We start from the raw sequence: 57,671 nt of genomic DNA on the forward strand, positions 1-57,671 counted from the left end.
ACCAGCTACGGCTAGATCTGCAATTTCGGGCAAAGTACCTGCTGGGAGTTTGTTTGGAGCCTCAACTTAACCGATTTGTGCGAGCAGCAGCCGATGAAACGATGAGCGATCGCGCCTGGTTAGAGTCGTTGCTAATGATTGTGGCCGATAAACCAGCAGAAGCCTGGACGGATCAGGATGTTACAGCTTTTGAGTTAAATCTAAGTGACTTGGCGCGACGGTTCAAAAATTTGGAAGCGTTGCAAAAAGATGTTGCGGCTCAGAGTCGATGTGGATTTGAAGCCCGACGGTTGACAATCACTCGATCTGATGGTAGCGAAATTCACCGCATGGTCTGGATGGATCAGGAACAGCAGCAACGCCTCGAACCGCTAATTGAAAGAATTCTGGCAGAATGTGCTGAACCTCAACTGCAACAGGCTTTACTAACCCTTCTTAGCGATCGCGTGCTGGAAGAAACCGCGCAGCCTCCAATGCCAACCAATCAATTGCCAACCAATCAATCAACAGCCAGGCCGGCCAAAGTAGGATAACAGTATGGAGAACACCGCTACCAACAAACAGCCACGACATATTTTAGGGCTGTCAGGAGGCAAAGACAGTACTGCTTTAGCTGTTCTGCTGCATCAGGAAGTGCCACAGATGGAGTATTTTTTTTGTGACACACACCGCGAATTGCCAGAAACTTACGAGTATTTAGAGCGGATTAAAGCCCGGTTAGGAATCAAGATTAAGTATTTGAGTGCAGAGCGGGGGTTTGATCACTGGTTAGACGTTTATGGGGGGACACTTCCTTCACCCCAGATGCGATGGTGTACAAAGCAGCTTAAAATCAAGCCCCTAGAAGCCTTTATTGGCAATGACGCAGCCATTAGCTATGTCGGGATTCGAGCTGATGAGCATCGAGATGGCTATATTTCTACCAAGCCAAATATCAAAGCGGTTTACCCGTTCAAAGAACGGGGATTGGTAAAAGCGGATATTTTGCGCTTGCTAGAAGAAAGTGGCATCGGACTACCCAAGTACTACAAGTGGCGCAGTCGATCGGGTTGCTACTTTTGCTTCTTTCAACGCAAGTATGAATGGGTGATGCTGGCTCAGGAGCATCCTGATCTGTTCCAAAAGGCAGTTGAATATGAGCAAAATCACCGAGATGGCAGAACCTATACCTGGAACCAGGGGGAAACACTATTAGAATTGCTCGATCGCAAAGACCAGATTATTGCTGATCATGAAAAGGCGATGGCGCGGGAATCTCAACAAAAACCCGATCGCCCTTTAGTGGAAGCTTTAGAGGCAATTTTGGATCAAGAAGATGCGACCTTGCCGTGTCTAGCCTGTCATTTATAGCCATTTAGGAGGCGTGATGATCGCAACCGACATCAAACCGAATCAGCCCCCTCAACCTGTGCGATTTACGGTGCAGGACTACCACCGTCTAGTGGAACTTGGTTTTCTGAGTGAGGACGATCATATTGAACTGATTCGGGGAGAGTTGATACAAATGGCGGCGAAGGGAACGGCTCATGAAACTTGTATCACGCGATTGCTTAGGGTCTTACCCTCAATCCTTGGACAGCAAGCAACACTTCGATGCCAGTCACCCATTACGCTTGCCTTTGATGGGGAACCAGAGCCAGATTTTGCAATCGTGCAAAACCGGGAAGATGATTACGAAACAGCCCATCCCACTGCGGCTGATACGCTGCTGGTGATTGAGGTCGCAGACTCCTCGCTGGAATACGATCGCACGGTGAAGCTTTCGCTCTATGCTGAGGCCGAAATTCCCCACTATTGGCTGTTCAATGTGGTTGATCGCACGCTGGAAGCCTACAGCGAACCCGCTCAAATTACACCGGGGCAGTTTGGCTATCTGAATCGCCGGATTTTTGCCCCGTCTAGTGCGATCGCGCTGCCGGTGGGAAAGCCGCCCCTCTCCCTGTCTCAAATCTTCCCTTGACAGGCTTGTACAATGGAAACACCGGGAAGCCGTCTCAGTGTGGAGAGCAGACCATCATGACCCTAACGGCTCAGGAATTGGCAGATTTAATGCCCGATGCCCGTCAACTGGAGAGCATGAACCGGAGATGGAGAGTTCGTTACACGATGCTCAGTTGGCACTGCTGGTGGCCTGTCTGGAATGGCTGTGGCGCGATCGCACTGACTTTTTCATCGGGGCTAACCTCACCATTTACTTCAGCCGTGACCAGCTTAAAAAGCGCGACTTTCGCGGCCCAAATTTCTTCTTGGTGACTCATACTGAGCGCAAATCCCGCAAATCCTGGGTGGTGTGGGAGGAAGGCGGGCAGTATCCCGACTTGATTATTGAGTTACTGTCCCCTGCCATGGCTCGAATCGATCGCAGCCTGAAAAAAGCTCTTTACCAGGATCGCTTCAGAACTCTGGAGTATTTTTGGTTTTCGCCAGACACGCTGGAGTTTGAGGGCTATCGGCTGGTTGGGCAACACCACGAAGCCATTGCCCCCAATCAGGCCGGTTGGCGCTGGAGTGAGGTGCTGGGGCTGTTTTTGGGGGTACAGGATGGGCAGTTGCGCTACTTTACGCAGTCGGGAGAGTTGGTACCAACCCCGACGGAAGTTGCAGTCCAGGCGATGGCAGAGGCAGCTGAGGCGGAGGCGCGATCGCAGCGATTAGCAGAGCAGTTGAGAGCACTGGGGGTGGAGCCAGATGCTTAGGCGGTTGCCAAAAAAGAACCACAGAGCTACGGAGGACACCAAGAACTTGCTTTGTCTGCCTTGTGCCTTGGTGGTGATTTCTACTCATGATACGCCTCTTCAAAAGATTCAGGATGCTCCTCTAACCCGATCGCGCAGCGTTTCCTAAAGAAAATTGTCCTATCCTCATGTTGTTTCCCAATGCCAACCTTTCCCCCACTCGCCCCGCTCCACAAAGAGGCCCTGCGTCACCTGCTGACCCCCAGCCCAACCGCCCAACTCCCCTCGGCGGCGGCTCTTCGCAATGCAAAGCGGTGGGTGATTATCCAATCGCTGCTTTTCGAACAGACGCTGCTTCGTCTACTATTTGCAACGAGACTTAAAATTTGAGCTTTGAGGATTGAGAAAAATTGAACTTTAAAAGCTTATTGTCACGAGCAGACGACGAAACACTACAAGAGATATTGGGTGGTTCTGTCATTCGGCTACTCAAGCTTCTTGATCCTAGTCTTGCTACACCTACAAAACTGCAAGAGCTGCTTGTGAAGCTATATTCCCCCGAGTATTTGCTTCAAAAACATCGCAAGTCTCTTATCTATTTACTACGATCAGAAGAGGCAAAAAATCTTGCAATTATTCTAAGTCAGTCAGATTATCAGCAGGATGAGGATGCGTTTAATGCTCTAGAAATGGTAAGTATTAGACGTGGTTCAAAGCGCGAACGTGCCTTATTTAATTTTTTTGAGTTGCCTCAGCCTCAATCTATTCAATCTATTCAGGTAGTTCAAACAAAAACAACAATAAAATCGCAGTATCCTCTATTTGCTCATCAGAGGAAGGCTGCTCGTCAAGTTAAGCAGCACTTAAGTCAAGAACCTAAGCGAGTGCTACTTCATATGCCTACAGGTTCAGGCAAAACCCGGACGGCAATGAATATTGTTGCAGATCACCTGCGATCGCAAGAACCAGCTTTAGTTGTTTGGCTAGCGTATAATGAGGAACTCTGTGAGCAAGCTGCCACTGAGTTTCAGCGAGCTTGGCAATATTTGGGCGATCGTGATGTTTCTCTCTATCGATTTTGGGGGAATCACGATCTTGAACTCGATCAAGTGCGAGACGGAATTGTTGTGGCAGGTCTATCCAAAACCTACAGTCAAGCTAAGACTAGCATCCAGTTTATCAATAGATTGGGGAGCCGCAGTTCCCTCGTTATCATTGATGAAGCTCATCAAGCGATCGCAGAAACATACAGGCTAGTTCCTGATACTCTCGTAGTGCCTTATGACAAAACAGGGCTGCTAGGATTGACCGCAACTCCAGGGCGTACCTGGGCTGACATTAGTGCCGATGCGGAATTAGCAGACTTCTTTGCACAGCGTAAAGTCACCCTCGAAATACCAGGATATGACAGTCCAGTTGATTATCTTGTTGCTGAAGGATACCTAGCGAAAGCAAATTACCGCCCCTTATTCTACGAAAGTGGGTTGAGCCTTACTGAGCGTGACCTCAATCGTATTAAGGACGAACTAGAACTACCGCAGCACCTGCTAGATCGTCTTGCTGAAGATGAACAGAGGAACCTCCGTATCTTGCTAGAGATTGAGAACCTTGCCCAACGGCATCAGCGAATTATCGTCTTTGGTATCTCTGTTCAGCACTCTAAGCTACTTGCTGCTGTACTTCGCGCTAGAGGCTTTGTTGCCGATGCCGTAACAGGCGATACTTCCCCACAAGAGCGAGAACGCCTCATCTCTGGCTTTAAAGATAGTTCCTCTGAAACGAAAATCCTTTGTAACTACGGTGTCCTGACAACTGGCTTTGATGCGCCTCGTACCAGTGCCGCAGTGATTACCCGTCCAACCAAATCCCTCGTTCTCTACAGCCAGATGGTAGGACGTGCCATTCGAGGAGTGAGGGCAGGTGGGAACGAGACGGCTGAAATCGTAACTGTAATTGATACTGATTTACCAGGATTTGGTTCTGTTGCAGAGGCATTTAGTAATTGGGATGACGTTTGGAGGCACAACTAATGGCAAGCAACCCACATGCTATCGTTCCCGCTCACCTTGCAGTTCAAGCGATGCGTGACAACGGCTATAAGAATGCCGCTTACGCAATCGCAGAGTTGATGGATAATGCAATCCAAGCTGGTGCAACTCAAGTTGAACTACTCTGTGGGGAAAAAAAGAAGTTTGTTAACCAGCGAGGGCGATCGTGTATCCACCAAATTGCTGTACTAGATAATGGCTGTGGAATGGATACTGATGTTCTCCGGTTAGCTCTTCAATTTGGTAATGGCACTCACCTAGATGAAGATAAACATACAGGTATTGGAAAGTTTGGCATGGGCTTGCCATCTTCCTCGGTGTCCCAGTGCCAGAAAGTTGATGTTTGGTCTTGGCAAAATGGAGTAGAAAACGCTCTCCATACATACCTTGACCTAGAAGAGATTAAACAGCAAAGACTTACTGAAGTGCCTGAGCCAGAATTTAAACCAATTCCGGAGGTTTGGCGGCGAGTAGGCAAGAGTTTTGACAAAACAGGCACTTTGGTTGTCTGGTCACGTCTTGATCGCTGCATTTGGAAGACTGGTTCTGCCATTATTGATAATTCTGAATTGATTATTGGCAGAATGTACCGAAAATTTTTAGAAAGCGGTCAAGTTTCCATCCGGATGTTAGCTTTTGACTTAGATAATCCAGGGACAGTAATTGTCCCTCCCAAAGAGGCTTTACCTAACGATCCTGGCTATCTTATTGCAAAAACCTCTTGTCCTGCTCCATTCGACAACAAACCGATGTTCCAGCCTTGGGAGGGGGACAGCGAATATGAATGGACTTACCCAATAGAGTTTCGTGGCAAAAGTCATGAGGTTAAAGTACGTTTTTCTTATGCAAAGGAAGAAGCTCGTGCTGGACAGAATCCTGGTAGCTTACCGCATGGGCAGCACGCAGCAAAAAATGTAGGTATTTCGATCGTTCGTGCTGGACGAGAACTAGAACTTGACCAAACTCTAGTGATTAAATACGACCCAACTGAAAGATGGTGGGGAATTGAAGTTGAGTTTCCTCCATCTTTAGATGATCTTTTTGGAGTCACTAATAACAAACAATCTGCTCGAAATTTTGCTGAACTCGTCAAGTTTGACATTGAATCGCTTCTGAAAGATGGAACGACCATTAGCCAACTTAAAGAAGAGTTTCAGGAGAATGAAGATCCACGAGGACCACTGTTAGATATCATCCAAAAAATTGACTCTCAATTAAACATTATCCGTCGCCTGCTTAAAGCTCAAACAAAAGGAACGCGGAGCGGTAATAAACGCCATACAGGACCTGTTGCAGAGCAAGTTGCTACGGCTGCTACAGAGGAACGAAAAAAGGAAGGGCACGTTGGTCAAAGCGATCGAGACGAGTCCAAACCTAAAGAGATTCGCCAAACTGAGATTACAGAGACTTTAAGGGATCAGGGAGTCACAGAGACTCAAGCCAAGGATCTGGCAGCAAAAACAATCAATGATGGACTAAAGTACACCTTTGCTGAAGCTGATTTAGAGACAGCAGCTTTTTTCTCCGTTAAACCTAGAGGTGGCGCAATCATTGTCACCCTAAATACAAGCCATCCTGCCTACGATAAGCTTGTTGAGGTTATGGAAAAAGATGTAGACAACGTTGACGCAGAGACACTTAGGACTCGACTTAGCAACTCTTTAGAAGGCCTCAAACTTCTTCTCATGGCTTGGGCGAGGTATGAGGATGAGCAACCGGATGGTAGACGGCGACAAGCAGCCCAAGATACACGTGTTGACTGGGGAAGGATTGCCCGCCAATTTTTAGAGCTTGAGGAGTAGACAGGAAAAGGCAGGAAACATGGTTCTTCCTGGAAGCCAGTTAGAGGAGTTGTGTGCCCAAGCTTGTAACGAAGTTATTCTTGTTGCTCCCTTCATCAAAGCTCCGGCGTTGGCAAGATTGCTATCTCAAATCTCTCCTCAAATCTCCCTCAAGTGCGTGACTCGTTGGCGACCTGAGGAGGTCTTAACTGGTGTAAGTGATTTAGAAGTTTGGACATTACTTGAAGAGCGTCCCGGCGCTTCACTTTGGCTAAGACCTGATTTACACGCTAAATATTACCGTGCTGATCAAAAGTGCTTGGTCGGATCAGCTAATCTTACAGCTACAGCCCTAGGTTGGGTCAGGCAGATAAACTTGGAGCTTTTAGTTCCTCTGCCTGCGAACAATGCTCAACTATTAGATTTTGAGAAGGAGTTGTTCGCTGGCTCTGTCCAAGTTGATCAAGCCATCTTTGCTCAAATGCAGTTAGCTGTTCAATTATTGGAGGAGCAATATCCCACAATTCCCCCTCTTGAGGCTTCACCTCAGTTAGAGTCTGAAGAAGAATCTCAGGAAGTGATCGCTACTGATGCTTGGCTGCCAACTCTACGAAATCCTGAAGATCTTTATCTTGCCTACAGTGGGCGTTTAGAGAAACTCAGTACAGTCAGTCGGGAGGCAGCTTTACTGGATTTAGGCGTTTTCCTAGTGCCACCAGATTTGCCTAAAGCCGCTTTTCAAGTATATGTAGGTTCCCTGCTTCTTCAGAAACCGATCGTCCGTCAAGTAGATTTACTTCTTTCAACTCCTCAAAGATTTGGAGCGGTAACAGATTTATTGTCCTCTTTGGCTTGCAGCCAATCTCCAAACTTTGATGCTGATCGTGCCTGGCAAACACTAATGCGTTGGTTACGTTATTTCCTTCCAAATCGCTATACTTTGTCAGTACCTAAGCATTCCGAGGTTTTCGGCAGAGTCAAGAGCGATTTCTAAAAATGGGAAAAAGCCTTCCACAGAGCCAAATCTACCTCGATTATCACGCTACAACTCCGGTTGATCCCAGGGTTGCTCAAAAGGTGCTGCAATACATGACTGAGGAATTTGGCAATGCCAGCAGCACTGATCACGAGTGGGGCGATCGCGCCAAAGCTGCCATCAAGCAAGCTGCCCAACAAGTTGCTGACCTGATCGGAGCCTCACCAAGGGAAATCATCTGGACATCAGGGGCCACAGAGAGTATCAATCTTGCCATTCAAGGTAGCTTACTTTCTCCCCTCTCCCGCCTTAAGAGAGGGGTTGGGGGTGAGGGCACCCACCGCATTGGCTTAATGCCAATCGAACACAAAGCCGTCCTTGATACTTGTCGTGCTTTGGAGAAGCGAGGCTGGGCTGAATTGGTTTACCTCCGAGTAGATTCCAAAGGTAGGCTCGACATGGAACATTTGGAACAAGTCTGTGCCGAGGGGCTGTCCCTACTCTGCGTTATGGCCGCCAACAACGAGATTGGCACCATCTACCCGATTCAGAAAATTGGGCAGATTGCTCAACGCTACAACGTCCCATTTCTCTGTGATGGCTCCCAGGCCGTCGGCAAAATTCCCATTCAATTTGAAGAGTGGGGCATTACCTACCTGGCCATTTCAGCCCACAAGCTCTACGGGCCAAAAGGAGTTGGAGCGTTAGTTGTCCGCAGTGGTTACCATTTAGATCCCCTCATCTTTGGTGGCGGTCATCAGCGGGGGATGCGATCGGGTACGCTCAATGTTCCTGGAATTGTTGGTTTAGGAGAAGCCTGTCAGTTGCGATCGCTGGAGATGGAGGAAGACGAGCGGGCGATCGCGATAAAACGCGATAACCTTCAAACGTTGCTCCTAGAAAAAATTTCTGGATTAGTTGTGAATGGCGATATCGACCATCGCTTAGCAGGTAATCTTCATGTATCGATTCCTGATATTCCCAATAGTACAATTATTGCTCGAGTTCGTCATCAACTTGCAATATCTACTGGCTCAGCGTGTTCATCTGGGGTTGAAGCTCCTTCCCATGTCTTGCCAGCCCTGAATTTACCGGAAGACACAGTAGATGGGGCTTTACGAATTGGGCTTGGCAAATTCACCACTGCTGAGGAAATAGAACAGGCTGCGACTATTCTTTCCACAGCGGCCTATCAAGTTCGCGAATTTCTTACTATCTCTTGCTGACTACTCTATAACGGTTGCCTAACCTGCATTATTATTGAGGCCACTAGACACACTACTCCTACGACAAGACCAAAACTAGCCCCTTCTCATCTATCCCCCTATCTCCCTCATCTCCTCTACCCAGCATTCCTCTACTCCTTACCCATCCACCCACTCACCTTAATACACCGTAGGTCGGGGAGCAGAAGGAGTGAAGAGATCGCGCAAACTGTCCTTACGGAGTTCTTTGGATTCGTTGGTGAGGTTCCACAGGGTTTCGTAAAAGAAGAAAGAGACTCCTAAAAAGCCTCGATCGCGGGCTGCCTGAACTTGCTCCTGAATCATGGATATGGGAACGGGTTTATTTCTTAGACCTGTTAATACGCCAATCCCTACTGGAATGTACTGTTTGGCTTCCTGTACTTCCGGCTGCATCAGTTCCCAGGTAAAGGCATTCATATCCGTCCGGTAGACTTGCAGAATCAATTCCTGCACGTAGCCCAAACGTCGCCAGGTGTCCCAATCTTGTAGGTAATTTTCATAGGAAAAGCTTTGGGGATTGGGGGCGATCGAGATAGTAATTGATGGTTTCCGGGCTTTCACCTCACGGACAAGCTGCCCCATAAATTTAGTAATTTTGTCGGCCCGCCACCGTAACCATTCAGGATCTTTGGGATTAGCAGGAGGGGCCTTGCCGTTGTTCTCCTGTTTGTATAAGGCAACCGCGTAAGGATCGTAGCCAAACTCCACTGGCAGTCCCATGTGGTCATCAAACTGAATGCCGTCTACCTTGTATTGGGTAACGATCTCCAGAATCAGGTCTTGAATAAACTGCTGCACTTCTGGCTTAAAGGGATTGAGCCAAAGTCGTTGATGCTGCCCTTCCAGCCAAATTTTGGAACCATCTCGTCGTTGAGTAATCCAGTCCGGGTTGCGAGTTGCCAGTTCCGATGCGGCTGTGGTCATGAAGCCAAATTCAAACCAGGGAATTACCGTCATGCCATGCTTTTTTCCTTGCTGGATCAGTTCTGCCAGCACATCTCGCCCTCGCAAGCCGCTGGGGCGTGGATCTATTGCATGACCGATCGCTCGTTTAGCGACCTGACTGGGATACTGGGTATACCCCCAGTTCCAGACCACAGGATATAGGGTATTAAACTTCAGTTGCGCCAGATCTTGAATGGCCTTTTGCAGTAACTGGGGGCTGTACAACACATCACTGTCGATGTTGGTTAGCCAGACTCCCCGAATTTCGTGAGACGGCATCCGAGGCACTGGAATCAGGGGCACAGTTTCAGGAACTGGAATCACCACCGGGCCAGAGCGGTTGGCGGCTTGCTGCGTTCGTCCGATCTGAGAAGGTTTAATTTGGGTAGAACCCGGAGCCTGAGCAGTTAATAAGACCGTCACTTAAGGAACTAATCCAGAGAAGCGACAGAATCGCTTGAGATGGCCAGCGACGAACATTTTTTAGAGTCACAGACACCCGTTCCACTCCCTATCTAAACGGTGGGGAAAACAAAAGACCACCTTTTGTCCACAGATTGTTTTGTCCCCTGGGCAAGTTTAGTTTAGTTTGAGGGCCAAGGTTGCGATCGTAAATTTCCCCATAATTGCCTACATGTTTGATAATTCGAGCGGCAAAGTCATTTGCCACGCCCATGCCTTTACCCAACTCGCCTTCCATACCCAAAAACCGTCGTACCGTGGGATCTTTACTGGTCATAAACTGGCCCATATTCTGCGAGGTAATGCCCAGTTCCTCCGCTTCCAACAGGGAGAACATCGTCCAGCGCACCGCATCCGCCCAGGCTGAATCACCACTGGCAACAGCGGGGGCGAGGGGTTCCTTCGACAACACATCCGGCAGAATGACGTGTTCTCCTGGGTTGGGAAGCGTGGTGCGGCGAGAAATCAGTTGGGAGCGATCGGCAGTTACTCCATCACAGCGACCTTCCGCATAGGTGGCAAAGGTGGTATTCACATCTTCAAACACCACAGGTTTGTAGGGGATGCCGCGCTTTTGCATCTGATCGGTGAGGTTCTGCTCCGTGGTAGTGCCCGTTTGAATGCAAATGGATTTATCTTGCAAGTCAGCCAGGATTTTGATATTGCTGGATTGTTTCACCATAATGCCCTGACCATCAAAGAAGATAATCGGGGCAAAGTCCAGACCAACGGATGTATCCCGGCTGAGCGTCCAGGTGGTGTTGCGGCTCAAAACATCCACCTCTCCGGTTTGCAGAGCTGTAAACCGCTCCTTGGCATTCAGGTTGCGATACTCCACAGCATCGGGATTGTCGAACAGGGCTGCCGCGATCGCCCGACACACATCCACATCCAACCCAGAATATTTGCCATCCTGATCGACAAAACTAAAGCCTGGCAACTCTCCACTCACCCCACAAATTAACTTGCCCCGGCCTAGCACTGTTGCCAACCGTCCTTTTGGCTGTCCACTTTCATCCTGTCCTGTTGAATTTGATTCTGTACAAGCTGTTAGAGGTAAGAGGAGTAAGAAGGTAGCGAGAGTTTTAGCGATCCAGTGAGCCATAGGAGATGGGAGTAGGGAAAGAAAACAGAAGACAAGGCAACTGATATTATCCCAAACGAGCGACTTCGACAAACCATTCCATCCACAGCATCACTTCTCTAAGGTGAGTACTTCGCAGAGATGTTCTGGCAGAGTGTCCCTACAAGCAAAAGTCACAGATTTGAAACACCACCTACAGTGGACGATAGACCCGGTAATTAATCCCTGGAAAGATATTATCGATCGCTTCCACCTTTTCCAGCCAACCGGAATCGATTTTGCCCTGCTGAATATCTTCATAAAGTTTTTGGAAGCGCATCAGGTGCGATCGAGTTCTACGAACAGCGTAGGGTACCATGGTTCCGGTTCGCATAATGAAGGCCCAGTCTGAAGATTGCGCCAGTAATAATTCCCGTGCCGCCTGATTCAAGGCCCGTGTCTCTAACTCATCGGCAGCCTCTCGTCGCGCTAACTCAATCATCCGTTCTGCGGCTTTGTGGAGATGGGGATAAATCCAGGAGTTCGTTTCATTCAACCAGTATTCATGGAACCCCTTGTAGCCCCAACTGGACTGAGCCGGATGAATCACCTGTTGCGTGGGATGTTCCCGTAAGTAATCCGCCATGTGGGTCATGGAATAGCTATGCTGGTCATGCCAGGTCTTACGGAAGAGATAATCCAGGAACCACGGCCCCTCATACCACCAGTGACCAAATAGTTCTGCGTCATAGGGCGATACAATAATCGGCTTGCGCTGCATGATGCTGTACAGGTGCTCCACCTGCCGCGCCCGGTTGTACATGAAATTACCTGCGTTCTCAGATGCCTTCTGCCGTGCCCAGTACGGGTCATACAACTGCTTGTCACTCAGCCCCAAACCCCGTCCGGTAATCTTGTGATACTTAATACCCACATTTTTCCGCTGACCATTGGGCATGATGTAGGGCTTGATGTAGTCATACTCTGCATCCCAGCCCAGATCCCGGTAAAACTCCCGGTATTCCGGTGAGCCGGGATAGCCCACTTCCGACGACCACACCTGTTGGGAAGATTCGTGATCCCGTGCAAAGGCAGCCACTCCACTGGTGGTGAATACGGGAGCATAGGTGCCAAAGCGGGGTCGAGGCCGACCGTAGAGAATGCCGTGCCCATCGGTCAGGAAATAGCGCAACCCAGCATCCGCCAGCATCCGCTCGACTCCATCGTAGTAGCCACATTCCGGCAGCCAGATGCCATTGGGAGGACAGCCAAAGGTTTGCTCGTAATGCTCACAGGCGACCTTAATCTGCGCCCACACTGCCTGGGGATACATCTTCATTAACGGGAAGTAGCCATGAGTAGCCCCACAGGTAATGATTTCCAGGTTGTTGCTATCAAAAAACTGCTTGAAGGCTTTGATGAGATTGCCGCCGTAAGCCTCCCAGGTGTGGCGAACCTGATTGAATTCCTGGGCATAATGCTCGGCCAGGTACTTGAGATGTCCATTGAACTGGTTGCGATCGATCTCCATCTCGGCCAGTTCTTCCAGTTTGACCAAGTACTCGTTGTAGCGTTCCTGCAACAGCGGATCCAGCAACATGGAAACCAGGGGTGGGGTCAAACTCATGGTAAGTTTGAAATCAATTCCATCCCGTTTTAAGCCCTCAAACATTCGAATGAGGGGGATATAGGTTTCGGTAATTGCCTCAAATAGCCATTCTTCTTCTAGAACGTAATCGCTCTCTGGATGGCGGACAAAGGGCAGGTGAGCGTGCAGAACTAGAGCGAGATAGCCAATACTCATAAGGACGACCGATTAGGACAAGGCAAATTGAGAATTGCCACAAATTGTAAAGCGAAATGGCAACGAAAAGCGTTGCCTTGCCAACCAGTTGTCTGAAATGCTATCTAACTCGATAAGCAGCTTTGTACAACAGTTAAGGCACACTGGAACACGTCCACCGAAAAAGTGTGGATTTGCCCTGCCTATGTCCGCTACCGCAATTCAGTGCATCGCAGTAGCGGCATGGCTAAATTCAGTTTACTTGCAGGTCAAACTTTTCCCTAAGAAGGATTTAATCAAAGCCCGTGACGAGGATTGAACTCGTGACCTCACCCTTACCAAGGGTGTGCTCTACCACTGAGCCACACGGGCATAAGGTGACTATGCATGGTTAATTATAAATTATGAATTGAGGGTTTGAAAACAATTCAAAACTCATAATTAAACGTTCATAAGTTTTTGTGGATGGGCCGGGCTGGATTTGAACCAGCGTAGGCATAGCCAGCGGATTTACAGTCCGCCCCCATTAACCACTCGGGCACCGACCCGCCTATCCACGATTATTGATAGTAGCACAGGAGTGTCAGGAAAATGGAAAATGATGGATAAATTGTTCAAACAATCTAGAAGGAAAGGCCTGTTTTTGTTTTTCCTGAGGTTGCTTACAATAGCTGGGGCCAGGAGTGTCAGAAGTATGGAATGGACTCCGGAGGATGACGGAACGGCAGGACTAAAGCTGCTTTAGCGTTGGGTAAACAGAATGCGAATTGGCAAACAGTACGAACTCTGGATTTGGGCCGGGATAGGGCTAACTACGCTGGTGGTGGTTTGTCTATTGAGTTCTGCTAAAGAACTGTTCAATGAAGAGTTTTTGGTCTCGGAGTTTGAGCGATCGGGAGGCTATGCCCCGCTGCTGTTCGTCCTGATTTTCATCATTGCCACTTCCCTGGGGTTTCCTGGGAATGTCATGGCTGTTGCTGGCGGGGCTTTGTTTGGGGTGTTCTGGGGAACTATCTGGTCGCTGATCGGCAGTACCCTGGGTGCGATCGGAGCCTTTTGGTTAGCCCGATATTTTTTGTATAGCCCCATCGAGCGGCAGTTTGGTCATCACCCTCTGCTGCGGCGACTGAATCGAGCGATCGCCACTTATCCCTTCAGTATTGTGCTGGCCGTTCGCTTTACGCCCCTATCTCCCTTTAGCCTGGTAAATTTTCTGTTTGGCTTGACCCCGATTTCCCTGAAAACCTATACTCTGGGTACTTTACTGGGCCTGCTTCCCCTTACCCTGGCCTATAGCTGGCTGGGACTTACTGGTCAGGAACTGTTGCATGGGGGCGATCGCCTGCCCTTTTTCCTGGCAATGGGGATGCTGACGTTATTAAGTGTGTTACCTCTTTTCTTGAAGAAGGCAAAAGGAGATGGTTAAGAGTTAAGAATGATGTAGTAGCCTGATGAGCTCATCATTAATCTCTCATTTATTACCCACCTACCCGCCTACCCACTTACTCATTTACCCCTTTACTCATCTCCTATCTCCCTCGTTGCCGCAGGATGAATTCCGCGATCGCCAGGTCAACCGGAGTGGTTACTTTCAAATTGGTTTCCTCTCCGGGCACAATTTTGACAGACTGACCGCATTGCTCAAACAGCATCGCATCATCGGTAACTTCCCAGCCCTGTTCTATGCCTTTGATATGGCATTGGGTGAGGGTATCTACCTGGAAGCCCTGAGGGGTTTGGGCAGCCCAGAGATGACGGCGATCGGGGGTAGCCGTGATCATCTGCGTGTTGGGATCGACGATTTTGATCGTGTCCTTGACGGGAATGGCGGCAATCAGACCGGGGCAGGTGAGCAGTTCAGCCGCACAGCGATCGAACAAGTCGGGAGTCGCCAGACAGCGTGCGCCATCGTGAATTAAGACCCGTTCTGCGACGGCGGGTAGCCCCTGTAGACCACGAAATACGGATTCCTGACGGGTGGCACCACCGGGGATTAAATGCACCATTTTGGTCATGCCCGTATTCATGATGATTTCCTTAAAGTCTGGAAAATCATCGGATTGCCCCATGATGCCAATCCAGCGAATTGAGTGGGCTGCTTTGGCTGCCAGCAAAGTCCAGGCCAGCAGTGGTTTGCCCAATAACGGTAAGAGCAGCTTATTCCGGTTACTTCCCATCCGGCGACCGGATCCAGCAGCGGGAATGAGTAGATACACAGTGGTTCTCGGTTAAAAGACAAATTCTTTCTATTATTGCAGTCCAGGAGAACGAGAAGTAAAAACCAGAGATGGGGGGTAGAAAAACTGATAATTTCTAGCTGCAAATCAACCAAAAGTACAAAACTTTCGGGTATCTTCCCCTAAAATAAGGAGCGAATTCGCGTAAAGAATTATTATGAAAATAGTGGCCCTCGTCCCTGGTGGAATTGGCGATCAAATCCTATTTTTTCCTACGCTAGATACTCTCAAGCAGACCTATCCACATTGTGAAATTGATGTGGTGGTCGAACCCCGGGCACTTCCAGCCTATCGAATTTCTAAATCGGTACATTCGACGATCCCGTTCGATTTCAAAGGGCGAAACAGTCTGGCCGATTGGTCCAATCTATTGGGAATTCTGCGCGATCGTGAGTATGAAATTGCCCTTTCCTTGGGCCAACGGTGGACAGTTGGATTTCTCCTGTGGCTGACGGGGATCCCGACGCGGGTAGGCTTTTCCGGTGGAGGAGGGGATATGTTTCTGACGAATCCGGTGCCCTTGAAGAAAGACCAGTATGCGGCCTGTATGTACCACGACCTGGTAAAAGGGTTGAATATTCATACTCCCTGTCCTGACCTGGCGGTGAGCGTTCCAGCCAAGGATCTGGACTGGGCCGATGCGGAGCGGCAGCGACTGGGGATTGGCAGTGGAGGTTACGTGTTGATTCATGGAGGCTCTAGCCAACTGGCCAAAGCTAAGGGAATTGATAAAATTTATCCGGTAAATAGTTGGAAAGGGATTATTCAGGACTTTGCCGAGAAGCAACCGGATTTGCCAGTGGTCGTTATTAGAGGGCCAGAGGACACAGAATTTGTGGAAGCCCTCCTGCAAGCTTGCCCCAGTCTGAAAGTGACCAGTCCCGGCGATGTTGGAAAATTAACGGCGATGATTGCAGGAGCCAGTCTGATGATCTGCACCGATAGCGCTCCGATGCATCTGGCCGTAGCGGTGAAAACCTTCACAATGGCGTTATTTGGCCCAACTGATCCAGAGAAGCTTTTGCCTGCCAGCAATCGGTTTGTCGGCATTAAGTCTCTGACTGGAAAAATGTCTGATATTGCACCAGCCACGGTTTTAGAAAAGATTTGGGCTGGTTGATGACTGCGATCGCCGGACAGAGGTTATCTTTGTTCGGTGTTTCTGAACTCTCAACTGTGATCACCTTCGCGGCTCGGCTTTAAGGAGAAGGAGTGTGAATCGACGAGCATGGCAGGAGTCGAACCTGCGACACCCAGAACCGGAATCTGGTGCTCTATCCTCTGAGCTACATGCCCTCGTAACTTCGCCAGTATAGCATGACTGGAAAATAAAGGGGCAGGATAGATCATGCAGCCTGAACAATCAACATCCCCAGATAAAATACCGGTTCCCTCCCCCCCAAATACCTGCGCTTTGCCCCTGATCCAAATCCAAACCCTCATGGGTCAGGAGGTACCGAGACTGAGTGCTGCCTTAATAGTTTTAAACAAAGGTACTGAATTCTACTCAGTCTGAGACGCATGGTACAAACCAAGTTGGTAGGGCAGCGATCGCAGCGCCCAACTCGTTATTATCCGGAGGTTGATCCCCTATGCTCGCAACAGCCACCCCCCTTTCGCAGTTCAATTACAAGATGAAATTGAATATGGCGACAAAGGTACGTTCAGAAAACGCTTAGTCAAAGATGAGAAGCGGCAAGCCATGCTGATTTGCTTACACGCAGGGATTCAAATTCCTGAACATACCAGTTCCTACAGCGGCTTTATTACCGTCATTCAGGGTCGGGGAATTTTCTGGCTAGCAGGGCAGGAAGTCGTTTTAGAGCCAGGGGTGTTTATTGAATTGCCTGCCAATACGCTGCATAGCCTCTCTGCCACAGAAGATTTAGCAATGCGCTGAGAGTGGTGGATAGTCATGAAGTTTCTGTTCACTCACCCGACGCAGACTTATGCAAGTGACGGAATGCCTTCAACGCATCTCCTAAACGGTTGTAAAAATGGTCAGAGCCAATTAGTTTTGTTAACCCGTCACGATCGAATTGGGCTTTCACCTCTGGAGTCAGACCCGTCACAATAAACGTAATGTTCTGACTCGCTAAAGCTTGAACAACATCGCGAATCGTTTGTGATGCAGAATAATCAATTTCAGTAATTGCTCTAGCCTCTAAGATGAACCATTGCAGTGGCAAGGTGGCTGTTTCTGCCAACATCCGCACTTGATCGGAGAAGCAGTTAGCATTGGCATAGAAAATATCTCTGCTAAAGCGATAGATAATCACACCGGGTGCACTCATGCTACCGGGAACGACAGGCAGTGGCTGCCAAAAATGATTCTTGTGAACCAGTACCGCTGAGTGAGGCCGATAACTGTGGCGAACATGAAGAATTAATGACAATACGATCGCAACAATAATCCCTTCCCGAACTCCAACAAAGACCACAGTGGCAGCCGTAATGACTGCAAGATAGAACTCGTCTCGATGGGTTTTAAAAATATCCCGCAGACCTCGCAAGTCAATCAACTTAATCCCAATCAAGCAAACGATCGCAGCTAGAGCGGCTGTGGGTAAATAGCTAATGGGATCTGTCAAAAACAAAACCACAATCAGCACGATCGCGACGGTCACGATTTGGGAAATTTGACTTCTTCCCCCTGCTGCATCCACAATAGTGGTTTTGGTGGGGCTACCGTTGACAATAAACGTACCACTGATCGCCGCTGCCATGTTCGCTGCCGCTAAACCGATCAGATCGGCATCTTCATTGAAGGGTTCATTGTATCGCAAAGCAAATGCACGAGATGTTGCTGCACTCTGGGCAATGATCACAATGCAGCACGAGACTGCCACACCCAGCAGTGACGAAATATCATCCAGTGACACTGCCGGTAGCCCAAAGGAGGGTAATCCTCTGGGGACAGCACCAATAATCTTAATGCCGTAATCGGCAAAATGAAATACCCAACTGGCGGCGATCGCGCCAACTACAGCCAGGAGCGCACCAGGAAATTTGGGCCAGAGCTTTTCCGACAGAATAATGACGGCGAGAACAGCCAGAGAAATTCCCACGGTTGGTAAGTGTGTGTTGGGCAAATTCTGGACTACCGAGAGCAGATGCTTGATGCTACCGTGCCCCCCTTCCGCAACGCCCAGAAGCACTCCGAGTTGCCCAACGGCCACTTGGATGCCAACCCCTGTCAGAAACCCAATCAACACCGTGCGAGACAGAAAATCGGCCAGGAATCCCAGCTTAAACAGGCGAGCCAATAACAGTAGTGCAGCTGCTATCAGCGCTACCAGTTCGGTAAGAGCCACATATTGAGGACTGCCAATCTGGGCCAGACGAGATACATTAGAGGCCAGGATCGCGGCGGTAGCTGAGTCGGCTGCAACGACTAAATGACGGGATGAGCCAAGCACCGCAAAGGTGAAGGCTGGCAATAAAAAGGTGTATAACCCTGTGGCGATCGGAGTACCCGCAATCTTGGTATAGCCCATGACTTCAGGAATTCCCACAGCCGCCAGAACGATACCTGCGATGACATCAGCTACCAGGGTTGAGCGTTTCAGGGGCAACAGACCTTGAAAGAGGAAACGTTGTTTGGCCCTATTTGGCTGAGTAGTGGTCACGATCGCTGCTCCCTCCAAAAGCTGTCATCCTGACTAAAAAGTGGCTTAGGTAATCCTGGTATAGGTTCGACAACTCAGGAGGCCAGTAATGCGGCGTAAAAACGGTAGCAGGATTCCGCGATCCCTTGCCCTACTTACTTAACTGAGATCTGTCAAACCGTTAACGCGATCTTAAACTGCTGGTGAACCTGTAACAGTGAAGAAAACTAAGTATACAGACAGAATTGGCCCTACGACTTAATGCGGATTTTCCGTGGCCGCCAGTTAATGCTTCCCCTGGTAGATTCTTAGGAGACTCTGAGCCTGTTTCTCCTAGAGAAAAGCTACAGGATCGGTTGGTTCTCCTTCTCGGCGAACTTCAAAATGAAGGTGGGGGCCAGTGGAAAGACCTGTGGAACCGACCGCCGCGATCGCCTGTCCCCGCTGCACCGTTTGTCCCTCGGAGACATACAACTCACTGGTATGGCCATACAGCGTGGTGATGCCACCCCCGTGGTCAATGATCACGGCATTACCATAGCCGCCATACCAGCCTGCAAAAATCACCAATCCCTGTTCTGCTGCATAGATGGTGGAACCGTAATCGGCCCCAATATCAATCCCAGTATGGAAGCGTTCATAGCCCAACACCGGATGCATACGCCAGCCAAAGCCACTGGTAATTTCACCTAAGCAGGGCAGCAGCATTTGTCCTGTGCCACGAAAGGCTAATCCGTACCCACCTGCGCCCGTATGTTGCTGAATCAGCAGAGCGATCGTTCGAGAGTCCTGTTCTAGCTGGGCTTCTGCTACAGCCATTGCCCGCCGATCGCTCTTCAGGCGATCAATATTCTCTTTCTGGCCTGCAATCTGGTCTTCCATGCTGGCCTTCTGAAGCTCCAGTTGTTGTTTCAGCAAAGCAATTTCATTTTTCTTTCGTTCCACCTGATCGCGCTGTTGCTCTAGTTGGTCGGCATTCGCTTGTAGTTCGGCTAAGCTCTGGCGATCGTTCTGGTAAAGCAATTTCAGCCGATAGCGCCGATCCAAAAAATCATTCAGACTGCGGCTTTGTAACAGGACAGCCCAACCCCGATCCAGTTGCTGCCGCTGCAAAAATTGCAGACGGGCGATCGTGGCTCCCTGCTTCTGGCGATAGGAGCGCTCCGCGATCGCCAGTTTCCCTTCTAAGGTCTGAAGCTGACGGATAGCGGTTTGCAACTGAGCATCGCTGACCTGAATCTGCTTGCCTGTGGCTTTGGCCGTTTTTTGCAAGCCTTTGAGGTTCTTCTGAGCGGCCCTTTCCAGGTTCTTGAGGTACTTTTGTTGTTCAGATAGTTGCAATCGCTGTTGTTCCAGTTGCTGCTGTTGCTGTTGCAGGTCTTGAACGGAGACTTGGGCGATCAGAGCCACTCCATTTGGGATTTGGGATTTGGGATTTGGGATGGCCAGATGGCTAATGGAAGATATTTCTGGCGATCGATCAGACCGACGAGCGATTGCTATGGGTGTTATTTCCTGAGCATTAGCCTGGGTTGGTAGGACGAGTGCCGCCAGGATGCAGAAGTACCCCCCGATCAAGACCAGAATTAGCCAACGAACATGCTGCAACAAAATACCAACCTGGAGTCATGGAAACGAACACGCTGAATTTTACTCAATGTTAGCAATTTGGCACGAAAGATTTTGCCAACCAAAAGAGAAGCCCCCATGCGTGCTTTGGGGGCTTTAGTTTGGAGCGACGAAGTGATAGTAGTATAAATGCATTATCCGGATGATTTTCTGTCAAACCCAATTTTTTATATCGCTATACTAAATTCCAAGAGGATGACGCACTGAATATCAAAGGCAAGTGACAACACCTATCCTTAACAGTGTTCACAAACTCCGATTCCTTGCTTACATCATGGCTGAAACAGTTTCATCACTGGATACCCGCATTGCTCAAGTGAATCAGCGGTTGAAGGCGGCAAAAATGGGCTTGCAAATTGAACGTCGGGGAGAAAAATTAAATTTACGGGGTACATTTCCTCCCCGCCCTGGAAGTTTGAAATTGAAACCCTATCAACAACGCTTGAGTTTAGGATTACCAGCCACTCCAGCCGGATTGAAGCAGGCAGAACAGGAGGTGAAGATTATTGCCGCCCAGTTAATCCAAAATACGTTTGACTGGCGCAATTATGTCTACGGTACAGGCTGGGGACGGCTGGATCAGATGGGATTGGCCCAGCAAATTCAAGCCTTTGAACGGTATTTCCTGACCGACGCCGGAAGCGGAGGCCACCCCACCTCAACTCAAACCACCTGGGAATTTGGCTATGCTCCCTATCTGCGGAAATTGGAGGCGATCGCCCAGGCCAATCCCAGCCTCAGCCTTGCCGAGGCTATTTATGCCACTGTTCGCAGTACTAATTCACACACGCGCAGCCGTCAGGTTTGCTGTACGGCCTTAAGTGCCTTCGCCACATTTCTCAATCTGGAATTACCGATTGAGTTGAAATCTTTCTGGGGCAGTTATGGGGCTAGTCGCGCTCAACCTCGCGAACTACCCAGCGATGAACTAATTGTTACCATCTGGAACACGATTCCCAATCCGGCATGGCGCTTTGTTTACGGCATTATGGCCACCTACGGCTTACGGAATCACGAAGTTTTCTTCAGCGATTACTCAGCATTGACCCAGGCTAGGGCAACTCCTACGGTGCAGGTATTGGCAACGACCAAAACGGGGAGTCATGAAGTTTGGCCCTTTTATCCGGAGTGGGTGGAACAGTTTCAATTACGAGAAGGCTGTTTACCTGCTGTGCAAACTGACTTGAGCAAAACCACACTACAGCGCATTGGTCAATTGGTATCTGTGCAGTTTCGCCGCTACGATATTCCCTTTTCTCCCTACGATCTGCGCCATGCCTGGGCTGTACGAACCATTCACTTTGGCCTGCCCGATACCGTGGCTGCTCGCATGATGGGGCATTCCGTCGCCGTTCATACTCGCACCTATCATCAGTGGATCACTCACCGAGATCAACAGCAGGCGGTTGATTCAGCCTTAGAGCGAAGTCGGGGGAGCAGGAACATGGAATAAGGCGTGGAGAGTGGAGAATTTCTCCAAATTCCAGGAAGCACCAGTAGTAGGGACGATCGGCCAGGCGCCCCTACAAGAACTTAGAGAAGATGGTAAGGTATGATTTACCGAGGTTGGTGAATTAAAGAATGACCGTTTTGGGCAAAGCGCTCTGCCAGAACCTGCTGGTAAACAGCCTCGTAGCCATCCGTCATGCGTTGCACACTGAAGTTTTCCTCGACGTGCTGACGGCATTTAGCCCGATCAATCTCAGGGATTCGCTGTAAAGCTTGCAGGCACTCCTCTATACTGTGGCAAAGGAACCCGGTTTGTTCATGGGCGATCACTTCCGGCGTAGAACCCAACTTCATGGCAATCACTGGGGTACCGGATACCATTGATTCGATCATTACCAAACCAAAGGGTTCTCGCCAGGTGATGGGAAACAACGTGGCTACAGCATTCCCCAGAAGGATATTTTTCTGGACGTGGTTGGCTTCTCCCAGATATTGAATTTGTTCGCCGTCGATATGGGGTTTGATTTCAGTTTCGTAGTATTCCACATCCACCACATCAATCTTGCCTGCGATTTTTAATGTCCAGCCCGATCGCTTAGCGATTTCGATCGCCAGGTGGGTGCCTTTTTCTGGAGAAAGACGACCTAAAAATGCCAGGTAAGGCGGATCGCTGGGTTTGGGATAGAAACGGTAGGCAGAGATGTCGATGCCGTTGTAAACTGTGGCTGCGTAATTCAACCCTAAGCGTGGTTCTCGCTGGTCATGGGAAATGCTAATAAACGGCTGTTGACGAGCATAAGTAAACAGCTTTTCGTTATCCGGAGTGAAGATACCATGCAGCGTATGAACTGTCGGAGTTTTCACTAATCGGGCATAGGGCAGTGCGGCACATCCCATGTGAGAATGGATAATGTCAAAATCCTTGGCTCGCTCATAGACGTGCGTGAGTTGTAACATTTCATAAATAGACGCTTCTTTAACGCTTTTATCGAGCCGTAATGCCTTTGGGTGAACAGATTTAAGAGTAGCTTTGGTAATCGAATCTCCCGATGCAAACAGCGTAACTTCATGTCCTCTACGGACTAATTCTTCGGTCAATAAGCCAACGACCAGTTCAGTGCCTCCGTAGGTTGTGGGAGGTACTCGCTCCCATAAAGGGGCAATCTGAGCAATTCGCATGGTAAACCTCCTATTTAAACCTGGGAACGAGTCCCTAAGTTGAGAGCAAACTCTATGGCCTCGATTTTCCCAGGCGACTCTTTACACGAAAACGTCAAATTTCATCAAAATATTCAAAGAAAATGTATTGTTTTGTCATGTAGGGATATCCGTACTCGGGTTCCTAAAGCTTTTATGAAACGCAGGGTTCAAGTCATCTAGCGCAAGATATAAACCTCGTCCAAGTCCAGAACCATAGTTTCTCTGATCGGAAAACGATCGTTCTCTAGCTGGACTTGGTTTAGCTCCTTGAAATATGTTTGTAAAACTTTAAGAAAAGTCGGAATTACAGCTGGAAGGGAACTTCAATAGCAAGTTGATCGTGAAGCAATTGATACAACAACCACTGAGTGATGAGAATCAGCCCCAGATGAGCTTGCAGGCGATCGCGACCTTGAGTACGGAGATTGCCCATCAATTGCCAGTATCGATGGCTCTCGTGAAAAGCCTGACTTAATCCTTCAGCAACAGTTAGTAGCGTCATTGCACCTTTTGCGCCAGATGCAGGCAGGGTAGAGGAACTGAGAGAATCACCTCCCCAGTCAGTGAGTGCATCCAAAACGGTGACTATCTGGCCAATCAAGTGCAATTCAGTGGCATGGTTAGTCTGAAATTGTAGCGCGGCAGTGAGCCAGGGAAGCACTGTTGGATCCACGATTTGCCAGTAACTGCTCTGGTTTTCCAGAGTTGCGGAGCTTAACTGAATGAAATGGTGTTCATGGGCAAGTCGGAGCAAGGAACAACACCGGGCATGGGTATGCTGGAGCAGGAAGATCCGGTGATATAAGGCCGCAGTGGGGCATGGCAGCTTTGATGAGGAGTCAGAGGGTTCAGGATTGTTTGGTAAAAAATGCAGCAAATAGTTGAAATAATTCGCGATCGCTTCGTCAGATAAATCAAACTGTATATATCCCTGGGAAGTTGCCTGAATTGTCAGTCCCTGCCCGATGTCTATGGAAGGAGACAAGTCAGAAGAAGGTTTAAGTAATTGGCATTGGTACAGAAGTTGAGTAACTAACCCTGCAGCAATCTCAAAGGCAGGCCGAGTGGAATTAGCCGCTAGACGATGGGCGATCGGGGAAATATAGCGAATAGGATAAACACTGCGGGTTCGCTTGATTGGAAACAGCTCATCCTGTGCTACAAAACCTTGATCTTGAGGAGAAAACTTCTGATCCTGAGCCAGAAAATTCTTATCCGTAAAATTTTTTGTGGTATTAATAGTTCGTTGGAGTAAAGTCCTTAGCAACTGTTGAGGAGAAAGATGCAGAGTGTTACAGTTAAACATTTTGAATCTTAATTTTCTGGGTTTTTACGGAACGCCTATAATGTGAATGTGAAGACCATATAAGCGATGTAAAGCTAGCAAGGTGGTAACTTTTAATTGTTTCACCTAACTTAGAGTCTAGACCGTGGCCCTAATTTAAGTACTTGAGTTTCCCCGCGCTCTCCTTATCCACTCTCCAGCTTGCCACCTATGTACTCCGTATCTTCTAATACTTCAGAGGCATCTCGTCCCTTCCTCACCTGGCAGCGAATCATTGACTGGTCGCAAGAACATTATCGTGTGCGGACTTTCGCCAAAGATGAAAAAATTCCGGTTCGATCTGGGTTACTTTATCTGGTTCAACGTGGGGCCGTGCGACTCGTTGGCAGTGCTCAGGTGAATGCAACTAGCAGTAGTTCTTCCCGTTTAGCACAAATTACCCCGGAAGAAGCCTTTTTGGGATTTGTGGGAGCGGGGCAGCCATTTGAAATAGTGGCGCAATCACCATTTACTGTGCAAAGTTATGCCCATGTTGATCAAACATCTGTGTTGTGGATGTACTGGCATGATCTGGATAACTGGCCTCACTTTCGGCGAGAAGTATTGGATGCCTTTCGCTATCAGCACCAACGAAAGTTACTCTGGCTAAGTACTTTGGGTCAGCGCCGCACCATCGATCGCCTGTTAGGATTCCTCACCCTCTTGATTGAAGAATTTGGCGAACCCTCGGACAATGGTTACTGTTTGCCGTTTCCCCTCACCCATGCCCAGATCGGCAGTGCGATCGGCTCCACCCGTGTTACCGTTACCCGCTTAATGGGGAAACTGCGGCAGCGCGGTATGATTCACACCCAGGGGGATCATTTGATCTGCATTCCTACGGATTCAGCACTTAATAAGGCATCCCAGTAAAAGGAAAGGCCACCTGTCTTTGGTCATGCTTTACTTACCAGGGACAACTCTCAACTTTTAACTCTCAACTTAATTCCTGCGACCAAGGAAAGAATCGTTCGGGCTTTTCCTGAGCGCTGGCTTTTGCCAGAAGTTTGCCTGCTTGTTTCAAATCCACATTGCCACCGCTGATGATCACACCAATTCGGGCATTGGGAACGGAAATGATGCCTTCCAGCACAGCCGCCGCTGCTAAGGCTCCCGTGGGCTCAACGACGATCTTCAGCCGTTCCCACAAGAACAACATACTGCGGAGAATGGCAATTTCCGACACTGTTACCATGTCCGAGACATAGTGCAGAACCATCGGAAAGGTATAGTGACCCAAACAGCTAGTCCGGGCACCATCTGCTACCGTATCAGGATTGTCAATGGTTTGCAGGGTTTTACTGTGGAACGATCGCGTTGCATCATCGGCCCGTCGCGGTTCTACACCGATCACCTGGCAGCGGGGAGACAGGGCGTGAGCCGCGATCGCACAGCCGGACAGCAAGCCACCTCCTCCGCAGGGAACCAGTAACAGATCCAGTTCTCCCACCTCTGCAATTAACTCTTTAGCCGCCGTTCCCTGACCTGCAATGATTTGAGGATGATCATAAGGGGGAATCAGCGTTAATCCTCGTTCAGCCGCTAAGGTTTGGGCTAGTTGTTCCCGGCTTGTGGTTGCCTGGTTATACAGAATCACCTCGACTCCGTATCCTCGCGTGGCGGCCTGTTTCACTGCAGGAGCATCTTCTGGCATCAGGATGGTTGCCGGAATGTGGAGGAGTTGGCTGGCAAGGGCGATCGCCTGAGCATGGTTCCCGGAGGAGTAGGCCAGTATCCCTTGCTGCCGCTGTTTGGGAGAGAGTTGCGAGAGGGCATTGAAGGCTCCCCGAAATTTGAAGGATCCGGTGCGCTGAAAGTTTTCACACTTAAAGAACACCTGGCTACCCACCCGGCGATCGGCCGTGGTAGAAGTCAATACGGGAGTGCAATGAGCCTGTCCTGCTAACCGATTTGCTGCCGCTGCTACCTCTGCATAAGAGACAGACTGAATAGCCTGTGCGGGATTAGACGGAACCTGAGAAAACGGAGTCATGCGATCTGGTATGTTCCCCTTCACTGATCCCTAAAACGGGTGATAAAACATCCCCCAACTGGGTCAACCCAGTTGGAGGAATACATTGAGCAAAAACGACTCTAGGGTAAGAAGTGTATAGAGTACAGACACTTCTTGGGGGCCGATGGGGGTTTTATTCGGCTCCCTAATTTCTTTTTAAACGGTACTCATCGCCATCAACTCATCTGCCATTTCAAAATTTGCGGTGACACTTTGCACATCATCCAAATCTTCCAGGGCATCCATCATTTTCAGTAGGCTGCGAGCCTGGTCAGGGTCGATGACTTCAACGGTATTGTTGGGAATCCAGCGTAGCTCTACCTGCGTTACGGTGTACCCTTTATCTTTCATTGTCTGACTGAGAGTTTCCAGCAGGGTTGGATCGGTTAAGGCTTCTGCGACTGGGCCTGCTTCAGTTTCGGTCAGTTCATAGGTATCTGCACCCCCTTCTAAAAGGGCTTCCAGCAGTTCCTCTTCATTGATTTCAGTAACCGCTTCCGATCGCCGTCCCCGTCCAGTTTTAGGAGTTGTCAGGGAGACTTCCACTACTCCCTTCTGATCGAACATCCAGCCTACACAACCTGTTTCACCCAGGTTGCCGCCATTTTTGCTGAAGGCGGCCCGTAAATCGGCTGCGGTGCGGTTACGGTTATCCGTCAGGGCTTCAATTAAAATTGCCACTCCTCCGGGGCCATACCCTTCATACCGGATGGCTTCCAGGGCGGCATTATCCGCTCCTAACTTGCCTGCCCCTTTGGCAATCGCTCGTTCAATATTCTCGTTGGGAATGCCTGCAGCTTTGGCTTTCTCGATCGCGGTTCGAAGCTGAAAATTGCCTGCTGGATCGGGTACCCCATTCCGGGCAGCGACGATAATCTCCCGGGAAATCTTGGTAAATACTTTGCCTTTGACGGCATCCACCCGTGCTTTTTGGCGCTTGATGTTTGCCCATTTACTATGTCCTGCCATCGTTCAATCGCAACCTTATAAAGAAAACACGATCCTCTCAATCAAATAGGATACCGTTCCAGAAAAGCCAGTGTCAGCGTGAACCAGATTCTGTAAGAACGGTTTTGATCAATCGAGGATAAACTGATTGCAATTTACTTCAGGCATTTGCTATGTATGAAGCCGCGATCGCTCACAATCTCACCCGGTTCCTGCTAGTACTGTGTATCTCCCTGGCAGTAGCCACCCTTCCCAGAGTCTTCGGGTGGTTTCGCCAGGTTCCTTATACGTTAATGCTGGTCATTGTCGGATTGGGATTGGCTTTCATTGATGTGCGCTTTGTAGAGCTTTCCCCCCTCCCTGATTCTGATGATCTTTCTGCCGCCTCTCTTGTTTGAAGCTGCCTGGAATCTGCAGTGGTCTCAACTCAAACGTCAACTGTTACCCGTTACGCTGTTTGCCGTATTGGGCGTTGTGGTTTCCGTTGCCGGAATTGCGATCGGGCTACATCAATTAGCTGGCCTCTCCCTGGCGACAGCACTGTTAGTCGGAGCCTGTCTCTCAGCTACCGATCCGGTTTCTGTGGTGGCTCTATTCCGGGAGTTGAAAGTGGATAAACGGCTTTCTACCTTTATGGAAGGGGAAAGTCTGTTTAACGATGGCATGGCGGTTGTTGCCTTTGGTTTTTTGGTGAGTTTTGCGATCGGAAAAAACCCGCTAACCGTCCAACCAATTCTGGTGCAACTGCTGAGCGTTGTCGGGATTGGGATTGGGGTTGGCCTGTTGATTGGCTTTGCCATTTCCTACCTGACTCAGCGGTTTGATTTACCCCTCGTTGAACAATCCCTGACCCTGGTGTCGGCCTATGGAGCCTATCTTCTGGTTGAGGAGTTGGGGGGATCCGGCGTGATGGCCACCGTTACAACTGGCTTGATTCTGGGAAACTTTGGTTCTCGGATTGGCATGAACCCTCGCACACGAGTGATTGTCTCGGAATTCTGGGAGTTTCTGGCTTTCCTGGTCAATTCGATCGTCTTTCTGCTGATTGGCGATCAGGTGCGGTTTGAGGTCCTAGATGACAATCTGGGCGCGATCGCGATCACCGTCGTTACCATGATTGTGTCGAGAGCCATCTTCATTTATGGCCTGGGGTGGCTCAGCAATTGGGTAGCCAAGACCGATCTATCAGCGGCAGAACAAACTATTCTGTGGTGGGGAGGATTGCGCGGCTCGGTGTCGATTGCCCTGGCTTTGAGTGTCCCTGTCCTCTTGCCAGAACAGCCAAAAGTGATCGCGATCGTCTTTGGATCTGTCCTATTTACCCTACTGGTGCAAGGCTTATCGATTAAGCCTTTGCTGTCTCAACTGAATTTACTTGGCGATCAGGCAACTCGTGAGCAGTACATGGCCGCGATCGCCCGTCAGGTGGCACTGAACCGGGTCTTGCAACATCTGACGGACACTGAAGCCCGTCCAGGAGTGGAACCAGAATTTTATGCTTACCAAACCAGCCTGGTTAAAGGAGAACTGGACAGCATTCGAGCCGAAATTGACCCTGTTAATCTTCGTGGTCTTCAAAGGGATCGTCCAAATTTTTCCCAGGGGGGCCAAACGCTGTATAGATGGCGTATCCAGTCAATCCCACCAGGACAGCGCAGATTGAAATGTTAAGAGCTATTGCGGGTTCCATAAGTAAGCTAAATTATGAGTACCTTAATCCTATAATATGACGAAGTATTAATAAGTTCTGTCGAGATTAGCGTAAGGTGACTCATGGCACAGCGGACTTGGTTGGGTGATATCCTAAGGCCCTTAAATTCTGAATACGGTAAGGTGGTTCCTGGTTGGGGCACGACCCCACTGATGGCAACGTTTATGGTGTTGTTTTTGGTGTTTTTGCTAATTATTTTGCAAATCTACAACTCCTCCTTGCTGTTAAACGACTTTACAGTAGATCCCAGAAGTGTTGGGCTGTAGCTTCTCGCGATCACCAGAAAACATAATTACTTCTGAAAACATAGTTACTTCTTGCTTAACCCTGGCGTTGTCAGGGTTTTTGCCTTTAAAAATTTGGCTAAACCAGGCTGGAAACGCCGGACAAACTAGAACAAATAAACTAATCAATAAATCTTGTCCAAATCCAAAACCTTAGTTTCTCTGACCCTGTTATTCAATTGGCTGATGCCATCAACGTTCGATCGCAAGAGGTTGTCAGGTCGCCCAAAAATTAGGGGAAGCATTTCGCTTCCCCCTTGATGTTTGTGCTGGTTGCTATTGGAATCTGTAGACTGGTCTTTGAGCTTTTGCCGGAGAGCCTGAAACTGTTTGCGCTTCTGGCGTTGTCGGGCGGAACCACCACGCCCTTTATCATTTCGCCCTTCTCGGCGGGGCGATTCCCACCGCTTTAATCGTTGCGCCATAGAGAATTCTTTACATCAAGTCACTATATTTTTACTGTAGCAAGTTGCAACGGGAAAGAGGGGTTAAGAGGGTGTTTGAAAAGTATCCGGCGGTTAAAACCGCGACTACACTCACCCAGTCTGCCGACACAGACTTAATAAAATTAAGATTTTCAGTTTCCAGTTCCCTCTCTCAACTTAGGAGAGGGCTAGGGTGAGGGTGGTTCGGGCGACAACGCAAAAGATTTGTCAGTCGATCAAGCTATCTGGCAGGTTGGCACCTACGATCGCCAGTCCCGTCAGGTAACTCAAGACTTGAACCTGTACCGAATTCCAGCATAAGTGAAAGATTTACTGCGTATCTTGATGGCTTTACTGGAACCTTGAGTGATCCCAGGCTGGGGCCGATTCACTGTAAGGAATCACTGACGGCATTCCTTTTCCACTAAAATAGCCAGGAACCTTTTTCAGCGCGATCGTCTTATGAATCTGGTCTGGCAACAAGTGATGCTCTCCACCTTTCCTATCCGGCAATGGTTGAGTGCCAGTTACCTGCATTATCTGGTGGGGCCGTTACGGCAGTGGCGCAAGGGCAGCCGTTTGATGCAATGGGCCGACTGGATTGGCGGGGTGCTGGTGATGCTGGTGTTTGCCATTTCTCCCTTCGTCAAAAACGAACTGATTGCAGTACTGTTAGCCGCCTGTGGAATTTACTGGGTGCTGTTAACGGTGTCGGATGAGGGGGAGCAGGAGTTAGGGGTTCAGGATTGGGAATCGGGAGATGGGGAACAGGGAGCAGGGATTAGAGCTCGGGTTGGGGAGGAAGCCGTTGAAACAGATCTCGCACCGCGGGACTCACGCCTCGCGCCTCTCTCTACACCTATTCATCTGCTAGTTCTACTTTATTGGGCGATCGCGACGGTAGCTACTGCGATGTCTCCCGTGAAAAAGGAGGCGTTTGTTGGCTGGCAGAAATTGACGCTCTATTTACTGTTTTTTGCCTTGATGGCGCGGGTGTTTCGGCATGCTCGGATTCGCGCCTGGACAATTACCAGTTACCTGTTGGCGGCTCTCGCGGTAAGTGTATATGGGCTGCAGCAGTGGTTTTCGGGCGCATCAGCGCTGGCCACCTGGGTGGATCCGGAGTCTCCCCTGTCAAAAACAACACGGGTGTACAGTTATCTGGGCAATCCCAACCTGCTAGCGGCTTATCTGGTGCCTGCGGTGATTTTCAGTGTGGTGGCTTGCTTTGCATGGAAACGCTGGATGTGCAAAGTGCTGGCGGTGGTCATGGTGGTGGTGAATGCCTCCTGTCTAATCCTGACCTTCAGCCGGGGGGGGTGGATTGGCATGGTGGCTGGCCTCATGGTGCTGTTACTGTTGCTAGCTCACTGGTGGAGTATTCATTTGCCCCGTTTCTGGCGTTCCTGGGCTTTGCCGATCGTGTTCGGTACGGCAGCAGCGGTGATTATTCTGGCCGTCGTGGTGGTAGAACCGTTGCGCGATCGCGTCAGCAGTATCTTTGCCGGACGAGGCGACAGCAGTAACAACTTCCGAATCAATGTCTGGATGGCAGTAATCGAGATGATTAAAGACCGTCCCCTGCTGGGGATTGGGCCGGGGAATACTGCCTTTAACAAAATTTATCCCCTCTATCAGCGCCCTCGATTCTCAGCGCTGAGTGCCTATTCCATTCTCCTGGAAGTGGCCGTAGAAACAGGTTTAATTGGGTTGACCTGCTTTATCTGGCTGCTGCTGACGACCCTGACTCAAGCCTGGCGAGCTTTACAGGCATTGCGGCAACTCGGCGATCGGAAAGGCTATTGGCTCATAGGAGCGATCGGGGTAATGGCAGGTTTATTCAGTCACGGCATGTTTGACACTGTCCTGTACCGTCCGGAGGTCAATACTCTCTGGTGGCTAACCTTTGCCCTAATTGCCAGCTATTATCGGGGGCCAGCAGTCAAGGTGGAAAAAGTAGAGAGGTGAAAGATTACTCTTTGCTCTACTCAAGATTAATGCCTTCTCCGGTCAATTTCAAAAAGTGGCCCACCAAATACAGCGATCCACAAAGGACGACTAATTCCCGCTCTTTTTTCTGTTGCAAAGCGGCTTTTAGACCCGCCAGCACATCTGGATAGGTCTGGCAGGTAGCTAACTCTGGGCATAGGTGACGGGCTAAAGTCGCGAGTTGTTCTGGATCGGCAGAACTGTGATCAGGGACGGGCACCAAATACAGGCTGTGACCCGGACGTAGTAGAGCCTGAAAAATGTCGGCATGATCCTTGGTAGACAGCATGCCTATCACCCAGTGAATAGGATAGCGGTTGTAAGTTCCTTTAGCATAGCTATCCACAAATTGTCGCAAGACCTCTGCACTGGCTGGATTGTGGGCACCGTCGATGAGAATTCGATCGCCCTGCCATTCAAACCACTGCAACCGTCCGGGCCAGTGGGTTTTCGCGATGCCCTCAATAATAGCCTCATCGGAAATTTGCCAGCCCTGCTCTCGCAAAATTTGCAGCGCCGCGATCGCCAGGGCAGAGTTTTGTAACTGGATTTTCCCCTGCAACGGCAATCGATAACGAATCGAGCGCAATAGGTGAACGTAACTGCGATCGTCCGGATCGGTAGCTTCCGGTTCTTCAACTTCGTATTCCTCAATGCCCCGATACTCTGCCCAGCCATCACCCAAATCGATCGCTGGAGGGGGATATACTGTGACACAGTTCAACTCGGCAGCCCGACGGTAGACTACTGAAGCGGCCTCTGGAGGAAGTGGCCCAATCACCGCATGACAGTCCGGTTTGAGAATTCCGGCTTTTTCTCTGGCAATATCCGCCAGGGTGGGGCCAAGTCGTTGCCAGTGTTCCCAACTAATTGAGGTGATGATACTAACCAGCGGATAGTCGCACACATTCGTCGCATCTAATCGCCCTCCCAAGCCCACTTCCATGATTGCAATGTCTACCTGGCTCTGAGCAAAGTATAACCAAGCGGCGGCTGTCAGTACTTCAAACTGAGTCGGGACAGGTTCTTGCGATTGGGCGACGGCAATCACCTGTTGCAATACCTCCTCCAGGGCTGCTGTGGAAATCGGCTGGTTATTCAAACAAATTCGTTCCGTCCAATCGACTAGATGGGGAGAGGTATAGCGTCCCACCCGATAGCCTGCTGCAGTTAGTACCGAAGACAGGTAGGCGCAGACGGAACCTTTACCGTTACTACCTGTCACATGGATAATCGGCACCTGATCCTGGGGATTGCCTAAATTTTGCAGCAAAAGCTGGATGGCCTCCAGACCCAACCGGACTCCAAACTGCTCAAACGGTTTTAATAAAACATCAATTGTCAAAATCGGCTGATATTTAGGGGTACAGGAGATAGGGTACAAGGAAGCGGGGGGCTAAGTACAGCAGCAAATCAATTCTTGAAACTGGTAAAACGACCACTGATCAAGCTCTACAGGTTTTTGACACTCTAGAACCTGTGAATCTGGACTTTATGAGGTTATTGGCAAGGGTTCAAGATTCTTACCTCTTATCCCATGAACGATTCGTTAAAGACATCAAAAGTGAACCGCCATAAAGCGCCATTTACTAAAGCTAAGGCGGCGTTTCCAATAAACTGAAACACTGCCCTGACAGGGGTTGTGTAGCCTCGATCTCTGCTCAATTGGTCATTGATTAAAGTTCCGCTGAGGAACCCCTTGCAGATCTTTGCGTTGAGCCTAGGCAAGATCAAAGCGATCGAGATTCATCACCTTGTCCCATGCTGCTATAAAGTCATGCACAAATTTGGGTTGCGAGTCCGCACATCCATAAACTTCTACGATCGCTCGGAGTTGCGAGTTCGAACCAAAGATGAGGTCAACACGGGTTCCTGTCCACTTGAGTTCGCCTGTTTTGCGATCGCGCCCCTCAAACACATTTTGAGCGTCAGAGGTCGCCTTCCACGTAGTGCCTAGGTCAAGCAAATTTACGAAGAAGTCATTGGTCAATGTCTCTGGTCGTTGGGTAAAGACCCCATGTTTGGCACCGCCAAAGTTCGCTCCTAGCACCCGCAAGCCACCAACAAGCACGGTCATTTCAGGTGCAGTTAACGTGAGCAGTTGTGCCCGATCTACCAGTAGCGCTTCTGCCGATAGGGTCTGTCCCTCTTTGAGGTAGTTGCGGAACCCGTCTGCCCTCGGTTCGAGGACAGCAAAAGATTCCACATCCGTTTGCTCCTGTGACGCATCCATACGTCCGGGCTTGAAGGGAACCATGACATCATACCCAGCGTTCTTCGCTGCTTGCTCAACCGCAGCACAACCGCCCAGCACGATCATGTCAGCCAGGGAAACCCGCTTCCCACCAGACTGGGAGTTGTTGAATTCCTGTTGGATAGCTTCCAGGGTTTGCAGCACCGTGGCCAGTTGGGCGGGTTGGTTGACCTCCCAATCCTTTTGAGGGGCGAGCCGAATACGGGCCCCGTTCGCCCCACCACGCATGTCAGACCCGCGGAACGTGGATGCCGATGCCCAGGCTGTTGAGACCAGTTGGGAGATCGACAGTCCTGATGCGAGGATCTTGCCTTTGAGGGCAGCAATGTCCTGCTCATTGATCAATTCATGATTGACGGTGGGAATGGGATCTTGCCACAGGAACTCTTCCTGGGGAACCTCTGGGCCAAGATAGCGCGATCGCGGTCCCATGTCGCGATGGGTCAGTTTAAACCAAGCCTTAGCAAACGCCACTTCAAGCTCCTCCGGATGCTCCAGGAAGCACCGCGCAATTGGCTCATAGATGGGATCCATCTTCATGGCCATGTCTGCTGTGGTCATGATGGGTGCATGTCGCTTGGTAGGATCGTGGGCATCGGGCACCGTCCCTGCACCCGCGCCGTTTTTGGGTGCCCACTGATGCGCTCCAGCAGGGCTTTTCACCAGTTCCCACTCATAGCCGAACAGGTTTTCCAGGTAGTTATTGTCCCAGTGGATCGGGTTCGTAGTCCAGGCTCCTTCGATACCGCTGGTGATGGTATCAGCGCCCTTGCCAGTTCCGAAGCGGCTCTTCCAGCCCATACCTTGCTCCTCAATGCTGGCGGCCTCAGGCTCAGGCCCCACCAGTGACGCATCACCAGCGCCGTGGCACTTGCCGAAGGTATGTCCACCGACCGTGAGTGCCACTGTCTCCTCATCATTCATTGCCATCCGTCCAAAGGTTTCGCGAATATCCCGTCCGGCTGCGACTGGGTCAGGAACCCGGTTTGGCCCTTCTGGATTGACATAGATCAGCCCCATTTGCACAGCAGCCAGGGGATTTTCCAAATCGCGATCGCCTGTGTAGCGCTTGTCGCCCAACCATTCTCTCTCAGATCCCCAGTAAATGTCCTCTTCAGGCTCCCAGATGTCTGGGCGTCCGCCTGCAAACCCTAGCGTTTTGAAGCCCATTGACTCCAGGGCACAGTTGCCCGCCAGGATCATCAGATCCGCCCACGAAATTTTCTGGCCGTATTTCTGCTTGATTGGCCAGAGGAGCCTACGAGCCTTGTCGAGGTTAGCGTTGTCGGGCCAGCTATTGATCGGCGCAAACCGCTGGTTGCCAGTGCCACCACCGCCGCGCCCATCGCCGATACGGTATGTGCCAGCGCTATGCCACGCCATGCGGATGAAGAGCGGGCCATAGTGGCCATAGTCGGCGGGCCACCAGTCCTGAGAGTTAGTCATCAGATTGAAGAGATCGGCCTTCAGCGCCGCATAGTCAAGGCTCTTGAACGCCTCAGCATAGTTAAATGTCTCACCCAGAGGATTGGATTTGGATGAGTGCTGGTGGAGAATATGTAGGTTCAACTGATTTGGCCACCAGTCTCGGTTCGACGTGCCACCACCTGCTGCGAAAGTTTGCCGACTACTGATGAAGGGACAAACACTGGTGTTGTTGACTGCATAAGCGGTCGTAGGCTGTGATGAGGTGCTTTCCATTTTTCCAGCACTACTGCTCTTTAGGACAGAGCGCAATGCTCGCCAGATTTCCATTAGCTTTCCGCTTAGGGGGAATGGGCATTTCATTTGGCTACTGGTCATAGTTCTCTTCCTCAATGTGTACTACGGTTCGTTTTTTGTTTTTAGGTCGCTTTTCTTTTCTTCTCTTTTCTAGGTACAAAGTAAGGGGCACGCTGGCTCTCATGATTGCAAACCATTTGCCCAACTCCTTACACGCACTCAACATCTGTTAGGCATCAAACATCCAGAAATTTTTTGATGAAATCGGGTTTGTCCAACTCCTTACACGCACTCAACATCTGTTAGACTCGTCTTAACTGTGAAATTGATGAGTCGAGACATCTAAACAAACTCCTGTTTCGCTTGTTGCAGTCCGGACGGTAAAGTTACCCAGGCTAAATTTGCGTCGCTCACAGAGACCAGATCAGCCCAGGCATGACTCAGATCAGCTCCTCGCAAAATTGCTGTACTCAAGTCAACATCTGTCAATACAGCTTTGCGTAGCGTTGCCGCACTCAAATTAGTTCCCTGCAAGCTTGCCCAGCTCAAGTCTGCTTCGGTCAGGTTTGAGTTAGTTAGTTCTGCTTTATCTAGTCTGATACCTCTCATTGATGCGAGCACCAACCTGGTGTTGATGAGGTTGGCTTGCGTCAGGTTTGCCCCCATTAAAGTTGCGCCATCTAAACTGGCATAACTCAGATTTGCGCCGCTTAAATTGGCAGCACTCAGGTTGACCCTACCCAAATCAGCTTCTACAAAAATTGCTTTGTTGAAATTTGCCCGCTCTAAATCAGCACCCCGTAGTTGCGATCGCACAAACTTTGCTTCTGTCCCATTCACCCCCCTCAAATTTGCTCCCATCAAATTTGCACCACTTAAATTTGCGTGGGTTAGATCTACTCCAGATAACGTTGCTTGTGTTAAGGTCGCTTCTGTTAAATCCGCCTGATGCAGGTTTGCTCGATCCAGATTGGCACTCTGGAGAACAGCTTTTTTAGCGTTACTCTCCACAAGTTTGCTCCACTTAAATCTGCATTGATCAGTTTGGCTTCAGACAGATCTGCCCCTGCTAATTTGGCTCCAGCAAGACAAACTTCTGTTAAATTTGCTTGTCTGAAAATCACCCCATTCAAATTAACATCAACCAAATTTGCTCCACTCAGATCGGCCTTAAATAAAATTGCATTTTTCAGACTAGATCCTCTGAGATTGACTTCGCGTAGCTGAACTCCACTTAAATCTGTTGTGTTAAAGTCCCTTTCCCCTGCAGCATAGCGCTGCAAGAGTTCTTGAGCGTTCATAGGAATACCCTACACCTTAAATTTGAAAATCCATGAACTATTTCTGCTAGTTTCTTTTCTAGAATCTACACCACACTATTTCTTACCCGCTAAACATAAACTTGTAGGTACTCGTTTAGAACCTGAAGCGAACACTGCAAAGTTAAATATTCTGCGAGGAACGAACGTTCGCTATACTCACAACGTTCCTTTCAGTTAAACCTTGTCCCAGTCCAGAAGCGTAGTTTCTCCGATCGGAAAACAACCATTTTCTAGCTGGACTTGGCTTAGTTACAATCTTTACTATTTTTTACTTAAGTGTACTTGAATTTAGCTACAACTAGATGCGTCATTCAAAATTATTCACACTCATAACGAATACGCATTACTATCAAATTTCAGCTAAAGCAGTAGGAGTCTCGCGCTCTCCCGTAGGGGAGCAAAGTATCCAAGTTGCAAGCTGTAAAATATGTACCCGCCAAGGTCAGCGTTGGGTGGTTTACTCATCTCTGCGGTCAATGACTGTGCCAGAACAGTCATTTAACAAAACTGAGTACTGCAACTGGACAATTAGCCTGACTTAAAATGGCATCGACTCTGTGGCCAAAAAAGACTCTTCCTGTAATTAATCTCAAGTTGGTTCCTAACACAATCAAATCTACTTGTTCCCTATCTGCAAAGTTTAAGATTTCGCGTTCTGGAATCCTGCCATCAAGAATCCGAAACTCTGCATTAGCCCCCAGATTAGCGGCTACTCCAATCTGATAGTCCACAATTTGCTGGGCAATCTCCATAAACGGATCCAGAATCTGCTCATCATAAAGCACATATTCTTCCTGTGGAGAACTAACTATGTGGATCAGGGTAAGTCTAGCCTGGGTTTGAGCGGCGATCGCACTGGCTACCTCTACGGCATTGGTACTGGTTTCAGACCCAATCGTGGGCACCAGGATATGGCGAATGGTTTGAGGGGCAATAGCGCAACTTTCTCCACTGGCGATCGGCAGATGGGATTTGACGACCAATGTGGCACAGGGAGCTTCCTGCACGACTCGATCTACCAGTAAGTTAAATAGCGTGCTGGGCGATCGCTGGCCTTCACTGGCACCTAACACAATCAAGTCATACCCACGCGCTGCTTCTTTCAAGATCAGGTCAGCCCGATTTTGTCCACCCACGATCTTGCTTTGCACAAGCGTATTCTCCGGTAATTGCAAAACTGTCGCAACAGCTCGCAGTGCCTCCTCTGCTGCCGTATCTTTGAGTGCTAGAGCCTCTTTGGGTGCAGCAATCTGCCCTACCTTGCGATCAGGCACTTTATGGCTAGCGACGTACAGGGTGGTAATTTCGATCGGATGCTGGTATGCCAGATGACTGACCAATTGAGCGGCCAACTGCACATTGGGGCCACCACTGGTAGGAATGAGAACCCGATGCACATTGCGAATGAAACTGCGGCTGGCCTGCTCTTCCTGCCTTAACCGATGAGCTTCTTCTTCACCGATTGCCACCTTCGATAAGGTCCAGCGTAACAACGGGGGAGCCATCAACGAGGTGACGATCGCCACCATCACGATAATCGAGTACATTTGCTGATTCAGCACACCCAAAGACAGACCGATCGTTGCAACAATAATTTCCATTGCGCCTCTGGCATTCATTCCGGCTCCCATTGCCAGACTTTCCCAGTGGGATAATCCTCCCAATCGCGACCCAGCATAAGCGCCAGCAAACTTGCCCACACAGGCGACGGCTAGAACTACTAAGCCTATCAGCAGCATCTGGGGTTCCAGAAGTTGCATCAGGTTGACTTTTAACCCTGCTGTGGCAAAGAAAATGGGAACCAAAAAGCCTGCAGTAATGACCTCTAGCGTATGTCCCGCATCTCGATTAAAGCGTCTGGATTGGCCCACTAAAATTCCCACTACAAAGGCACCCAGAGCCGCTTCAATGCCCAGGACATGAGTTAAGGACGCCGCTGCAAACGCCAGAATAATGACAACAGATAGAGCTGCAGTGGCTCCTCCGATCGTGTCATCGACCCAGCGCAGAATTTGATCCACAACGGTACGGCCAATGGTAAAGGCGATCGCCAGAAAGAGCACGGCTCCCAGTACCGTTCGGAACACCGTAATCAAGTCAAAACTGCCACTGCTGGCCAGACCTGCAACTACTGACAACAGAATCCAGCCGATCGTGTCATCCGTCATTCCTGCGGCCAGAGTAATTTGGCCAATATCCCGACGAATCAGCTTCAAATCCATCAGCACTTTGGCAATCACAGGCACAGCCGAAATGCTCATGGCTGTGGCAATGAATAAGCTAAACACCATCCGTTCCGCAGGATTAGCCAGAAAGTTGTCAGGTAACAGCCAGCCCAGAGCAAATCCGGTTGTAAAGGGCACCACAATTCCGCCCAGGGAAATTAACAGAGCGGTTTTGCCCTTCCGCAAAATTAGATTCAAGTCTGTTTCTAATCCAGTCACCACCAGCAGAAACAGCACTCCCAACCACGACACTACAGCCAGCAAATCAGCCTGAGCCTGACTTCTGGGAAAAATGGCAGTTTCCAGGGCCGGAAATAACCACCCCGACAGGGATGGTCCCAACAAAACTCCAGCTAACAGTTCCCCGACAACGGGCGGCAGATCGACACGTCGCATCCATTCCCCCAGCCCACGGGCCACCAGCAATAACAGGGCCAGTTCCAACAGAATCAGCAGGAGTTCATGGTGTCCCAGAGGTTTGATCAGGCCATTGGGTGGCGCTTGGCTGGCCAGCAAAAGAAGTGGCCAAAGGAGTGAAAGATTCATAGGTAGGCCAACTGATTTGCGCTATCTGCCCAACTGTGACACATCCATACACGGATGGAAACATGGCCAAAAATTTATCTGTTGCGATCGTGCTGTATGGATAGCCTGCATTACGGATTTTTGCAGGGGTAAATCAATCTCCGGATTGCCAGAGCTCGAGTTTGAAGTCATTCTTCAGAACAGCAGGTATTTCTAAAGCAAGACTCCAGGCCGTTTTAATATCTATCCTATGGTAGAGGAATTTTGTACGAGAGTCCAAATTAAAAAGGACTGGACATCAGAAAAAACGTGCTATACGTAGAGGCTACATTGAGGAGAACGGCACCATGACCACTACCGCTACTAAAACCAAAAGAAGCAAATCGACCCCATTTCAAGCTCAGGCAAAATCGGGCCAAACCATGCAATCATTTACTCCAGCATCCTTACCCATCCCTTCAGTGAGGGAGCAGGAGCGCTTAAGTGACTGGGATCATTCCTCCTAAGGGCTGTACACGCAAATAGAATCCCTACGATGCATTACGGCTAACGCCTGATATATCCAAGTAACTGGGATTATTCCTCCTAAGTGCTAGCGCTGGTGTTCTTCATAATCTTCAGAAGATTCAGGATCTAACTCCCAGCGGTGAGAATCTCGTTCCTCCAGCATTTCACTGGTATGTAACGGCACACGATCGGGCGTTTGGACTCCCGCAGAAATGGCTAAATCTTCAACAACATTTTGATCGGGAGTGGGTGCGCTTCCCCCTACCGCTTCTTCACCCACTACTTTCGCTAGATATTGATCCACGTCCATGTCACCTCCTGTCGGAGCTTTTTCCATAGAAGACAAGTCCTGCAGCCAGGATAAGAGTCGACCAACTCCTTTGCTCTGATGCACACCTCCTGGTTCAGCCGGAGAGCGGATGGCTTGCAGTTCAGGAGAGTCATCCATCAAATCGGTTTTCGTCTCCTGCAAGCGTTCATCATCAGAGGGAGCGATCACATCAAGTTCAGCTTGATCTGGATTTGTGCTCCGTCTTGGATCCATATCAGGTGAATAGGATAAGTTAGCCATAACCGTCCCTCCTGCTTTCTTAGAGAGTGTTTGAAAAGTATCCGGCGGTTAAAACCGCGACTACACTCATCCCCTCTGTCGACCGCAGACTCAATACAATCAAGGTTGTCAGTAAACTGCGTTGGCAGGTTTTCCCCGGATAGCCGCAACTTCAGTCGCCAGGGTGACAAAGAGACTTTTAAAACATCCTCTTAGTTCTATTTTCCCAACTTCTCTGCTTCCTGGCGCATTAATCCCTGTGATTGCAATCAAAAGTTGCAATTGTAGCCAGGAATACCTTCACAAGTTCCTCATACTTCTTGCGTAAGCTGAGAATAGAAATCAGGTGCCCCGTACCCTGCACCATGTTTTACCAGGGAGGTTGAATATGTTTCACAAGATTCTGGTAGCCGTCGATCGCTCCCCAATGGGTAAACAGGTGTTTGCCGAGGCCTTGTCTCTAGCGCGATCGGTGGGAGCAAGTCTGATACTGGTGAATATTTTGTCTCTGGAGGAGGAAGAAAGCCCCAATATGCCCGTGTTGATAGGGCCAAATGCAGCTTATCCAGGGGGAATCAGCAGCAGTGTGATGGAGATTTATCAAGAACTGTGGCAGTCCTATGCAGAACGGGGACTGAAGCGGTTACGATTGCTGGCTGAGGAAGCCGCCACGGTCGGAGTGTCAACTGAGATTTTGCAGGGAATTGGCAGTCCCGGTTCGACACTTTGTGAGTTGGCGCAAACGGTGGGTGCAGACCTGATAGTGATGGGACGACGGCAACATTCCCGCCTAAACGAATTGCTGTTGGGGAGTACCAGTAACTATGTGCTGCACCATGTGCCCTGCTCTGTGTTGGTCGTTCAAGATCAGCCTGTTCCATCTCCAGTTTATTCTTCAGAGCAGATGACTTCTGAGCCTCGGAAAGGAGGTGTTTTGACGTGATCCATCGCTCCCCACAACCGATTGTCTGGATTATCATGCTGTGGATCCTTGCCCTTCTATTGTTACTGAGTTTGACTTTACTGACAGCTGAACCTGCAATCGCCATTGTTTTGAAACTTTGATAGAAACTGTTACAGAATCCAGGATCAAAGCTTAAGACACCCTTGCCCTTTGGTTCAGGGAGTTACACTGGGGGTATTGAGTGTAAATGCTCTTTACGGGCATCTATGATATGTTTAAGCCCTCCCTGCCTCCAGATGACCTTCCTCCTACTGAAGCGCTACAGAGCGATCGCGCCTTGCATCAGCAACTGGAGGAGGCAGTTAATAAGCATTTCTATGAAGCATGTGACGGAGTTACCCAGGCGTTATTACTGAACTGTCAGTGGTCAATCACGATTACAGCAAAAGCGTTGACCTTAATCATTCATTGCCCAGACATCACAACCAACTGGCGGGTATTGAACAACATCGTAGCCATTGGTAGCGTTTTAGAAGTCTTTTCCCCCAGTGCCCGCATCCGCGTTTGCCCACCTCCCGAAAGTGGCATTCCGTTAGAAGCTCAGGTGGATGAAATTTCAGTTTATCGGGATTCATTGTAAGGAATGGGGATTAGGGGCTGGGGATGAGGAGATTGTCATCACACCGAATTTTGTAGGATGTGTTAGGCGACAGCCGTAGTGCATCAATACCAGCAGGGGAAGCGGTATGCTGCGTTAACATATCCTACGCCAGAATTGCGAGTGATTAAATCCGAAATCCTAAGAGGAGGGGCCGTGTTTTTTAGTGTGGTGATTCCCACGTACAACCGCAAACCAATTTTGGAGAAATGCCTGAATGCTCTAGAGCATCAGCAGTTTGACTCGCAGTTAATCACAGCATATGAGGTTGTGGTGGTAGATGATGGCTCTACCGATCGCACGGTGGAGTGGCTGACCGATCAGGCCCACACCTTCCCTCACGTCCGCTTGTTACAGCAAGATCACCAGGGGCCAGCCACCGCCCGTAATCTGGGAGTGGAGCAGGCAAAGGGAGACACAATCATTTTCATTGACAGTGATCTGGTTGTTACAGAAAAGTTTCTCCAGGCTCATGCTGAAGCCCTGCGCCAGGGTGAACAAGATTTAGGGAGCGATCGCCTCTTTACCTACGGTTGGGTGATTAATACCTGCAACTTCGATGACCCCACTTCAGAACCCTTTAAAGTGACGGATTACTCGCGGGCCTATTTTGCTACCGGAAATGTTGCGATCGCCCGTCACTGGTTAATTCAGGCGGGCCTGTTCGATACTCGCTTTCAGTTATACGGCTGGGAAGATCTGGAACTGGGAGTGCGGCTGAAGCAATTGGGACTCAAGCTGATTAAGTGTCCGGCTGCCGTAGGGTATCACTGGCATCCACCCTTCGCCCTTGACCAGATTCCCAAGCTAATCGACAAAGAAATTCAGCGGGGCCGCATGGGTGTTTTGTTCTACCAGAAACACCCCACCTGGGATGTCCGGCTGATGATTCAAATGACTTGGCTGCACCGAATTTTATGGGGGGTGCTTTCCCTGGGAGGACGGCTGAACGAGCGCACTCTGGCCCCATTGCTGCAATGGCTGATCGATCGGGGCAAACCCCAACTTGCCCTTGAACTGGCCCGCATCTTCCTCAACTGGTATAACGTTCAGGGAGTTTACGCCGCCTACGCAGAAATGCAATTGGCTAACAAATAAAACACCTATGTCTTTGTTCAATAGCAGTGGCACGGCACTGGTCTTTTAATGAGTGAAATAGTGAAACCCACTGGTCGTCAAGATATCAGTAATTAAAATCGGGCGATCGCAGGCCGCCACTCCTGGATGAACTCGGCAATACCCTAGTACACTTGCTGTTATTGCTCTGCTCGTCGCTCTAACAGAATCTCCGCCTCTGAACTCAATTCCAGATTGGAGAAGCAAACCACAAGGAACCGATGGGGATAAAAATCGTAGGGCAGTCCTGAATTACCTGAATTACACTCTGTCATGACGGCACAATAAAGATGCTAAAAATTCTAGAGGGCTTGATTCTATTGGGTTTCAAGCTCTTTTCTCATCCCTCTTCTGCTACTTTGTGAATTATCCAGGCTAGAGGTTTTGCCGTCGGCGCTCAGCACTTGCCCACCTTGATGCTTGACCGTAACGACGCTCACCATCAGTAAACCAGCAGATAAACTCAGCCGGTTTCGCAGAGGTTTATCTATCTTGCCATCGGGGTGTTCGTCCGCTCATTGAAGCGTTTCCTACAAGCCAAACATATTAACCTTAACCAAAACGAGAAATAGTGAACAATCTAGGCGTTGCTGAATAGTGGGATGAATCAGACGGGAACGGGCACATCAATTCATTCCTCTTCTCAGAGGAAGATTCACCTTTACTGGAGACTCTTGGGTGTGCCTGACCCAGAACCAGCGCTTACATCGAAGCGTCAATTGAACCATTCGTTGCAGCGTGAGGTTACCGTCTTGTCTCGCTTTCCAGCTTCCTAATTTTGTCAGTCAAGCAGCGCCAGATACCTTGTAAAACACCCTCTAAGCCAGATTCAATGCCAGCTGTAATTGTGGCTTCGTCTGGGTTTCAGGGACTGGCACTGGATTGGCGGTAACAGCGGGACAGTAACGGGCGAAGGTGCAACGATCGCACTGTTTACCAGGAGTGGGTTCCCAGCCACGATTGTGTCGTAACCGCACCGCCAGATTACTGATCATCGTCTGCACCCGCTCTTGATGGTCACGGGTGGCTTTGAAGCGAATCTTCTCCCCACTCCGCAGAAACAGCAAACTGAGGTACTTCAGACTCTGACGATAGGTTTGCTCCAGTGCCAGGTAGTACAGCCCAATCTGCACATCAATTTCTGACGAATCAGGCAACTTCCGCTCTCGGCTCGATTTGTAATCAATCAGTTCCAGGCCATCTGGCAAAAAGTCGATCCGATCGTAACGGCCCACAATCATAAATTCCAGATTCTCCGCCTGCAGATACCCCTGAATTTTGCCTTCCACAGCCAACGGCGGATTCATGGCGACCTGATTGGCAATAAAGGTACGGTAATACTTCTCCAGAATTTCCATACCTTCCAGGATTTGATTGTTACTTAACCCGGATGAATGCTGCCGCCAGCAATAGTGAATCCATTGCAGATCCGGTAGAGGAGCCTGGTAGTGCCAATCCCAGTGAAACTGGGCCAGGGTTTGGTGGAGTGCCGTTCCTAAAGTCGGAGAGCCAAAAAACTCGCTGGCCACTACCCTACGCTCATACCGCAAGTAGTAGGCATAGGGACAGCGGTTATACGCTTGCAATTTGGTTGCCGAGATCTGGTATGTCATAGGACAGCGAGGGCAGAGAGAGTTGGGGAGAAGGGAGTCATGGGGCGTTGATCATCGGTCATTAGTCATTGGTCATCAGCCATCAATATAAGGACAAAAGACGAATGACAAAGGACAAATAGTTTAGTTCTGTCCAATCGGTCGCTTGAACATCGTATCGAGATAAATACGGGAGGCTTGCCGATGATGCAGCTTTTCCGGAGCCGTTTCGCTCTGGTTTTGTAAGAGGAACAGGGAAAGCGCTGCTGTAATCACCCGATCCTGATCCCAATCAGGGCGCATCTCCAGGTAATTTCTCAGGGATTCATGCAGAATTTCGGGAACTTCGACTAGCAAACTAACAGTGGTATTCATGGCATCTCAAATTTACAGGGAATGGATGGTTGAGGAAGGAAGCAGGCAAGTATAAACCTGGTCTAAGTTCAGAACCGGAGTTTCTCTGATCGGAAAACACCCGTTCTCTGGCGGGACTTGGTTTAATTTCCAGCAATGGAACATTGGAACACACAAACGACAAAGTGAGCCAATTCTGGCTGCGATCGTTCCGTCCTCCCACCAGGAGTTGTGGAAATCGTCAGCAAGAGTCAGCGCGTTGATCTCTTGGTCGCACCATTCTCAATCGAATTCTCAGGGTTGTCAATGTTGAGAAATATTACGCCTCGCTTTATAGACAAAAAAGGTTTACGAAAGAATCGGCATTTGAGGTCAGCTCTTGTTACTCTTCTTAATAAAAACTGGGGGATGAACTTTAATAATGACCGGAGAAAAGAGAAGCCGCGATCGTTGAGGAAAAGCCGATTCTGCCGTGCAGCCTGTGGAAAACTTTGGCAAACCTGGGGAAAATCTGTGGAGATAGTGTGGAAAAAAATCCTAAGCCTGTGGAAAGTATGTGGAATTCCTGGGGAGAAGTAGAGCGTTTTTTAAAATTTGTAAATTTTTTGAACCTTCCCTACTTCCTTCGCTAGTTCTATCTAAAGTGAGACCTTTGGCTCTCTCCTTAGATAGAATTACTTATCTAAATCTCTCCCATATACCCGTGAAGGGCGAATGGTGGATAGTGAATAGTGCACACTCATTCCTAACCCCTAATTCCTAATCCCCAATCCCTAATTTCCTCCAACCCGCTCCCGCTGCTGCTGATATAACACCTTAAATCGCCGTTGCCGCTGACTGTGATCCACAATCGGAGCCGGATAACCACAGCGATCGCGGTCTTCCGGCGAAATTTTTCCGGTTACCAGATCCTCAGTTTCCACGCTTCTGAGTTCCGGCAACCACTCCCGGATGTACTCTGCTTCTGGGTCAAACTTTTGCGCCTGAGTGGCCGGATTAAAGATTCGTAGCGGTTTGGGATCCATCCCACTGGAGGCACTCCACTGCCACCCACCATTATTAGCGGCCAAATCCCAATCCATCAGGCGTTGCATAAAATACTGCTCGCCCAGTCGGGTATCAATGATCAAATCTTTGGTGAGAAAACTGGCCACAATCATCCGACAACGGTTGTGCATCCAGCCAGTTTCATTCATTTGACGCATGGCGGCATCGACGATCGGATAGCCTGTTCTGCCTTCACACCAGGCTTGAAACCATTCCTCGTTATTCTCCCAGGGAAAGGCTTTGAAATGGGGGCGGTAGGGGCCTTCAGCCAGTTCCGGGAAGCCATACAGGACGTGCTGGTAAAACTCTCTCCAGGCCAATTCCTGCCGCCAGGACTGAATACCTTGGCGAGCTTCATCACTACGCACCTGTTGCTCTACTTCCAGGGTGGCAGCCCAGATAGTACGAATGCCGATCGCCCCAAACTTCAAGGCAGCACTCAACTGCGAGGTGCCGGGATGGGCGGGGAAGTTCCGCTTCTCCGCATAATCCGTGATGGCGCGATCGCAAAATTCGGCTAATCGATCAGCCGCTCCCTGCTCTCCGGGTTCCAGGATTAAGGGCGTATCCCAGATGAACCCTAAGTCTTTCGCTGTCGGCAAGGGAATGGTTCCGGCTTGTTGGGCGATCGCCTGCTCGTTCTCCGTTAAGCCGGTGGCCTGCTGTAATTTTTCCACAGGTGGCTGTTTGGCTTGACGGCTCCAATTACGCCAGAAGGGGCTGTACACGGTATAGGGTTGCCCAGAGCTAGTGGTCACGGTTTTAGGCGCATGCAGCAGTTGATCCCAAAAGGTGCAGACTTCAATGCCCTGTTCCCTCAAAGCAGCAGCAACCGTGCGATCGCGATCGCGGGCGTAAGGTTCCACATCCCGGTTAAAAAAGACAGCAGTAGCCTTCAATGCCACTGCTAAAGCCGCAATGCCCTGCCGTGGATCGGTGTTGAGAATCAGAAGCTGACTGCCTGCCCGAGCGTACTGCTTCTGCAATTCCTGCAAACACCCAATCATGTAAGTGGCTCGTACCGGAGCTACATCATGACGCAGAATATTGGGATCCAGGCAAAAGACTCCTACCACTCTGGCCGATCGTTGCCGCGCTGCCGCCAGCCCGACATTATCAGAAATCCGCAAATCGCGTCGGTGCCAGAACAGGATCAGTTGGGACATAAACTGAGGATTTAAGAGGATTGCTCAAGGAACGGACGAGCCAGCAGAAAACTGCAAATGGACTTGGCATCAATCAAGTCGCCGACATGAATTGCCTTTTCCACTTCTTCCAGGCTCATTAATACCACTTCCAGATCCTCATCTTTATCCCCCTCGGGTGGTTCTTCCAGAAGTTCTAAATTCTGCGCCAGGAAAGCATAAATAATTTCATCGGAGTATCCTGGAGCGACAAAAAACTCACCTAACCGTTGCCACTGATGAGCACGGTAGCCCGTTTCTTCTTCAATTTCTCGTTTGATAGTTTCTTCGGGGCCTTCATTTGCCTCGATCGTCCCTGCCGGAAACTCCAGAATGCGTCCCCGTGTAGTGAAACGGTATTGCCGAATTAGCACTAATTTGCCATCAGAGGTGACGGGAACCGCCAGAGCACCTCCAGGATGACGAATATATTCCCACTCGCCTTCGTTCTTATTGGGAAGACGTAGACGGCTGACCTCAAAGCCAAATTTACGACCTTTATAAAACAGGCGCTGCTTGAGTAATTGAGGGGGTTCTCCACCAAGAGGCATAGGCGTTAGTCAGGGAATTAGGGATTAGAAATTAGGGGTTGGGGATTGGGTAGAGGCGTTTCACCGAAACGCCTGGGTTAGGGAATTAAATGAACCTCTGAACAGTCTACCGTTTGTACGAGGTCAGCGATCGCTTTGCCGGAAACAGGTTCAATCCAGTCGGGGGCGATTTCAGCCAGGGGCACCAGAACAAAGGCTCGCTCAGTCATACGGGGATGGGGAATTTGCAGGTTGGGGGTATGGAGAATCCGATCGCCATACAGCAACAAATCCAGGTCTAAAGTGCGGGGTCCCCAGCGTTCTCGGCGCACCCGGCCAAACTGTTTTTCTATATCCAATAACACCTGCAATAAGGCATGAGGATTCAGGGTGGTAGTCAGCAGCATGCAGCCATTCAGGTAATCGGGTTGAGGAGGCCCAACAGCTCGGGTTTGATACCAGTGCGATCGCGCTTGCAGGAAAATCTCTGGAGTTTGGGCCAGCGATACAATTGCTGATTCTAATGTTTGCAGGGAGTTGCCCAGGTTACTCCCCAGGGCGATCGCACTCCGTGCTGATGCAACGTTGGGAGCAGGGGGGGCTGACATCGCTTAAGGTCTGGCTGCTTGATTGTGAGGCCGTTGGATGATGTTTTCTACCACACGGCGACGATCTTTGGTGGTTCCAACCAACCGGATGTAGTCGTTGCGGTGGTCGGCAAGGCAGGCTTCTAAAGCCGCGATCGCGCTGGCTCCATTGCCTTCAAAGATCCCATAGCAGTTCCAGGAATTTGTCCGAAAGCGGCGTTCATCCACGTACTCAATGCCCAAACGCAGCCCCTGACCCAGGATCCGATTGACTTCTGTCACCAGGTCAGGAGTCAGGCGGGTGCTGGAGGCTTGACCAGGATAGCTGGAAGGAGTGGAGAAGTGGGGGGGTGGGGGAGTGGGAGAAGATCTCTGGTTGCCGTTGGGAGTGTTTTGGTAGGAACGGAAGAATTGGTTGGAAGGGGAGGAGGTGGTTTCTTGTTTGGCCGGGGTGCGATCGCTAGTGTCTCCCAACTTGCGGTTGAAGTAGAGGGATTTGTTATATTCCTCGGCGAGGCGCATTTCCTGAACCCGCTGCTGTTCCTGCACCATTTGCTTACCTACTGCGATCAGGTGGGGCAGGCTGAAATCGGGCTTACGGAATTCTGGCAGACGTTCAGCGCTATTTACCACTCGCAAGGAAATGTGCTCTAGACCCACATCCTGGATTAACTGCCGCACCTGTTCATCATAAAGTCGCGATCGCAACGCTCCATAAAAATCGATCGCCTGATCCGGAAAGGTATCCACCAGTTTTTCAATATCGGCATGAGCGACCTGATCTACCTCAAAAATGCCTGCCACAATGCCAATGCGATCGCTGCGATCGGGTTCCCAGAAAAACTTCTCCATTCGCCCATCCCGAATCAGCGGTTGATACAGGGTGGAAAAGTCGTTACCGGTAACAATAATGGGAATCCGTTGAATCGGCTCGGAATCATAGGAACCGGGCAACTGGACGTTAGTGGGATTATCGGCAATGTTCATCAGCGTACCATTCACCAATTGGGTATTGACGGTGTATTGGGTGTACTGATCAACCCGTCCCGCTCCGGCATCAATATCATTAATCATCAATACGGCCATCTTGCCGCGTACCTTCACCATTTCGGCGGCTTCCCGGTAGCGCAATCGAATCAGTCGGGCCGGATCCCCCGCATCGGGACTTTCTAACTCTCCCGCCGACATATGAACAACATTCACGCCCATGCGATCGAACACCAGTTCACACTGAAAGGATTTCCCCTCTCCCTTACGGCCATGAACTCCTAGAATCAGCGGTACTTTGACATTGGGCAAATCCAGATAATTTTTGGTGATGTGGACAGACAATTTGTCCAGAAAGCGGGGCGAGATGTAGAAACCCATAGAAAACGTTGCGCCAGTAAGTTAGGTTAATCTCTATTATCAGATAGCTCTGGGGCGCGAAATGTCCCCATTCATAAAAGCTGCCGATCGCTGTCACCACATTTACTTATGCAAAAAGCCATGCGCCGAGCTTTCCGTGAATGGGTTCGCCAAAAAATAGCAACTACCAGAGAAATTACAGGCAATGAAACAGACTAAACCAAGTCCAGTTAGAGAACGGTCGTTTTCTGATCAGAGAAAGTCCGGTTCTGGGCTTGGACAAGGTTTAATTCACCAAATCCATAAAGATTCTGTGAATTCGTTATCCTGGCTATATCCCCTAGTCCCCAATTCCTTATCCCCAATCCCTCATCCCTCATTCCCAATTCCTCATCCCTTTCCTCCTATGCCCATCACCACTCAACAGTTAATCCGCTTTAAGCAAGAAGGGCGTGCGATCGCTGCATTAACCGTTTGGGATTATGCGCTGGCCCAAATTTTAGATGAAGCGGGAGTTGATGTACTGCTGGTAGGAGACTCTCTAGGCATGGCGATCCTGGGATACGACACCACCTTACCCGTGACCCTGGATGAGATGATCCATCATGCCAAGGCTGTTCGGCGGGGCACCAGGCGAGCCTTATTGGTTGCCGATCTGCCGTTTATGACTTATCAGGAAAGTGTAGAGCAGGCATTTCATTCTGCAGGACGATTATTGAAAGAAGCTGGAGTACAGGCTGTCAAGCTAGAAGGTGGCCATCCGACTGCAGTTACAACCGTAGCTCGTCTAGTCGAAGCGGGAATTCCCGTCATGGGTCATGTCGGATTAACCCCTCAATCTGTCCACCAGTTGGGCTATCGGCAACAGGGGGGTTCCCAGGAAGCGGGGGAGAAGATTTTATTGCAAGCGATCGCTTTAGAACAGGCCGGAGCCTTTGCGATCGTCCTGGAACATATTCCCAGCGACCTAGCCTGTCAGATTACCCAAAAACTGATGATTCCCACGATCGGCATTGGGGCAGGGCCGCACTGCGATGGTCAGGTGCTTGTCACCTCTGATATCCTGGGGTTATCGAACCGCCAACCGCCCTTTGCTAAGGTGTATGCAAATTTGCGCGAGACGATCACTCAGGCCGTTGGGAAATACACAGCCGAAGTAAGAGTGCGATCGTTTCCAGATAAGCCCCCCTTCTAGTCAAGGAGTTTGTGCTTGCTTTGGTACGGCATCCTGACCCAGTTGTATGGTTACATCAGAGTTTAAATCACCGGTTCCTTCTACCCGAACTTCCCCAAAACCGAGTACCTTACGGACGGCCTCAGCACTTTCCAGATCTCCCTGTTGGGCAAGGATGCGAGTCACAGTTAACGGTTCCCCATAGGGGTCAGTGACGATGACATTGCTGTAGCCCGCGTGCTGAAGACGTTGCAGGATGTTCTGTGGAGATGATCGCTGGGTGCTGTCCTGAATCGAAACTCTTACCTGATTGGGAACGATGGTCGTGGCTGTTTGAGTTCCCACATTAAAGTGTTGTGCCATCATCATTGCAATGCGATCGCTATCGGCTAACCAGTAGCTGGTGCCATAGGTGGCAATGTCACCGTACTGACCTGGCACGATCATCATTTGCATGTTGGAGCGATCGATGTGGGTGGCAAATCCCAGGAGTGCTAGCAGTTCCTCAACCGTCAGATTTGTGTCAATGTGCGATCGAATAACGGACAAAATTTGGGGAAAGCGAGTCAGTGTTGCTGGATTCAAAGCCTGATCAGAGAGGGCACGAAACACCATCTGCTGCCGCTGAATCCGGCCAATGTCTCCCAACGCATCATGACGAAAGCGCAATAGTTGTAGAACCTGCTCTCCATTCAGGTGTTGTTTGCCCGCTTTTAAATTGACATATAGGTGCTGACTTTCATCGGTGTACTTCATGTCCTTAGGAACGTAAACCGTCAGACCACCCAGGGCATCTACTAGGGCTTGAACCCCCTGCACATTAATGGTGATATAGCGATCAATGCCAACTCCTTCCAGGAGTTGGCTCACTGTTTTAGCACTCAGAGCTGGCCCACCATTGGCATTCGCTTCGTTTATTTTGCCAATTCCATAACCGGGAATCTCCACGCGGGTATCCCGTGGAATTGAGAGAATCACCATTTTTCGGGTTTCTGGGTTAAACCGAAGCAACAACATCGTATCGGTCAACCCCTCAAAGGAGTTGATCAGAGCATGATAGCCCAGCTTCTGCACTCGACCTGAATCGTCTGCTACGTCATTAGACAGGACTTTAGCTCCCAGCACCAGAATATTGACGGGACGGCTGAGATCGGGCAACTGCAGGTTATTAACCTTGGAAAGTTCACCTTTAGAAAATACGGCCGCTTCCTGAGGGGTCAACTTACGCTGCATCAAAGGAGTACTGGCCATTGTGATAGCTAGCAGTGCTCCTGCCGTAGCTGATAGCATAGCAACCCCGACTAGTCCAATCGCCAACCATAGCCAGTGATAAGACTTCAGTTGGGAGACTGGTGATACTGAGGCTGATGGTACTGAAGATTGTGGAATTTCGGGTTCCGAGGGTGGCTGATTTTCGGCGTTCACAGGTGTTCCTAACATTCCCAGCAGGAGAATGTTAACAACAATTTTCGAAAACTGACGCAATTTTTGTAGAATTGTGATTCATACACTTGAACAATCACAAAGTTAATGTTTGCTGATTGGTACGGCGAATTGCCACGATCGCAGGTCGAGGCGGATCATTTGGCTGTTTACCCGGCCAGTTAGACCCGATCGGAACCTGGCGGCGTTGCATAAATTCCCGACCATCGGTAGTGCGGATGGCAAACTCGCGATCGCTGAGGGCCATGTTCTGCCGCACCCCGTGCACTTCCCCCGGATGCTGGATTGATAAAAAGAGTGTTTTATGGTCTGGAGTAAAGCAGGGGCCAGTCGTCTCACACTCCATGGGGCCAGTACCAAATAAAAAGACCTGTCCGGCAGCTTTGCCCGATAGCGGCAGATACCAGATGCTGTTATTGCCAAAAATGCCTCTCAGATTGGAGGGGGTAACGGGAACGCCATTAGCTTGTCGGCCTGCCGGAACGGCCTGATTCAGCTTATCAGACGACATATCATTCACCATCCACAGGTTGCCTTTCGCATCAAACGCCAGGTTGTCCGGATTGGCAAATCCCTGTCCGCCACTGGCCGGTTCGCCTCCAGTCGCAATCATCTGCCAGCGAAAGGTGGTGGCCGCAGGATGGTTCTGATCCTCGGTGAGGCGCATGATCCAACCGTATTCATAGGCTGTATTGCCATCTGGCCCTTTAAAGATACGAGCATCCGGACTACCGTCTTCCTTACTGATGCCACCTGATGTAAAGGTAATAAACAGAGAGCCATCGGGGCCAATTTTTGTATCTTCCGGACGAGCCGTGCAGGTCGCGCCAGCCGCATTAGCCGCCAGATGAGCATCAATCAGAATGGCTCCCTGTTTTTCTTGAGGAGTGCCACTGTACAGATCACCCAGCGTTTTAAATCGCTGTTGAAAAGCCTCAATTTGAGCGGGATCATCGGCTTTAAAACTGCCGCCTTCAGGACGTTGGGGCAGGGGCAGCATGGCTCCACTGTGGACGGTGGGAGACTGAGGGGCAACGGGAGTACTGGGAGCGAGGGGAATCCAGCGGCCACTGCCATCGGGCTGTAACTGAGCCACATACAACATCCCATTGGTCAGCAGTCGAGAATTGGCTTTGTCCTTTGGATCACGAACAGGTTCTTGACTGACAAACTTATACAGATGGCCGCCCCGACGATCGCATCCCGAATAAAATGCCAACGGTTTGCCGGCTTCCACGCGAATTCCCACCGCTTCATGGCGATACCGACCCAGCCAGGTGTGCTTGGTGCCATAGTCGTCGGGATTGGCCGGATCGATTTCGACAATCCAGCCATACTTATTGCCCGCCAGCCCAAACACATTGCCCAATCCCATCAGTTCTTCATCGCTGATGCTGAAGGGCCGAGTTTCAGGCCGAAAAGAGGTGCCATCGGGATACACGGCTTCCGGTACCTGCCCCTGAAAGTTTTCTTCAGCACTTAATACCGTTCCCCAGGGGGTTTGGCCTCCGGCGCAGTTTTGCATCGTGCCGATAATTTTGTCGCCCAGGGAATCTATATACCCCTGCCCCTGAGATTTTTGAAAAATGGCTACGGCTGGCCCGGTCGCTTGCAAATATCGTCCGTCTTCTAGCCCGGAGATGCCTGTAATCCGCCGATCGCCCGGTGCAGGAATGTGCTGCCACTGTCCATTCGCATTCTGCTTCAGAGAAAGGATGCCAACTCCCTGATCAATCAATGCTTCTCGACAAATGGTGATGACTTTGGCTTTGAGAGGATCGCCAGCAGGCAGGGCATAGGCATTGAGGCCGATTGTTTCCTGATTGTTGCCTGCCTGAAGAGCAGTTTGTATAGCGGTTTTCACCTCATCCAGTGGCAGAGATTTACCGATCACCTGCTGATAAGTTTGCTGCCAGGGAATGGTGCTAATGTACTCAAAATTCACGGCTAACCTGGCCGTATCCTGTCCGGTTGGAAAAAACGCCAGGTAATCATTGTTGTAGCCAAAGCGGGAGTCGCCGACCGGATCTCCCCAGGCCGCGATGATGTCATAGGTAAACCCGTCTGGTAGGACGAGATCATCGACCACGTTGTAGACGCTGTACTGGGCGATTTGCTGCTCGCTAGTCAATGCGTCTGTGGCCAGAGGAATAGGGCCTTTGATGGGTTGAAACCCTAAAAGTTCCTGCAGGTTAACAGAGGAGACAGTTTGACGGCTGACAAATGGCAGTTTGCCACAGGCGACGGTGCCAGCGGTGGCTCCCAGAAAAACAAGCAGCTCTCTGCGACTGAGAACCATAATCGTGAGGACGTTTTATTAACTCAAAGTTATCCATACTGACTTTAGCCCAAGGGTTTTAAGGGCAGGTAATGAAAACGTTAAAATCTTAAGAAACTCTTAAATTCATGCCAGCTTACAGCGATTTCTAGATGAGTAAGCTACAGCCTTGAGATTGGGGTGTGGAGTGTATCCCGATCCCCCATTCCCAGCAGAATCAGGCGATCGCTTTGACGGCAGCCTGGGCTTCGCGGCGTAATCCTTTGGCAATCCGAAATAGTTCCTGGCCTGTGTGCAGGTAATGCTCGTCGTAGCTACTGGTGAAAAATTCCAACTGTTCGATGCCGTCCCCCACCTGATTCAGGCAGTAGAAGAGGTTAGCGGCGACACCTGCAACATTGGGAGGATTAGGCAGCGATCGAAAAATGCGTTCAGCCTGATAGAGCCAATCCTGGCAATCTTCCAGATAATCCTGAAAGTCCTGCATCAGTTCGTCATCAAAGGGATCGGCGGCCAGATCGTCTACTCGATCGTTGAATGCATCCAGGATTTTGTGTAACAGGCGAAGAACAGGAGTATAGATCTGGTTAATCCATTCCTGGAGTTCTGCATCCGCCTGTTGGCCGGTTTTCTGGGTTCTCCGGTGTCGGGCTTGGGCCGCTGCGGTGCGTTCCTGCCGGGTTGTTTTACCCACCGAGAACCCAGCCGCTTCTAAGTGAGCATGATAGCTGCGCTGCTGGTCATACGCTTGGCGTTGCTGCGGGTCGCCTAACACCTCATAAGCGGCGTTCAGTCGGGCAATTTTGTCGTGATTTGAGGTACTCCGATTGCTATCCGGATGGAAGAGTTTAGCTAGCCGACGATAGGCTTGCTTGATCTCAGTTTGAGTCGCCGTTGGACTCACTTCCAGGGTGTGGTAGTAGTCATTCGCCATTGGGATCTTGGCTGTAATAATTTAGAATCCTTCTGTAGGATGGGTTAGCGCAGCGTCACGCATTATCTTCGATCCTCAGGTACCGATGCGTTGCGGCTGTCGCCTAACACATCCTACAAGATTCGCTATTGTTTAATCCACATTCCTTAGTTCGTTGGCCCTGCTGTCATCAGTTCTGGATCCTGGAATAGGGGAGTGCTGAGGTAACGTTCGCCAAAGCTGGGCTGAATCATGACAATCAGTTTGCCTTCATTCTCTGGCCGTCGTCCCACCTGCAGGGCGGCATATAGGGCCGCACCACTGGAAATCCCGGACAACAATCCTTCTTCCCGAGCTAACCGACGACCGTAGGCGATCGCATCCTCGTCGGACACAGCAATCACTTCATCAATCAGGTTGACATTTAAGACAGGCGGCACAAAGCCAGCCCCAATCCCCTGAATTTTGTGCGGCCCTGGACGACCACCGGACAGCACGGAACTATTGGAGGGTTCAACGGCGATCGCTTTGAAGGTGGGCTTGCGTTGCTTGATTACTTCCGAGACTCCGGTGATCGTGCCACCTGTCCCCACTCCCGCCACCAGCATATCCACCTGCCCATCAGTATCAGCCCAAATTTCTTCAGCCGTTGTTTCGCGATGAATTTTAGGATTAGCCGGATTGCGGAACTGCTGCAGCATGTAAGCATTGGGCAGGGTATCAACAATTTTTTGTGCCCGTTGAATGCAGCCACTCATACCTTCAATGCCGGGAGTCAGTTCTAGTTCTGCTCCATAAGCCCGCAGCATGGCTCGCCGCTCGGCACTCATGGTTTCTGGCATGGTCAAGATTAACCGATACCCTTTGGCGGCAGCGGCCATCGCCAGAGCAATTCCGGTGTTGCCAGAAGTCGGTTCTACCAGCACCGTTTTTTCCGGTGAAATCAACCCTTCCTGTTCGGCGGCGGTAATCATGCTAATGCCAATCCGGTCTTTTACGGATGAGGAGGGATTCATACTCTCCAGTTTGACGACAATTTGGGCAACACACCCTTCTGCTTGGGGAATCCGATTGAGTTGTACCAGCGGGGTATGACCGATGAGATCCGTAATGTTCTGAGCAATTCGCATGATTTACTGTTTAGAGGGTTCGCTGTTTAGAGCAATAGAAGGAGAAGCGAAAAGACACATTGAAGTGAATTCTAAATGTAATACATGATGTCCAATTGACGGCGGGCATCCCGTTTTTCACACAAATCCTGTAGGGTATAGCGCTGTAGAACGGATTGAGCTGCCTGATGAGCTTCATTCCACAGTTCACTAATCACGGCGCTTTCCACGGTTTTTACAGGAGCATCCTGGTCGATCGGCTGAGAATCGGCTCCTTCCAAACAGGTTATGACTTCCAGTAAATTAATCTTCCAGGGTTCTCGCGCCAAGACGTAACCTCCCCGTGCGCCCCGTTGCGATCGCACCAGCCCCCCCCGACGTAATGTGGCCAGCAGTTGCTCCAGGTAGCGATCGGGGATTTGCTGCTGTTGAGAGATCTGGCGGATTTGTAGGGGTTCACCGCTATTAAAATGGGCCGCTAACTCGATTAACGCCAGGATTGCATACTCGTTTTTACAAGAAAGTTCCACGG

50 protein-coding genes, 3 tRNA genes and 2 pseudogenes are annotated in these 57,671 nt (G+C 49.9%); 22 read left to right on the plus strand and 33 right to left on the minus strand.

Going from position 1 to position 57,671, the window contains the following annotated elements; translation table 11 throughout:
* From ACUVQO_RS01990 to ACUVQO_RS02025, 8 genes and pseudogenes are all read left to right on the plus strand, one after another.
* A pseudogene (locus ACUVQO_RS01990) lies at positions 1-533 on the plus strand (hypothetical protein); the annotation flags it as partial.
* A 4-nt stretch (positions 534-537) separates the two neighbouring features.
* Positions 538-1,350 (plus strand): phosphoadenosine phosphosulfate reductase family protein, encoded by an 813-nt coding sequence (locus ACUVQO_RS01995; protein ID WP_445924221.1) that lies wholly within the window; start codon positions 538-540, stop codon positions 1,348-1,350.
* Positions 1,351-1,366: 16 nt separating this feature from the next.
* The gene (locus tag ACUVQO_RS02000; protein ID WP_445924274.1) at positions 1,367-1,960 is read left to right on the plus strand and encodes a Uma2 family endonuclease; all 594 of its coding nucleotides are present in this window, start codon (positions 1,367-1,369) and stop codon (positions 1,958-1,960) included.
* A gap of 127 nt (positions 1,961-2,087) precedes the next feature.
* Complete coding sequence (locus ACUVQO_RS02005) at positions 2,088-2,696, plus strand: Uma2 family endonuclease (RefSeq protein ID WP_445924222.1); 609 nt, start codon at positions 2,088-2,090, stop codon at positions 2,694-2,696.
* A 389-nt stretch (positions 2,697-3,085) separates the two neighbouring features.
* Positions 3,086-4,705 (plus strand): DEAD/DEAH box helicase, encoded by a 1,620-nt coding sequence (locus tag ACUVQO_RS02010; RefSeq protein WP_445924223.1) that lies wholly within the window; start codon positions 3,086-3,088, stop codon positions 4,703-4,705.
* Positions 4,705-6,525 (plus strand): ATP-binding protein, encoded by a 1,821-nt coding sequence (locus tag ACUVQO_RS02015; RefSeq protein WP_445924224.1) that lies wholly within the window; start codon positions 4,705-4,707, stop codon positions 6,523-6,525. The genes ACUVQO_RS02010 and ACUVQO_RS02015 overlap by 1 nt, the downstream gene beginning before the upstream one ends.
* Positions 6,526-6,544: 19 nt before the next feature.
* A complete protein-coding gene (locus ACUVQO_RS02020) occupies positions 6,545-7,498 on the plus strand; it encodes a phospholipase D family protein (RefSeq protein WP_445924225.1) in 954 nt (317 codons plus the stop codon).
* A gap of 2 nt (positions 7,499-7,500) precedes the next feature.
* Positions 7,501-8,706: a cysteine desulfurase family protein gene (locus tag ACUVQO_RS02025; protein ID WP_445924226.1), complete on the plus strand. Its 1,206-nt coding sequence runs from the start codon at positions 7,501-7,503 to the stop codon at positions 8,704-8,706.
* Between the two features lie 159 nt (positions 8,707-8,865).
* Here ACUVQO_RS02025 and ACUVQO_RS02030 read toward each other — a convergent pair whose 3' ends face one another.
* From ACUVQO_RS02030 to ACUVQO_RS02050, 5 genes are all read right to left on the minus strand, one after another.
* Positions 8,866-10,095, minus strand: coding sequence for a glycoside hydrolase family 10 protein (locus ACUVQO_RS02030; RefSeq protein WP_445924227.1), 1,230 nt, complete (start codon positions 10,093-10,095; stop codon positions 8,866-8,868).
* An 88-nt stretch (positions 10,096-10,183) separates the two neighbouring features.
* Positions 10,184-11,239, minus strand: coding sequence for an amino acid ABC transporter substrate-binding protein (locus tag ACUVQO_RS02035; protein WP_445924228.1), 1,056 nt, complete (start codon positions 11,237-11,239; stop codon positions 10,184-10,186).
* Between the two features lie 172 nt (positions 11,240-11,411).
* On the minus strand, positions 11,412-13,001 hold the full coding sequence (locus ACUVQO_RS02040) for a glycoside hydrolase family 57 protein (RefSeq protein WP_445924229.1): 1,590 nt from the start codon (positions 12,999-13,001) through the stop codon (positions 11,412-11,414).
* A 279-nt stretch (positions 13,002-13,280) separates the two neighbouring features.
* Positions 13,281-13,352, minus strand: a tRNA-Thr gene (locus ACUVQO_RS02045).
* A gap of 94 nt (positions 13,353-13,446) precedes the next feature.
* Positions 13,447-13,528 (minus strand) — tRNA-Tyr (locus ACUVQO_RS02050).
* Positions 13,529-13,740: 212 nt separating this feature from the next.
* Here ACUVQO_RS02050 and ACUVQO_RS02055 point away from each other — a divergent pair.
* Entirely contained in the window at positions 13,741-14,406 is a 666-nt protein-coding gene (locus ACUVQO_RS02055; RefSeq protein ID WP_445924230.1) for a TVP38/TMEM64 family protein, read from the plus strand.
* A 103-nt stretch (positions 14,407-14,509) separates the two neighbouring features.
* Here ACUVQO_RS02055 and ispD read toward each other — a convergent pair whose 3' ends face one another.
* A complete protein-coding gene (gene ispD / locus ACUVQO_RS02060; protein WP_445924231.1) occupies positions 14,510-15,196 on the minus strand; it encodes a 2-C-methyl-D-erythritol 4-phosphate cytidylyltransferase in 687 nt (228 codons plus the stop codon).
* A gap of 178 nt (positions 15,197-15,374) precedes the next feature.
* Here ispD and ACUVQO_RS02065 point away from each other — a divergent pair, with 178 nt between their 5' ends.
* The gene (locus tag ACUVQO_RS02065; RefSeq protein ID WP_445924232.1) at positions 15,375-16,337 is read left to right on the plus strand and encodes a glycosyltransferase family 9 protein; all 963 of its coding nucleotides are present in this window, start codon (positions 15,375-15,377) and stop codon (positions 16,335-16,337) included.
* Between the two features lie 103 nt (positions 16,338-16,440).
* Here ACUVQO_RS02065 and ACUVQO_RS02070 read toward each other — a convergent pair.
* A tRNA-Arg gene (locus ACUVQO_RS02070) sits at positions 16,441-16,513 on the minus strand.
* A 406-nt stretch (positions 16,514-16,919) separates the two neighbouring features.
* Here ACUVQO_RS02070 and ACUVQO_RS02075 point away from each other — a divergent pair.
* The gene (locus ACUVQO_RS02075; RefSeq protein ID WP_445924233.1) at positions 16,920-17,117 is read left to right on the plus strand and encodes a cupin domain-containing protein; all 198 of its coding nucleotides are present in this window, start codon (positions 16,920-16,922) and stop codon (positions 17,115-17,117) included.
* 28 nt (positions 17,118-17,145) lie between these two features.
* Here ACUVQO_RS02075 and ACUVQO_RS02080 read toward each other — a convergent pair whose 3' ends face one another.
* Together ACUVQO_RS02080 and ACUVQO_RS02085 are read right to left on the minus strand one after the other, a co-directional pair.
* Complete coding sequence (locus tag ACUVQO_RS02080; RefSeq protein ID WP_445924234.1) at positions 17,146-18,846, minus strand: SulP family inorganic anion transporter; 1,701 nt, start codon at positions 18,844-18,846, stop codon at positions 17,146-17,148.
* Positions 18,847-19,158: 312 nt separating this feature from the next.
* Entirely contained in the window at positions 19,159-20,436 is a 1,278-nt protein-coding gene (locus ACUVQO_RS02085) for a murein hydrolase activator EnvC family protein (RefSeq protein ID WP_445924235.1), read from the minus strand.
* Between the two features lie 292 nt (positions 20,437-20,728).
* Between ACUVQO_RS02085 and ACUVQO_RS02090 the strand changes: the two genes are divergently transcribed.
* Entirely contained in the window at positions 20,729-21,907 is a 1,179-nt protein-coding gene (locus ACUVQO_RS02090; RefSeq protein WP_445924236.1) for a site-specific integrase, read from the plus strand.
* 104 nt (positions 21,908-22,011) lie between these two features.
* Here ACUVQO_RS02090 and ACUVQO_RS02095 read toward each other — a convergent pair whose 3' ends face one another.
* A complete protein-coding gene (locus tag ACUVQO_RS02095; RefSeq protein WP_445924237.1) occupies positions 22,012-23,082 on the minus strand; it encodes a glycosyltransferase family 4 protein in 1,071 nt (356 codons plus the stop codon).
* A gap of 325 nt (positions 23,083-23,407) precedes the next feature.
* Positions 23,408-24,409: a hypothetical protein gene (locus ACUVQO_RS02100; RefSeq protein ID WP_445924238.1), complete on the minus strand. Its 1,002-nt coding sequence runs from the start codon at positions 24,407-24,409 to the stop codon at positions 23,408-23,410.
* A gap of 189 nt (positions 24,410-24,598) precedes the next feature.
* Between ACUVQO_RS02100 and ACUVQO_RS02105 the strand changes: the two genes are divergently transcribed.
* Positions 24,599-25,300: a Crp/Fnr family transcriptional regulator gene (locus ACUVQO_RS02105; RefSeq protein ID WP_445924239.1), complete on the plus strand. Its 702-nt coding sequence runs from the start codon at positions 24,599-24,601 to the stop codon at positions 25,298-25,300.
* 64 nt (positions 25,301-25,364) lie between these two features.
* Here ACUVQO_RS02105 and ACUVQO_RS02110 read toward each other — a convergent pair whose 3' ends face one another.
* Both ACUVQO_RS02110 and ACUVQO_RS02115 read right to left on the minus strand, forming a co-directional pair.
* Positions 25,365-26,420: a threo-3-hydroxy-L-aspartate ammonia-lyase gene (locus tag ACUVQO_RS02110; RefSeq protein ID WP_445924240.1), complete on the minus strand. Its 1,056-nt coding sequence runs from the start codon at positions 26,418-26,420 to the stop codon at positions 25,365-25,367.
* Between the two features lie 177 nt (positions 26,421-26,597).
* On the minus strand, positions 26,598-27,410 hold the full coding sequence (locus ACUVQO_RS02115) for a YebC/PmpR family DNA-binding transcriptional regulator (RefSeq protein ID WP_445924241.1): 813 nt from the start codon (positions 27,408-27,410) through the stop codon (positions 26,598-26,600).
* Between the two features lie 152 nt (positions 27,411-27,562).
* On the opposite strand from ACUVQO_RS02115, the gene ACUVQO_RS02120 reads away from it, so the two are divergent.
* Together ACUVQO_RS02120 and ACUVQO_RS02125 are read left to right on the plus strand one after the other, a co-directional pair.
* Positions 27,563-27,787: a hypothetical protein gene (locus ACUVQO_RS02120; protein ID WP_445924242.1), complete on the plus strand. Its 225-nt coding sequence runs from the start codon at positions 27,563-27,565 to the stop codon at positions 27,785-27,787.
* A pseudogene (locus ACUVQO_RS02125) lies at positions 27,759-28,691 on the plus strand (cation:proton antiporter); the annotation flags it as partial. The gene ACUVQO_RS02120 and the pseudogene ACUVQO_RS02125, both read left to right, overlap by 29 nt.
* A gap of 256 nt (positions 28,692-28,947) precedes the next feature.
* On the opposite strand, the gene psbN reads toward ACUVQO_RS02125, so the two are convergent.
* The gene (gene psbN / locus ACUVQO_RS02130) at positions 28,948-29,079 is read right to left on the minus strand and encodes a photosystem II reaction center protein PsbN (protein WP_233748567.1); all 132 of its coding nucleotides are present in this window, start codon (positions 29,077-29,079) and stop codon (positions 28,948-28,950) included.
* Between the two features lie 83 nt (positions 29,080-29,162).
* Between psbN and psbH the strand changes: the two genes are divergently transcribed.
* A complete protein-coding gene (gene psbH / locus ACUVQO_RS02135) occupies positions 29,163-29,366 on the plus strand; it encodes a photosystem II reaction center phosphoprotein PsbH (protein ID WP_445924243.1) in 204 nt (67 codons plus the stop codon).
* A 143-nt stretch (positions 29,367-29,509) separates the two neighbouring features.
* On the opposite strand, the gene ACUVQO_RS02140 is transcribed toward psbH, so the two are convergent.
* Entirely contained in the window at positions 29,510-29,809 is a 300-nt protein-coding gene (locus tag ACUVQO_RS02140) for a hypothetical protein (RefSeq protein WP_445924244.1), read from the minus strand.
* A gap of 462 nt (positions 29,810-30,271) precedes the next feature.
* Here ACUVQO_RS02140 and ACUVQO_RS02145 point away from each other — a divergent pair, with 462 nt between their 5' ends.
* A complete protein-coding gene (locus ACUVQO_RS02145) occupies positions 30,272-31,777 on the plus strand; it encodes an IctB family putative bicarbonate transporter (protein ID WP_445924245.1) in 1,506 nt (501 codons plus the stop codon).
* Between the two features lie 16 nt (positions 31,778-31,793).
* Here ACUVQO_RS02145 and ACUVQO_RS02150 read toward each other — a convergent pair whose 3' ends face one another.
* The 5 genes from ACUVQO_RS02150 to ACUVQO_RS02170 form a co-directional block, all read right to left on the minus strand.
* The gene (locus ACUVQO_RS02150) at positions 31,794-33,143 is read right to left on the minus strand and encodes a bifunctional folylpolyglutamate synthase/dihydrofolate synthase (RefSeq protein WP_445924246.1); all 1,350 of its coding nucleotides are present in this window, start codon (positions 33,141-33,143) and stop codon (positions 31,794-31,796) included.
* A 375-nt stretch (positions 33,144-33,518) separates the two neighbouring features.
* Positions 33,519-35,855, minus strand: a complete 2,337-nt coding sequence (gene katG / locus ACUVQO_RS02155) for a catalase/peroxidase HPI (RefSeq protein ID WP_445924247.1) — start codon at positions 35,853-35,855, stop codon at positions 33,519-33,521.
* Positions 35,856-36,116: 261 nt separating this feature from the next.
* Positions 36,117-36,785 (minus strand): pentapeptide repeat-containing protein, encoded by a 669-nt coding sequence (locus ACUVQO_RS02160; RefSeq protein ID WP_445924248.1) that lies wholly within the window; start codon positions 36,783-36,785, stop codon positions 36,117-36,119.
* Positions 36,710-37,075 carry a pentapeptide repeat-containing protein gene (locus ACUVQO_RS02165; protein WP_445924249.1) on the minus strand — a complete coding sequence of 122 codons (366 nt, stop codon included), beginning with the start codon at positions 37,073-37,075 and terminating at the stop codon, positions 36,710-36,712. The genes ACUVQO_RS02160 and ACUVQO_RS02165 overlap by 76 nt, the downstream gene beginning before the upstream one ends.
* Before the next feature lie 515 nt (positions 37,076-37,590).
* Entirely contained in the window at positions 37,591-39,867 is a 2,277-nt protein-coding gene (locus ACUVQO_RS02170) for a cation:proton antiporter domain-containing protein (RefSeq protein WP_445924250.1), read from the minus strand.
* 326 nt (positions 39,868-40,193) lie between these two features.
* Between ACUVQO_RS02170 and ACUVQO_RS02175 the strand changes: the two genes are divergently transcribed.
* A complete protein-coding gene (locus ACUVQO_RS02175) occupies positions 40,194-40,352 on the plus strand; it encodes a hypothetical protein (protein WP_445924251.1) in 159 nt (52 codons plus the stop codon).
* Between the two features lie 86 nt (positions 40,353-40,438).
* On the opposite strand, the gene ACUVQO_RS02180 is transcribed toward ACUVQO_RS02175, so the two are convergent.
* On the minus strand, positions 40,439-40,924 hold the full coding sequence (locus ACUVQO_RS02180; protein ID WP_445924252.1) for a DUF6335 family protein: 486 nt from the start codon (positions 40,922-40,924) through the stop codon (positions 40,439-40,441).
* 367 nt (positions 40,925-41,291) lie between these two features.
* On the opposite strand from ACUVQO_RS02180, the gene ACUVQO_RS02185 reads away from it, so the two are divergent.
* The 3 genes from ACUVQO_RS02185 (at position 41,292) to ACUVQO_RS02195 (ending at position 43,563) form a co-directional block, all read left to right on the plus strand.
* Positions 41,292-41,846, plus strand: coding sequence for a universal stress protein (locus ACUVQO_RS02185; RefSeq protein ID WP_445924253.1), 555 nt, complete (start codon positions 41,292-41,294; stop codon positions 41,844-41,846).
* A gap of 232 nt (positions 41,847-42,078) precedes the next feature.
* A complete protein-coding gene (locus ACUVQO_RS02190) occupies positions 42,079-42,447 on the plus strand; it encodes a hypothetical protein (RefSeq protein WP_445924254.1) in 369 nt (122 codons plus the stop codon).
* A 174-nt stretch (positions 42,448-42,621) separates the two neighbouring features.
* Positions 42,622-43,563: a glycosyltransferase family 2 protein gene (locus tag ACUVQO_RS02195; protein ID WP_445924255.1), complete on the plus strand. Its 942-nt coding sequence runs from the start codon at positions 42,622-42,624 to the stop codon at positions 43,561-43,563.
* Between the two features lie 158 nt (positions 43,564-43,721).
* Here ACUVQO_RS02195 and ACUVQO_RS02200 read toward each other — a convergent pair whose 3' ends face one another.
* The 7 genes from ACUVQO_RS02200 to ACUVQO_RS02230 all read right to left on the minus strand — a co-directional run bounded on the left by ACUVQO_RS02200 (position 43,722) and on the right by ACUVQO_RS02230 (position 50,243).
* The gene (locus tag ACUVQO_RS02200) at positions 43,722-43,856 is read right to left on the minus strand and encodes a hypothetical protein (RefSeq protein ID WP_445924256.1); all 135 of its coding nucleotides are present in this window, start codon (positions 43,854-43,856) and stop codon (positions 43,722-43,724) included.
* Between the two features lie 543 nt (positions 43,857-44,399).
* The gene (locus tag ACUVQO_RS02205; protein WP_445924257.1) at positions 44,400-45,194 is read right to left on the minus strand and encodes a RecB family exonuclease; all 795 of its coding nucleotides are present in this window, start codon (positions 45,192-45,194) and stop codon (positions 44,400-44,402) included.
* Between the two features lie 123 nt (positions 45,195-45,317).
* Complete coding sequence (locus ACUVQO_RS02210) at positions 45,318-45,548, minus strand: DUF2811 domain-containing protein (protein ID WP_445924258.1); 231 nt, start codon at positions 45,546-45,548, stop codon at positions 45,318-45,320.
* Between the two features lie 752 nt (positions 45,549-46,300).
* Positions 46,301-47,740: an FAD-binding domain-containing protein gene (locus ACUVQO_RS02215; protein WP_445924259.1), complete on the minus strand. Its 1,440-nt coding sequence runs from the start codon at positions 47,738-47,740 to the stop codon at positions 46,301-46,303.
* An 11-nt stretch (positions 47,741-47,751) separates the two neighbouring features.
* Positions 47,752-48,309: an NUDIX hydrolase gene (locus tag ACUVQO_RS02220; RefSeq protein ID WP_445924260.1), complete on the minus strand. Its 558-nt coding sequence runs from the start codon at positions 48,307-48,309 to the stop codon at positions 47,752-47,754.
* A gap of 77 nt (positions 48,310-48,386) precedes the next feature.
* Complete coding sequence (gene folK / locus ACUVQO_RS02225; protein WP_445924261.1) at positions 48,387-48,896, minus strand: 2-amino-4-hydroxy-6-hydroxymethyldihydropteridine diphosphokinase; 510 nt, start codon at positions 48,894-48,896, stop codon at positions 48,387-48,389.
* Between the two features lie 3 nt (positions 48,897-48,899).
* On the minus strand, positions 48,900-50,243 hold the full coding sequence (locus ACUVQO_RS02230; protein ID WP_445924262.1) for an AAA family ATPase: 1,344 nt from the start codon (positions 50,241-50,243) through the stop codon (positions 48,900-48,902).
* A gap of 385 nt (positions 50,244-50,628) precedes the next feature.
* On the opposite strand from ACUVQO_RS02230, the gene panB reads away from it, so the two are divergent.
* Complete coding sequence (panB, locus tag ACUVQO_RS02235; RefSeq protein WP_445924263.1) at positions 50,629-51,417, plus strand: 3-methyl-2-oxobutanoate hydroxymethyltransferase; 789 nt, start codon at positions 50,629-50,631, stop codon at positions 51,415-51,417.
* Here the strand turns inward: panB and ACUVQO_RS02240 are convergent, their stop codons facing one another.
* The 5 genes from ACUVQO_RS02240 to ACUVQO_RS02260 form a co-directional block, all read right to left on the minus strand.
* Positions 51,418-52,821, minus strand: coding sequence for an LCP family protein (locus tag ACUVQO_RS02240; protein WP_445924264.1), 1,404 nt, complete (start codon positions 52,819-52,821; stop codon positions 51,418-51,420). It lies immediately after the preceding gene.
* A 94-nt stretch (positions 52,822-52,915) separates the two neighbouring features.
* A complete protein-coding gene (locus tag ACUVQO_RS02245; RefSeq protein ID WP_445924265.1) occupies positions 52,916-55,138 on the minus strand; it encodes a PhoX family protein in 2,223 nt (740 codons plus the stop codon).
* Between the two features lie 196 nt (positions 55,139-55,334).
* Complete coding sequence (locus ACUVQO_RS02250; protein ID WP_445924266.1) at positions 55,335-56,051, minus strand: DnaJ domain-containing protein; 717 nt, start codon at positions 56,049-56,051, stop codon at positions 55,335-55,337.
* A gap of 146 nt (positions 56,052-56,197) precedes the next feature.
* Positions 56,198-57,160, minus strand: a complete 963-nt coding sequence (gene cysK / locus ACUVQO_RS02255) for a cysteine synthase A (protein WP_445924267.1) — start codon at positions 57,158-57,160, stop codon at positions 56,198-56,200.
* Between the two features lie 71 nt (positions 57,161-57,231).
* Positions 57,232-57,669: an Rrf2 family transcriptional regulator gene (locus ACUVQO_RS02260; protein WP_445924268.1), complete on the minus strand. Its 438-nt coding sequence runs from the start codon at positions 57,667-57,669 to the stop codon at positions 57,232-57,234.
* Between the last annotated feature and the right edge of the window lie 2 nt (positions 57,670-57,671).

It is taken from the genome of Leptodesmis sp. (assembly GCF_052746595.1).

Bases quoted from the DNA above. Each gene is read 5' to 3' on its own strand.
- ACUVQO_RS02200 (WP_445924256.1), bottom strand. From the start codon at position 43,856: ATGACAGAGTGTAATTCAGGTAATTCAGGACTGCCCTACGATTTTTAT.
- psbN (WP_233748567.1), bottom strand. From the start codon at position 29,079: ATGGAACCCGCAATAGCTCTTAACATTTCAATCTGCGCTGTCCTGGTG.
- folK (WP_445924261.1), bottom strand. From the start codon at position 48,896: ATGTCAGCCCCCCCTGCTCCCAACGTTGCATCAGCACGGAGTGCGATC.
- ACUVQO_RS02035 (WP_445924228.1), bottom strand. From the start codon at position 11,239: ATGGCTCACTGGATCGCTAAAACTCTCGCTACCTTCTTACTCCTCTTA.
- panB (WP_445924263.1), top strand. From the start codon at position 50,629: ATGCCCATCACCACTCAACAGTTAATCCGCTTTAAGCAAGAAGGGCGT.
- ACUVQO_RS02230 (WP_445924262.1), bottom strand. From the start codon at position 50,243: ATGGGTTTCTACATCTCGCCCCGCTTTCTGGACAAATTGTCTGTCCAC.
- ACUVQO_RS02220 (WP_445924260.1), bottom strand. From the start codon at position 48,309: ATGCCTCTTGGTGGAGAACCCCCTCAATTACTCAAGCAGCGCCTGTTT.
- ACUVQO_RS02185 (WP_445924253.1), top strand. From the start codon at position 41,292: ATGTTTCACAAGATTCTGGTAGCCGTCGATCGCTCCCCAATGGGTAAA.
- ACUVQO_RS02175 (WP_445924251.1), top strand. From the start codon at position 40,194: ATGACCACTACCGCTACTAAAACCAAAAGAAGCAAATCGACCCCATTT.
- ACUVQO_RS02005 (WP_445924222.1), top strand. From the start codon at position 2,088: ATGGAGAGTTCGTTACACGATGCTCAGTTGGCACTGCTGGTGGCCTGT.
- ACUVQO_RS02115 (WP_445924241.1), bottom strand. From the start codon at position 27,410: ATGGCAGGACATAGTAAATGGGCAAACATCAAGCGCCAAAAAGCACGG.
- ACUVQO_RS02105 (WP_445924239.1), top strand. From the start codon at position 24,599: ATGTACTCCGTATCTTCTAATACTTCAGAGGCATCTCGTCCCTTCCTC.
- ACUVQO_RS02055 (WP_445924230.1), top strand. From the start codon at position 13,741: ATGCGAATTGGCAAACAGTACGAACTCTGGATTTGGGCCGGGATAGGG.
- ACUVQO_RS02170 (WP_445924250.1), bottom strand. From the start codon at position 39,867: ATGAATCTTTCACTCCTTTGGCCACTTCTTTTGCTGGCCAGCCAAGCG.
- ACUVQO_RS02250 (WP_445924266.1), bottom strand. From the start codon at position 56,051: ATGGCGAATGACTACTACCACACCCTGGAAGTGAGTCCAACGGCGACT.
- ACUVQO_RS02210 (WP_445924258.1), bottom strand. From the start codon at position 45,548: ATGAATACCACTGTTAGTTTGCTAGTCGAAGTTCCCGAAATTCTGCAT.
- cysK (WP_445924267.1), bottom strand. From the start codon at position 57,160: ATGCGAATTGCTCAGAACATTACGGATCTCATCGGTCATACCCCGCTG.
- ACUVQO_RS02110 (WP_445924240.1), bottom strand. From the start codon at position 26,420: ATGACTCCGTTTTCTCAGGTTCCGTCTAATCCCGCACAGGCTATTCAG.
- ACUVQO_RS02245 (WP_445924265.1), bottom strand. From the start codon at position 55,138: ATGGTTCTCAGTCGCAGAGAGCTGCTTGTTTTTCTGGGAGCCACCGCT.
- ACUVQO_RS02090 (WP_445924236.1), top strand. From the start codon at position 20,729: ATGGCTGAAACAGTTTCATCACTGGATACCCGCATTGCTCAAGTGAAT.
- ACUVQO_RS02000 (WP_445924274.1), top strand. From the start codon at position 1,367: ATGATCGCAACCGACATCAAACCGAATCAGCCCCCTCAACCTGTGCGA.
- ACUVQO_RS02140 (WP_445924244.1), bottom strand. From the start codon at position 29,809: ATGGCGCAACGATTAAAGCGGTGGGAATCGCCCCGCCGAGAAGGGCGA.
- ACUVQO_RS02190 (WP_445924254.1), top strand. From the start codon at position 42,079: ATGTTTAAGCCCTCCCTGCCTCCAGATGACCTTCCTCCTACTGAAGCG.
- ACUVQO_RS02165 (WP_445924249.1), bottom strand. From the start codon at position 37,075: ATGAACGCTCAAGAACTCTTGCAGCGCTATGCTGCAGGGGAAAGGGAC.
- ACUVQO_RS02025 (WP_445924226.1), top strand. From the start codon at position 7,501: ATGGGAAAAAGCCTTCCACAGAGCCAAATCTACCTCGATTATCACGCT.
- ACUVQO_RS02075 (WP_445924233.1), top strand. From the start codon at position 16,920: ATGCTGATTTGCTTACACGCAGGGATTCAAATTCCTGAACATACCAGT.
- ACUVQO_RS02120 (WP_445924242.1), top strand. From the start codon at position 27,563: ATGTATGAAGCCGCGATCGCTCACAATCTCACCCGGTTCCTGCTAGTA.
- ACUVQO_RS02205 (WP_445924257.1), bottom strand. From the start codon at position 45,194: ATGACATACCAGATCTCGGCAACCAAATTGCAAGCGTATAACCGCTGT.
- katG (WP_445924247.1), bottom strand. From the start codon at position 35,855: ATGACCAGTAGCCAAATGAAATGCCCATTCCCCCTAAGCGGAAAGCTA.
- ACUVQO_RS02015 (WP_445924224.1), top strand. From the start codon at position 4,705: ATGGCAAGCAACCCACATGCTATCGTTCCCGCTCACCTTGCAGTTCAA.
- ACUVQO_RS01995 (WP_445924221.1), top strand. From the start codon at position 538: ATGGAGAACACCGCTACCAACAAACAGCCACGACATATTTTAGGGCTG.
- ACUVQO_RS02180 (WP_445924252.1), bottom strand. From the start codon at position 40,924: ATGGCTAACTTATCCTATTCACCTGATATGGATCCAAGACGGAGCACA.
- psbH (WP_445924243.1), top strand. From the start codon at position 29,163: ATGGCACAGCGGACTTGGTTGGGTGATATCCTAAGGCCCTTAAATTCT.
- ACUVQO_RS02095 (WP_445924237.1), bottom strand. From the start codon at position 23,082: ATGCGAATTGCTCAGATTGCCCCTTTATGGGAGCGAGTACCTCCCACA.
- ACUVQO_RS02215 (WP_445924259.1), bottom strand. From the start codon at position 47,740: ATGTCCCAACTGATCCTGTTCTGGCACCGACGCGATTTGCGGATTTCT.
- ACUVQO_RS02100 (WP_445924238.1), bottom strand. From the start codon at position 24,409: ATGTTTAACTGTAACACTCTGCATCTTTCTCCTCAACAGTTGCTAAGG.
- ACUVQO_RS02040 (WP_445924229.1), bottom strand. From the start codon at position 13,001: ATGAGTATTGGCTATCTCGCTCTAGTTCTGCACGCTCACCTGCCCTTT.
- ACUVQO_RS02020 (WP_445924225.1), top strand. From the start codon at position 6,545: ATGGTTCTTCCTGGAAGCCAGTTAGAGGAGTTGTGTGCCCAAGCTTGT.
- ACUVQO_RS02145 (WP_445924245.1), top strand. From the start codon at position 30,272: ATGAATCTGGTCTGGCAACAAGTGATGCTCTCCACCTTTCCTATCCGG.
- ACUVQO_RS02065 (WP_445924232.1), top strand. From the start codon at position 15,375: ATGAAAATAGTGGCCCTCGTCCCTGGTGGAATTGGCGATCAAATCCTA.